This is a genomic window from Bacillus sp. ISL-77, assembly GCF_018613105.1.
The window spans coordinates 85,041-138,789 of record NZ_JAGGQY010000010.1 but is presented as its reverse complement, the minus strand read 5'-3'; the positions used below and the strand labels follow the sequence as shown (position 1 = coordinate 138,789).

Below are 53,749 nucleotides of genomic sequence, written 5' to 3'. Positions count from 1 at the left end.
ATTTATAAGGCATACTTGTTTTTACAAACTTCTTCTGCATTATCTAGTTTTGAGGGAATGATTCCTCAATTAAATAGTCTGGCAGCAATGGCGAGAAGGTCACACCCGTTCCCATACCGAACACGGAAGTTAAGCTTCTCAGCGCCGATGGTAGTTGGGACACGCGTCCCTGTGAGAGTAGGACGTTGCCAGGCAAATTGAAGACAACCTGAAAAGGTTGTTTTTTGTATGAATAAGAAAGTACAAATTTTTACTACCACAGATCTTACTGCTGTGGTATTTTTTGTATTTAAAGGCAAAAGGCTTACAGCATTTTTTTAGGTAGTTTTTTTTTGACATTTCCAAAATATGATCACTAGAGGAAATTAGCAACAAGTCACAGTAATGGGGTTTGGCACGAATCCTGGTTCAGAAATTAATCATGGTTCCTTTTTAAAGAGTCATTGTTGAGGACAGCTCTCGACATTCTTCACAGGCATTTAGAGTTATAAATCTAGTAATGAGTGGTCTGAGGCTACTTTTAATCAAACGTTTGGATAGTATCAAAAAGTCGGGATTTTAATAGAATCATGGAGGTTTGGGAGAAGCTCATCTGTTTTTGTAGAAAGGTGGATTATTTCCTGCGGAATGTTCAAACGCATTTCGACAATCTTCATACTTGCTTTGCAGGGGGAATTGCTTATCAATCAGTATTTACAGCTGTTTCAATCAATCGTTTGATTAGTATAGCCTATTTGGTATTTAGTCGAAAGAGTGTCGGTTTGTGACGCTTGTGGTTTAAACAAAATTTGAAGTAACTCAAACTGTTCTATGATATTAGAGAAAGTAAATTTTCCTAGTTCTCTCTATATGGATGGCTAACGGGGGAGTTTAGAATGGTCGAGAAACTAATCAAACGAAGCAGCTGAATCAAGAATTAAAAGAAGAGAAAAAACGAGCAAAAACGTTAGAAAGAGATTTACTTAAAAAAGAGAAAGCATTGGCGGAAGCTGCCGCAATATTACTATTAAAAAAAAAGGCCCAAGCGATCTGGGGGGACCAAGAGGACGAATGAAATAATATAAACATAAAAATTTAATTTTCTTCAACTAATTTTAAGTTAAAGTATAACTAATAAAATACAGAGTGTACTTGGAGGAGCCTGTCACCAAGGGATAATTATGTCCTTTGGTAACAGGCTCTTTTTGTATTTTTATTAAACAATGACAAATCATAATAACGAAAGGTGGTAATTTAAGTGTTAATCCTACAATTAGCGATTATTGTAATTGCATCAAAAATAGCAGGAAGTCTTAGTGTTAGATTAGGGCAGCCTTCTGTTCTGGGAAAACTTCTCATTGGAATTGTACTTGGACCATCGGTTCTTGGATTAATAAATGAAACAGAAACATTAGCTGAATTTAGTCAAATCGGAGTTATTTTATTAATGTTTATAGCTGGATTGGAAACAGATATAGATGAATTCAAACGAACTGGAAAAGCCTCAACATTAGTTGGTTTTGGTGGCATTATTGTTCCCCTTGTTTTAGGTCACTTTACTGGGTTGGCATTAAACTTAAGTACAATGGAATCTTGGTTTTTGGGGCTATTACTTTCTGCAACAAGTGTAAGTATATCGGTTCAAGCACTGAAGGAGATGAATCGTTTAAAAACATCTGAAGGGACCACAATCTTAGGAGCAGCTGTAATCGATGATGTTGTAGTAATTATCGCATTAGCATTCTTGATGAGTTTTGCAGGCGGAGATGTGAATTTAATCACTGTTGTTTTAAAGAAAGTCATTTTCTTTGCGGGAGCTATTCTTGTTGGATGGAAGGTAATACCTTGGTTTTTAAAGAAGTTCTCATCATTAAAAGTAACAGAAACGGTCATTTCGTCCGCTCTAGTTATTTGTTTTGTTTATGCTTACTTAGCAGAATATACAGGCGTCGCCGCCATCATCGGAGCCTATATTGCAGGCGTGGCAATTAGCGTAACGGATTTCAAACACGAAGTTTTTGAGAAGGTAGAAACGATTAGTTATTCTATATTTGTTCCTGTTTTCTTTACCTCAATTGGTGTAACGGCAGAGTTCACTGGTATTACTGAAAATATTTTTCTAATAGCCATTCTTAGTGTATTAGCAATTTTAACTAAGTTAGTCGGCTCTGCAATTGGTGCAAAAGCTGCTGGATTTAGTTGGAATAGTTCTTTGGGAATAGGTTCAGCAATGGTTTCCCGTGGTGAAGTAGCATTAATTATTGCTGCTATTGGTTTAGAATCCAATCTACTTAGCCAAGATATGTTTGCTGTGTTAGTTGTTGTGGTACTTGTAACAACTATTGTTACGCCACCAATGATGAAATTGTTTTTTAAATCAAATACTCTAAAGGCAACAAATTAAATTTAACTATAGGTATTGATATTGCTAAATACAAGCATGTGGCAAGAGCCCAAGACTTTAGAGGTTTAGAATTTTCGGCACCCTTTTACTATTAAACATAGATTTAAGATAAGGCATCCGGCATGGGAGTAAATTATCTGCCGAAACCATCAGGGTGATTTAGGATGTGTTGACAATGTAGGTCAAGGAAATAATCTAAACCTATTTTGTCATTTCTGTGCATTTTGATTTGCCATTAACGTTTGAGATTCATTGACATTAATTTTTTCCTGTTAACTTAAGCTTTACGACCCGCTAAAGGTCACTATAGATAATTCAAAATTTTGGCGTTATCCCTTTAACAAATCTATATTCGCTTACATAGCATAAGATTATATTCGCCTAATTTTATTGGTGTTCTGAATATAGTTAAATTGGTATTATTTTAAATTACCTTATCTTTGTATCTAAGTAAGTTGGTGGTTTGATAGAGTTCAAGACTACTTAAAGAATTTTCAACTTCCACCTCTTCAACTCTATCGAACTTTAGATTTATTACCAAGATATTTTTAACCCGCGGAGTTTCCCAGAATATCGACTTCAAGAACCCCTTGTCCCATCTTCCTAGGCGATACAGAGTCTATTATTAAGAATGGAGGAACAAGCATTGATAGAAAAAACGTACAGAAATGTACCTGTTTACTGGCCTTACCTATATCAGCCTTGTCCGTGCTATCTTCCGTTACCTAAACCATCAATGGACTTGTCAGGACCAATATTTCCAATAGTAATAGCACCATTCTTATCACTACAACCCGTGCCTATACCATCTATTTGGAGTAACTTATCCAAACCTATTTATTGCATTCAAGCAGGAAAATACGTGACCAACACAAAGCCTATTGATCTGCTGGTTTTCGCCCCTCATCCCGATGACGAGACGCTAGGGACTGCAGGTGTGATTATGCGATCAGTGGCGGCAGGAAAGCGGGTTCATGTTGTTATCTTTACGAATGGAGATGGTTACCCGAGGGCTGCCTCCCAGCTGCTCAAGAAGAATATTAACGAGCTTCGTCCCGAGGATTACTTCGAATTGGCACGGGTGCGCCAGTTCGAAGTGTATGCTGCTATGGCGGAGTTGGGACTAACGCCGTCGGATATTACCTTTCTCGGCTATCCTGATGCTGGACTGGATCGTGTCTATAAGTCCCAGGGTCTAGAGCCTTTCCAGCAACGCTTTACCCTGATGAGACAGACGTATAGCATGGTATACCCGGACTATCACTCGCTTGTTTATGGTATGCCAGCGCCCTATCTGAAGGAATTTGCTCTCTCCGATACAATGGACCTGATCAGGTGTATGCAGCCAAAGGAAATCTACGTCACCGATGGTGCGGATGGGCACTTAGATCATCAGGCGGCTTTCTTGTTTGTTCGTGACGCCGTGCAGGCGACAGGTTACAGAGGGAAAGTGTATACCTATTTAATCCACAGCGGTCCAGACACCGAATGGCCATGGCCACGTGGAATTACCCCTAGATTGCCGTTTGAGGCACATGAGTATAAAGGAGAGCGAATTCCCAGCTTTGTCCCGTGGCCGCCTCGAGTGCGGGTCCCAATGACCGAAGCTGAGGCCACTCGAAAGTTGAAAGCGATTCGGGCGTATCGCTCGCAGCTTGCTACGGACAGGGAGTATCTCGAATCGTTTATAAAGAATGAAGAAATTTTTTGGTGTACGGTCTGAGGGAATACTGCGAAATATAAATCATATTTCATGCCTGGCGACTGGTATGTTTCTGGTGACTGTTATATGGATTTAAGATGGTTATTTTGGGTTTCAAGGCCGTATAGATGATGTATATGACAAATCAATTTGGTCCTGTTGTACTCTAAAAGAGCGTATCGTGTTTAAAGTAAAATCATTAAACGAATTTGGCGTTGAGTTATGGGTGCGATGCTTCGATAACGAAGGATCGTTTTTTTGCTGATACTGTATATAAGCACCCTTTAGTTCAATAAAATAAAGGGTATTGACAAAAAAAATTATAAGTATTATTATTATCTCAGATTAAAGATAATATAATTCAAGATAATATAATTCAAGATTTTTTAAGGGGGTGAAATTAATGGAGAGGAAATGCAATAATTTGCCCTTTCTGATATTAATGCAAACATCTAAAGCAATTCATGATCGAATTAAGGAAGAAATGGCAAAAAACAAGCTTGGTATTACGGAATTTTCTGTTTTAGAGGTACTTTATCAAAAAGGGAAACAAACAATTCAACAAATTGGAAATTGCATATTGGTCTCAAGTGGTTCGATGACCTATTGTTTAGATAAGCTAGAACAAAGAGGTTTATTAAGCCGAAATGCCTGTCCAGATGACCGCCGTATGATACATGTTAGATTAACTGATGATGGAAATAAATTGATGAAGGAAATCATGCCGAAATATCAAGAGTTAATTGAAGATATGTTTGATTCATTAAATTCTGATGAGGCAGAGACATTGGTGAATCTTTTGAAAAAAGTAAGGAATAAAGTTTAAACGTGCATTTTTTTAAAATAATATCTCGAATTCGAGATAAAAAATCAGGAGGATTTTAAGATGTTAAACATTGGTTTATTAATCATTCGTTTGGTAATTGGTTTACTATTTGTAGGTCACGGTGCTCAAAAGTTGTTTGGTTGGTTCGGTGGCAATGGATTGAAAGGAACCGGTGGCTGGTTTGAATCTATTGGCATGAAACCAGGAGTGACCATGGCTCTTTTCGCAGGGTTAGCAGAACTTATTGGGGGACTTTTGTTTGCTTTAGGACTATTAACACCACTTGCAGGAATTATGATTGCAGGAACTATGTTAATGGCTATCGCAAAAGTGCATGGTCCAAATGGATTATGGGCAACAGCTAATGGATATGAATACAACTTAACTTTGCTTTCAGTTGCTATTGGTATAGCTTTGATCGGTCCCGGTCAATATGCGTTAGATTCATTTTTATTCTAAAATATCTGGTCTTTTATGACACTTTTTACTATTACAGGCGATCTTTAATTTCGAACAAAAGAATTAAATTAATATTGTGACAGGAGTGAAATGAGATGGAACTCTTAGGACTACATCATGTATCAATATTAACAGGTAAAGCGGAAAAAAATTATGAATTTTATACAAAAATTTTAGGAATGAGATTGGTTAAGAAAACAGTTAACCAAGATAATACAGAATCCTATCATCTTTTCTATGCTGACGCGGAAGGAACCCCAGGAACTGAAGTTACGTTCTTTGACATTCCTCATCTTGGGCAAACATACAGGGGAACTTCAGATATTTCTACTGTATCACTAAGGGTTAGAAATTCAGATTCATTGTTATTTTGGAAAGAACGTTTTAAACAATTTGGGGTTGAACATGATGTTATTCAAAAAAGAGCAAATCGAGATACATTGGCTTTCAGAGATTTCGAGGGGACTCGTTTAATCCTCGTAGCCGATAACGGTGAAAAAGGTGTGAGAGCTGGGATTCCTTGGCAAAGGAATGACATTCCACTGGAACATGCCATTATTGGTTTAGGACCTGTAACACTCACAGTCGCAATTGCAGAACCAACAATTGGAGTTTTAACAGAAGTTATGGGTTTCCGATTTGCCGGTTCTTATCCTTCACTTGAAGGGGATTATCCAGATATATTGATTTATGTAACTGGAGAAGGCGGCAGCGGTGCGGAAGTTCATATTGAAACAAGACCCGATTTGCCAAGAGTCCGCTTAGGTCGTGGAGGTGTTCACCATGTTGCCTTCCGTGTTCCGAATGAGGAAGAATATGACCAATGGGCAGAGCGTTTGAAAGAATACAGGTTACCGAATTCAGGGAAAGTGGAACGGTATTACTTCAAGGCATTATATTTCAGGGAACCCAATGGTATTTTATTTGAATTATCAACGGATACACCGGGATTTGCGACAGATGAACCAATGGAAACAATGGGGGAAAAACTAGCACTTCCACCATTTTTGGAACCAAACCGAAAAGAGATCCAAGAAAAATTACGACCATTAATCTTAAATTAAATATTGGAGGTATATATAATGAACCATCTAAAAGGAATACACCATGTAACAGCTATTACAAGTAGTGCAGAAAAGAACTATGAATTTTTTACTTATGTTTTAGGAATGCGTTTAGTTAAAAAAACGGTAAATCAAGATGATATTCAAACCTATCATTTATTCTTTGCAGATGATAAAGGCAGCGCAGGCACAGACATGACTTTCTTCGATTTCCCCGGCATTCCTAAAGGAGTACATGGTACAAACGAGATTTCAAAGACATCTTTCCGTGTACCGAGTGATGAAGCATTAGACTATTGGGTAAATCGTTTTGATCGTTTAGAAGTGAAACATACTGGAATCAAAGAGCAATTTGGCAAGAAAACCCTCTCTTTCATTGATTTTGACGATCAGCAATATCAATTGATTTCAGATGAATTCAATAAAGGGGTGGAATCTGGCACACCATGGCAAAAAGGTCCAATTCCACTGGAATATGCAATTACTGGTTTGGGACCAATTTTTGTCCGTATTGCGAACTTTGATTACTTCAAAGAAATGATGGAAAAAGTCCTATTATTTAAAGAGACAGATAAAGAAGGGTCATTCCATTTATTTGAAGTGGGGGAAGGCGGGAATGGTGCCTCGGTCATTGTAGAATATAATGCCATTCTTCCTGAAGCCCAGCAAGGTTTTGGGACGGTTCACCATGCGGCATTACGTGTAGAGGATCGCTCTGTTTTAGAAGAATGGATTGAACGGATGAGTAGTTTTGGATTCCATACATCCGGTTATGTAAATCGTCACTTTTTTGAGTCATTATACGCAAGAGTTGCACCGCAAATTTTATTTGAATTCGCTACAGATGGTCCTGGTTTTATGGGAGATGAACCTTATGAAACGCTTGGGGAAAAATTATCTTTACCTCCATTCTTAGAGCCTCAACGTGCAGAAATAGAAAAATTAGTTCGCCCAATTGATACAATGAGAAGTACAAAGGAATTCATCAAAGAATAAAAAGAAAAATATTCAACGAAACAGATATTTACGAAGGAAAGTGGAAAACAAAGTCCATTAAAGGAAGAGGAGCTCCATTTTAATGCCTAGTTCTTTTTCTCTCAGAAAACAGCTTAATAAAAAGAGGCCGGATTCATAATGAATCCAGCCTCTTTCCCTTATTAGGCAATCACGTAATCCGTCACATTGCGGTCGATGACTCTTGCTCCTTTTGCAGCTACAAACTTGCCACTGGCCGTTGTGAAAACTTCAGATGCAATAATCTGCGCCATTGATAATTTTACAACTTCTTCATCAATCGGCTCTTTAGGGTTATCGACGGAAAGACTTGCCGTCTTTCCAAACTCTGTGGTAAATTGCAATTCCAATGTTTTTGCCATTCCTTTCACCTCCACTCACTTTATTATTTCGTTAGACTATTAACCTAGAATCGCGGAGCTGTCATTTCGCTCCACTTTGTTTAGCGGGTCATTGCATAGAGAAGCTACTGCTAGTGCCGCTTGGGATAGTTGATCTGCGGTAGCAGCCTTTGTGACATTGCTAAACGTTTTTGCTTTGAGGATGGGATTTCCTTCGTCATCCATGCCCGCTTCAAACACGATGCGAAGCTTCGTTACCTCTAATAATGCTTGTGCCATTGTTTCTCACCACCTTTCACCTTCTATATATAGAAAAGTCGGTAAAAAGGACAGGGTAGGAAGGAGAAATTTTATTTGAATGTAAGACTTTTAGTGAATGGATGGAGTAGTCCTAGATTGTGGAACATATTGTGTGGTTTCATAGCACGAGGTTGTTTCCTATGAGATTATTGAGAAAATATGGTTGGAGCTGCGTTCTCGATGGTCCAGATGCACTTGCAGAAGCTCGTAAGCTGCAATATGTGGGCGCATGTAGTGGGATAATTAGCTCCAATGAGCAGCTTCCCAGCCAATTGTTGAAGGATATAGCGAACTGGACCATTTTATCAGCGGAAAACGCACATTTATCAGATGAATCTTTCGGTGAAAGCCTTTATATTCATGAAAAGGCGTGATTAAGTGTGGGGATGGTTATTTTTCGAAAAAATGCGTGATTAATTATGAGGACTTTTATTTTTGGAAAAAAAAGCGCGAAGGTGCCTTCGGATTGGAAGGCATTTACGCTTGTTTGGGTTCCAGGTTCATCGTTTTCATTGTTTCATTTGATTAGAGAACAAAATAAAGATACACTTACCTATATTGTTTTTTAGAGCGGGTGCAGGATGAATAATAGACAGAAAGAATTACTACGAATATTGCTCGTTCATGAAGAAGGGGTATTGCATATCAAGGATTTGTCGGAAGAGCTTGATTGTGCGGAAAAAACGGTCCGGAACGATTTAGATCGATTGGAGGAGTTTCTCCGCGATTATCCAAGCGCAAGGCTCATCCGGAAGCCGGGCCTTGGGATTGCGATTGAAAGTGATGAAAGTGATCGATCGGAAATTTTGCGCAGTCTTCTTTCGAGCGAACCGAAAACCAATGAAGAACGGCTTTTTGAAATGGCCTATCAGCTCTTAACAAGTGATAAGGCAATCACCTTACAGCATTTTGCCGATCGATACTATGTACCTAAAGCGGCGATTAAAAAAGATATCGAGGCGATTACGGATTGGCTGGAGCGGTTTGAGCTTGAACTCGTTTCGAAGCCGCGGGTGGGAAATGTGATTCAAGGATCAGAATTGAAGAAACGTAATGCTTTGGCGCACTTGTCTGAGCTTTTTTTGCACGAAAAAAATGTGGTGTTGGATTTATTTTTACCCTATGAAATTTCGACCGTTAGGAATGCACTTAAGGATATGCAGGGGCGATTTTCGATTGCTTTTTCAGACGATGCGTTAGAGAGCTTGCTCGTTCATGCACTGATTATGGTGAAACGGACCCGGCAGCGGTCGCCTGTATTTGTCCAAGAGTCCGAAAAAGTGATGGCGTTTGAACGGAAAGAATATCAATTTGCCAGCTGGTTTTTTGAAAAATTGGAATTGGCCTTTCGGTTAACCTTCCCGGATGTGGAGCAGGTTTATTTTACATGGCACCTGATTAGCAGCAAGCGTGTCGGAGAGGAACTCCATCAAGATTTGACAGTGGATGAAGAGGCAGCTGAGCTTGTTCTTGCTTTCGTTCGCAAGATGGAAAAGTTGACTTTCATTCATTATGAAGCGGATCCGATCTTAATCGATGGCCTTGCCGTTCATTTGCATTCGGTCATCAATCGCATCAAATATGGTTTTCCGATTACAAATCCGCTTCTATCGAATATTAAAAAAATGTATCCCTATATGTTCAATATGGTGATGTTAACGCTTGAAGAAATCAAACAAACTTTTCATATCGAAATCCCTGAGGATGAGGCGGCCTATATTGTCCTTCATTTTCAAGCCTCTGTTGAAAGACTGGAAAAAAAGCGAGATATAAAGAAGAAAGCGTTGATTGTGTGCCATATGGGGATTGGCATGTCGCATTTGTTAGAGGCGAAAATCGAACAGCAGTACCAGAACATTGAGATTGTCGCCTGTATTGGAAAGGCGGAAGTGCCGGAATATTTGAGTTCTCATCCAGCGGATTTTATTATCTCTACGGTTCCGCTTGAGAAAGTAACCATCGAGCACATCGTGATTTCCCCGTTGTTTGGACAAGAGGATAAGAAAAAATTACATCAGTTTGTTGAAGTGTTGAAGCAAAAAAGTACCGAACACCATGGGCCCCATGTATTTTCTCCCTTCTTGAAGGAAGAACTTGTGTTTTTTCATGTGGAAAAAGAACACCGCTATGAAGTCGTCGAATTGCTGGCGGACGCTCTTTATAAAAAAGGCTTTGTGAGTAAAGAGTATATTCATAGTGCTGTTAATCGAGAGAGGAAATCCGCTACAGCTATCGGCGGGGGAATTGCCATCCCGCATGGAAACCCATCGATGATTCACCAATCTGCTTTAGCCACGGCAATCATGAAGGAGCGGATGGAGTGGGGGAATGAACGGGTGTCCCTTGTCATCATGCTGGCCATTGCCAAAGAGAATCAAGGGGAGCTTCGCGGGGTAATTGGGAAGATTTCTGCCTTGAGTGAGGCGCCTTTGGTTGTTCATGCTGTAACAGCTGCAAGGGATTATCAAGAATTTTTACAAGTACTGGACCAATTCGCCTAGCGGATTGGTTTTTTTGTCTCCCCTAATTGTTTTGTAGGAGGAGGGTTCTACGTGACCGAAGTGGTAATAGAACTAAGTTTAGGGTCACGTAGGAGGGTTTTACGTGACTGAAGTGGTAATAGAACTAAGTTTAGGATCACGTAGGAGGGTTTTACGTGACTGAAGTGGTAATAGAACTAAGTTTGAGGTCACGTAGGAGGGTTCTACGTGACCGAAGTGGTAATAGAACTAAGTTTAGGGTCACGTAGGAGGGTTCTATGTGACCGAAGTGGTAATAGAACTAAGTTTAGAGTCACGTAGGAGGGTTCTACGTGACCGAAGTGGTAAAAGAACTAAGTTTGAGGTAACGTAGGAGGGTTCTACGTGACCGAAGTGATAAAAGAACTAAGTTTGGGGTCACGTAGGAGGGTTCTACGTGACCGAAGTGGTAAAAGAACTAAGTTTGAGGTAACGTAGGAGGGTTCTACGTGACCGAGTTGGTAATAGAACTAAGTTTAGGGTCACGTAGGAGGGTTCTACGTGACCGATATGGAGCTAGAACTAAGATTAAGGTCACATAGGAACGCATTAAACTTTTTTTACCGCAGTCTCCGGTAAAAAGATGAAAAATTACCTGGACAAGATTGGTATATTATAGATTTAAGAAAGCGATTACTTAGTTATTTTTACAATAGGAGGTAACACGATGGGGAAAATATTAGCTGTTACAGCTTGTCCAGTTGGAATTGCTCATACATATATGGCTGCTGAGAACTTACAAAAAGCGGGCCAAGCGTTGGGCATCGATATAAAAGTGGAAACACAAGGTTCGATTGGCGTCGAAAATGCGTTAACGGAGCAAGATATTGCCGAAGCAGATGGCATTATTATTGCAGCGGATAAAGAGGTTAAGAAGGACCGTTTTGCCGGCAAAAAATTAATTGTCACCGGTGTCCAAGAGGGTATTCGCAAACCAGAAGAATTGATTAAACAGATTCAAAGCGGAAACGTTCCTGTTTATAAACCTGAATCAGCCCCGTCTGGTCAAGAAAAGAAAAGCAAACAAAAGGAAAACGGCTTTTATAAGCACTTAATGAGTGGGGTTTCCTACATGATTCCCTTTATTGTGGTTGGGGGATTATTGATTGCGATCGCGTTAGCTCTAGGTGGTGAGCAAACACCAGGTGGAATTAAAATACCAGATGGTTCCTTTTGGAAACAAATTGAAGGTCTTGGCGGTACAGCTTTCATGTTCATGGTACCGATCTTGTCTGGTTTCATTGCGGTAAGTATTGCTGACCGTCCAGGACTCGTACCAGGTATGATTGGCGGTTATATTGCAGCCAATGGTAGTTTTTACGGAAGTGAAGCGGGTGCCGGATTTATCGGCGGGATTATTGCTGGTTTCTTAGCGGGTTATGTTGCCCTAGCTATTAAAAAAATTAAAGTGCCAAAAGCGGTTCAGCCCGTTATGCCAATTATTTTTATCCCAATTCTATCAAGTGTTATTGTAGGTCTATTATTTATCTTCGTCATTGGTCATCCGGTTGCAAGTGTGTTCGAAGCATTAACAACTTGGCTTGCTAGCATGCAAGGTGGAAGCTCGATTGTCTTAGCGATGATTCTCGGTGCGATGATTGCGGTCGATATGGGTGGCCCATTCAACAAAGTTGCTTTTCTTTTCGGCTCAGCCATGATTGCAGAAGGTAACTATGAAATTATGGGACCCATTGCAGTAGCGATCTGTATCCCGCCAATTGGACTTGGACTTGCTACTTTTATCAACAAACGCAAATTTAGTCAGGCAGAAAGAGATGCCGGAAAAGCATCCTTCACGATGGGGCTATTTGGTATTACAGAGGGTGCGATTCCGTTCGCCGCACAAGATCCATTTCGTGTGATTCCAAGTATCGTTGTCGGTTCGATGGTAGGTTCTGTCATCGCCATGCTTTCTAGTGTGGGTGACAGAGTTGCTCATGGTGGTCCGATTGTTGCTATATTAGGTGCTGTTGACAATGTGGTTATGTTCTTCATCGCTGTTATTGTTGGTGTGATTGTAACGGCCCTCATGGTTACGGCGTTGAAGAAAAATGTAGATGGTGCTGTGCCGGTTGCAGCGGGTGTTGGTCCTGATACTAGTGCTGCGGCACCAGCACGTGAAGAAAAAGTCGAAGCTGTTTCTAAAACTGATATTAGCAAGTTAACTGATATTACTACAATAGAATTAATTGATACCGATTTAGCTGGCAACACACGTGATGATGTAATCGATGAATTGATTGCCAAGTTTGATACAGCTGGTGTCTTACGTTCAAAACAAGAATATAAACAAGCGATCTTAAATCGTGAGAGTGAAAGTTCGACTGGGCTTGGCATGAATATCGCCATCCCCCATGGTAAATCAAATGCGGTTAAACGCCCAGCTGTTGCCTTTGGTATCAAACGTGACGGTATCAATTGGAACAGTTTAGATGGCGCCCCGGCAAAATTAATCTTCATGATTGCCGTACCGGAAAAAGCAGCAGGAGATGCCCACCTCAAGATTCTACAAATGCTATCACGAAAATTAATGGATGATGGGTTTAGAGAGCAATTATTAAAGGTTACGACGAAAGAGGAAGCATATAAACTTCTTGAGACTATTTAGGGGTCAGTGGGAGGTAAACTGAATCAAACAGTAAAGCAGAGAGCAATGTCTCTCTGCTTTTTTTGTGTCTTTGAGACCATGGGGATGGTTCTCTTGGTCAAGCCGCATTTGAGTTTGCGATATCAATGATGATGAGAGTAGAAAGCATCGACAATAGACAGAAAATTTTGTAACATTTTGTAATAATATATTGATTTTTTAAAATATTTACTCTAGTATAATGTTTATTAAATTTATTAAAATAGTTGGAATTAATGTATTGGGGGAATTGTTTTGGAAGTCATCGAGAAAATCAGCAGCTTTGCTGGGAAAACATTTACGTTATGGGTATTGATCTTTGCGGTTATTGCTTTTCTTAATCCTGGTAACTTTGTGTGGCTGGGAGGCTATATTGTTCCTCTACTAGGAATTGTTATGTTTGGAATGGGCCTGACACTCGAGCTATCGGATTTTAAAGAAGTATTTAGAAGACCGAAAGAAGTGGCGCTTGGGGTCATAGGTCACTTTATCATTATGCCGTTACTTGCCTTTTTATTGGCGGTCGGACTCCATTTACCTGAAGAAGTTGCTGTAGGTGTCATTTTAGTAGGATGCTGTCCAAGCGGAACTGCTTCCAATGTTATGGTGTTTCTAGCAAGAGGAAATGTGGCACTGGCCGTTGCAATTGCCTCAGTTTCTACGATTCTTGCACCAATTGTTACACCATTGCTTATTCTTCTGTTTGCGAGCAAATGGGTTGATGTCAGTGTTGCTTCCTTATTCCTTTCGATTGTACAAGTTGTCATTGTTCCATTAGCAGCTGGCTTTATCATTAAAAAGTTCTTTGGCAAACAGGCAAAAGCCGGTGCAAAGGCATTGCCGCTTGTTTCCGTTATTGCGATTGTGTTAATTGTATCTGCTGTTGTAGCAGGCAGCGCGACCAAAATTGCTGAATCGGGTCTACTTATTTTTGGTGTAGTAATCCTTCATAATCTGCTTGGATTCTTCCTGGGCTTTTTCTTTGCCCGTTTATGCGGTATGGACCTTGCAAAACAAAAGGCTGTAGCAATGGAAGTTGGTATGCAGAATTCGGGCTTGGGAGTCGCTATCGCTACCGCTCATTTCTCACCTTTAGCGGCAGTACCAAGTGCCATTTTCAGCGTCTGGCATAATCTATCTGGTTCCGTTCTCGCTAATATTTTCAGCCGTATGAAAGAAAAAGATCAAAATGATCAAAGTATCAAGCAAGCAGTCTGATCCTGAAGACCATTCGCCTAAATTTAATAAAATAGAAGAGATCAACCACCTTTTAAGATTTAAAAGGTGGTTTTTCTATGTTTAAAAGAGGTGCGGCCCAAAACATTATCCCAATCAGCGGAATGGTCATCGGAAATTCGATGGTGCGCGCTATTCTCTTCCTCAACAGATTTACATCAGAAGTAGAAGCGCATCAAGATGAGACGGAACTTATCCTGTCACTCGGCGGAACACCTAAACAAGCCATACACACACAGCTCATCACTTCTATAAAAGCAAGCATGATTCCGACCATTGAGAGCCAGAAAATAATCCGCCTCGTCCAGTTGCCGAGAATGATGAGCACCAAAACATCGCAGGAGCCAACCCTATGCAGGCAGTCCAATTATTTATCGTACCCAAGCCTTTTCAACCAGCGCATGCAGTTACTAAGGGGGAAATAGTGCAAATGGTGTCAGGCACCACGAAAAGACATTTGTCCATTTGTGGTGCCTGACACCAATAACTATATATTCCTCTTATTTTTGGTACTTATCTAACTTAGAGGTTACGGTGCTGGGCTTTCTCTCCTGAGGTTTGGCTTTTAGGGTTGATGCCCAAGCTATTTTTGATTCATATTTCTGGGTATGTTCCTTTTTGACTAGGTTCTGTAACCGATCTTTGTTTTTTTCTAGGGATTCCTCAAGGGCATGCAGGCGCCGTGAAGGAAAGGCGAGTCCCGCCAAAATAGTCGTTACCGTAGGATCTGATTCCGAGAAGTAGGTCCCTTCGAATAATTCGAGTGGTTCTCCAATTCGTTCAAAAATGGATGGAACATTAATTAGTTTAGCCATTTTTTCTGGGCCTTCGTAGATTATCCCCGAGCGGATTACACCGGTTGACTCCACCGGACAGAATACGGAGGTAGCCCAAGATTGTTGTATTTTACTAGTAACATCTGAGGTTGTTTTTGCATCGGTAATTTGAGCAGAAGATATAATCGTTACTCCTCTTGTTCCCAAAATATTCATCAGATCAGTTTCATCAAAGTTTCCGTAAAACGAGCTCTTTTTCGTTACTTGCAACACACTCTTAATGGCTTCCATGACTTGCTGATTAGAAGAAAGGTAGATTTGATGTTTACTGGATTGTGGGTTTAACTTTCTCATTTGATCATTATCAACTAGGAACACCGATGAAAGCGAGTTTATCTTGGAAAGCTCTTCAATACACTCTGTAGCATTGATGCGATTACCTGTTAATACATTTCGATCAGGAACAATTGCAATGGCACCTATGTTAACGCCGGACAGATGTTCCAATAACAGATCGATCAATAACGGGCTCATCCCTGATCCAGTACCACCATCGGTTGAGAAGGCCACTAATAAAAGTTTAATTTTCTTAAAGGAATTCTTTACAAAGTCGATAATCTCTCGGTAGTTATCGTTAACCGCTTTTAAACCAATGGATCGATCCTGCCCAGCACCATTGTAACCAGGAACAAAATACTTCCTTTCCACTTTTGTGTTCACTATGCCATCGCGTTTGTTCGTATTGATAAGTGCGGTTTGAAACCCCATCGATGAAGCAATTTCCGCTAAATTACCGCCTGCTTGCCCGACTCCTAAAATCCCAATTGATTCCATCAGATCGCCTCCTTCATTACTAAAATGATACTCATGTTTTTCGAAATTAGACTTTTTCATTTAAAAAATGCCTAAAAATAGTAGTTGAAAAATGAATAAATCAACTGTGACTTAACAATCGCTACATATTAAAAATGGTGTCAGGCACCATGAAAGGACATTTGTCCATCTGTGGTGCCTGACACCAAGAACCATTTTTGTATTCAAATCTGGTTCAGCAGATAAACATGGTTCCTTTTTAATGAGTCATTTTTGAAGATTTCCCTCGACATTCTTCGCAGGTACTTAGAGTGAGAATAGTATTTAAGCATGTTGAGGCAACTATTAATCAAACGTTTGTGTAGTAGGGGAATTTGTGAGAACGATAGTTATTAATCCTTATAGACGACCGGACTAACGGTAATTTCGCTAGTCCGGTAGTTAATCGCCCGTATGAAGGCCGGACCCACGAATTTTTTGTTCTCGTATTCTACTCCCGTATTAAATTCTTTACTTTTTCTCTGGCACCACTACGCCAACCTTTCACGGCTGATAAGGATACCTTTTCTAGTTCGGCAATTTCCTTGACCGATAGGCGATCACGGATGGTATACAGTAGCCATTTCTTTTGATTCGGTGTGAGCGTTTCGCAGTAGGATAATAGAATTTCCTCCTGTAATGGGTCAACCGAATAGGGAACTGCTGCCAGGTCCCAGAATTGCTCATCAGGGTGAACATTTCGTTCTTGGTCTTGGTGTAATTTTTTCAATTCCATCAGAAGATAGCCTTTGATATAGGTGTAGGCATAGTTGGTGAAGCTCCCTTTTTGGGGGTCAAAGCGCTGGCTAGCTTCCCAAAGGGCGATGAGACTGTGCTGATAGAATTCCTCATGATGTTTGTAAAGGTGGAGCGATTGCATGATTTTATGGAGCATGGGCTGGTACTGGTCGACTAACTGTTCAAAGCTTTCCAAGGGAAAGTCCTTTCAGAAAGCGCGCTTTTCATGTATTCCCGGGTACCTATACCATAGCGGGAATACTCGATCGTATCGAACGGACAATATTCACTTTTGGAAGGGATATTGGGCTAAGTGAGGTGATATTTGCAAGCAAATTTGATTTTTGGGGGCGTTTTTTGGAGTTTCAGTCGATTTTGGGGTGAATTGCCGATGCTTACTACATAAATATAGGGACTTACTACGTATATGCGTACACTTACTACATAACTATAGGGACTTACTACGTATATGCGTACACTTACTACATAACTATAGGGACTTACTACGTATATGCGTACACTTACTACCTAACTATTGAGACTTACTACGTATATGCGTACACTTATTACATAATTATTAGGACTTACTACATAATTCCGTACACTTATTACATAATTTACGAAACTTACGACATTTGCTGGATAATTATTGGAAATTAGTTAAAAACGGAAAGCTCAGTCCGAACGAACCCTGACTTCAGGCAACCAAATTACAAAAAGACAAAAAATATTTCACGCAGATACAAATTGTGACAAAGTTCACACTTTATATCTAGTAGAATAGTAGTAAAATTTAAGAATTGATACTATAATTTATATTTATGATGCAAAACCAAAAGCTTAAAGTCGAAAGACGTCGATAGCTTGATTGTTAGGTATGCGGGGGGAATTTTAATGGAAAATGCTGTGAAAGAATCAGTGGAAGAAATTGGAGAACGGCGGGCAAAATCTTTTAAGTGGTATACGAACTGGAAGTTTATTACAACGGGTATAATCATTATTATAGCGCTCATAATTGGGGCAATCAGCTATTATCAGGCAAACCATTTTAATGCAAATATCAAGATTAATGGCGTAAATGTCAAAGGACTGACTGCTGATGAGGCACTTAACAAATTAAATACAGTTGTTTTAAAAAACGTAGTCTATGTCGGGCAACAACAAATTTTTGATGGACAAGATACGAAGATGGGTTTTACAGATAAGGATCTAGCAGGTGTTGAAAAATTATTAAACAGCCAGCGAACGTATTTTCCTTCTTCAAAGGCAAAAGAATTTTCATTAATGCCTAGCCAACCCGATCAGTATCGCAGTCAAGAGATGAAGAAACAAGTCGAAGAAAAGATACTATCAATGAATAAGAGTTTAACAGCGCCTAAAGATGCGAAGGCCAGTTTGGAACAAGGTAAAGTTGTCGTCTCAAAAAGTAATGATGGACAGCAGCTTGATTTTGCCAGTCTATTAAAGGACTACGAAAAGCAGGGATATACGAGTGAAATCCGTTTGAACCCTGTATACATCCAGCCAATCAAAGAAGACAGTCCGATTGTAAAAAATGAGCAAAAAAAGCTAGAAGAACTCCTTCTGCAAACCGTTGATTATAAGGTACAGGATAAAGTTTTTTCGTTAAAAGGCAGCGAATTAATAAAAAATGCATCGGTGACAAAAGACTTGAAGGTCACGATTGACCCAAGTGATATTAACGAGAAAATTGCTGAAATTAATAGTTCTCAATCCACATTAGATAAAGATTTCACATTTAAGACCCATTCAGGAGCAGTCAAAACCGTAAAAGGAAAAGGCTATGGCTGGGCATTAGATGTGGATAAAGAAACAACACAGATTAAGAAAGCTTTTGAAAAAGGCGAGAAGTCGATCGCTGCTACTAATATTATCGGACATGGCTGGAGTGGTGAAGGCTATGGTTATGAAACGACATCAAACAATGGCATCGGTGATACATATGCTGAAGTTTCGATTGCACAACAGCGGATTTGGATTTACAAAAATGGTAAATTAGTCGTCACAACGAATGTCGTGACCGGCAAACACAGCACCGGTAATGATACATCAAAAGGAGTGTGGTATATCCTCTATAAACGATCACCTTCCACACTAACGGGCAGAGAACTCGGAGGAAAACCAGGTTATTCAGTAAAAGTTGATTATTGGGCTCCTTTTACGAATGATGGACAAGGATTCCACGATGCCGGCTTTCGGTCCAACTGGTCAAGTAATGCCTATCTTAATGCAGGATCACATGGCTGCGTCAATACACCGCCTAGTGTTATGAAAACTGTGTATAATACACTAAGCACTTACGACCCGGTTGTCATCTATTAAACAATCGATTAGAGTCAGGAAATCGTCAATGATTTCCTGATTTTTTATTTGGAGTCTACTTTTTTGCACTTCATCAAGAAAAAGACAAAAAGCGATCATCCATCCTGACTGCCTATTAAGAAATCCAAATCTAAATATATTTTTCAAAACTGAGGTACTATAGAGATAGGTTCAAAATTCATAAATAAGTGAGGCAGAAAAAAGATGGAGTTAAATAAAGATTGTATGTATTGCATGAAGGATGAAAGACGAGACAATCTTATGATTGAAATATGTGAGTTGGAGGTTTCAACAGTCTTTCTTTTTAAAGAACAGACGTATACTGGCAGATGTAATGTAGTTTATAAGGATCATGTTAAAGAACTATTTCAGCTCAGTCATGATGAATTAGCGGCTTTTATGAACGATGTAAAAAAGGTAGCTGCAGCGGTCGATCAGGCTTTCCAGCCAAACAAGATTAATTATGGAGCGTATGGTGATACATTACATCATCTACATATGCACATTGTGCCTAAGTATGAAGGAAAAGAAAATTGGGGGTCCACTTTCGAGATGAACCCAGGAAAAACATACTTAACAGAAGAAGAATATCATAACATGATCGAGACAATAAAAGGAGCTCTGTGACATCTATTGAAAGTTATTTTTAAAGGTGATTCAGGGTCGGTACCGAGTTAAATTTCCGTGCCGCAGGGTGGAGAGGTGTTAGCGTAACGCACTTCTCTTTTGTTTGCCTTAAAAAAGCGTAAGGTATAACAAAAAAAGATGGGATCATCCCGCTTTGTTTCTTACTAATTAATACTTTTTCCCCGTGATAGATATCCGAAACTACGAAATTATCGTTACCAATCAGCTTACTACATAATTATTAAGACTTACGACGAAATAACGGGCACTTACTACATAATTATAGAGACTTACTACAAGATAACGGTCACTTACTACATATTTTACGAAACTTACGACATTTGCTGGATAATAATTGCAAATCAACTCAAACTGGGGATTCTTACTTAACGGTTACTTACTACATAATTATAGAGACTTCCAAGGATGTCGGATTGAGGTCCTAATTGACTCCCTATAATAGTGGGAGATTATAACGTTTTTTAGTCCCACCAAAAATACCAAACCGAAGAATTGATAAGAGTTCCTGCTAGGGAATTTACTGTTCCAACCCCTTGCCAGACTATATCCCCACAATATCCAAATTGTTCCCAAGCGAGTAATTCTGATTCTTCTTGTGTCTTAGGAGGGTTTTCAACAAATAATTCCCATACATCTGTGGACACTAAAGCGGGAGTAGCTCCATATTTTTCGTACCAGTATTTGAATACTGCAACTTGCTCCTCTGGCATAGGACAATCATTAAACCCGCCCATTGGAACCCAAGCAGCTACTTCCCAAGGTTTATCCGTTGGAATCTTTGCGATAATTATTTTCTTATTTATTACATCTTTAATGGACAGAAAATGGTCCATCTGTCCCTCTAAAGAAAACTCACCAGTGATATCATCGTCTTCCTCCATGGGCATGATCTCATCTAGCAGTCTCTTTAATAATTCTTTTACATCCATATCCTTCGCTTTGGCTATGATTGATTCTCGATCATCGTTCAAGTATTCTTTATCCGCATGGGTATCAACGATTTCTAACATCATCTCTGAAGGGATAATGATAAGTGGTGTATATCCTTCTCTTTTTCCCTCTATGAGAGCTTGATGATACCTCGTCATAACCCCTTTAACATCGTCCTCTTCAATAATCGAGCAGTCACAATCCAATTTAGTAATTATTTCATCAATATAATCAATCTTTTCTTTTTTTTTCTTGAATTTATCAAATATTCCCACGTTCTTCATCTCCTACAGGCTTTGTTATTGGATAAAGATGATTATATTAATAAATTAAATAAAATTTATTTATTTCCTCTTAGAAATTAATCAACCTAAAAAGGTGATACAGAAATTTGTATCACCTCTAATTATGGCTTCTTTAAAACCGCTCTATTTATAATAAGGTTCCCCCGTAACAGGTCCAAAATTTTTATCCAAGTTAATTTAGCTCCTTAAAATTAGGAACGGTATATGAATAAATCAAATACTAGTATCATATGTTTTTTCCGTGTTTGCTTAATAGATTTCCGAAGAATCATCCCGTGGTTAGCAAAATGGGAAGCCTCAAGCAATATCGTTCCTGTCATAGGAATCAATTTTGAACCATGCAAACTTGTTCTTTCCTCTCCATATCATTCTTTTCTTCTCAAGTAAATGTTTCTCAGGTTACTAGATCTTAGGGGGATTCACATTGAAAAAATCCTATTTACTTCTCATTTCGATTATCATTTTTCTGGGTTTTTTCTTTTTATCCTCCAATACCGATAAAGCGTTCGCACATTCAGGGAGCTACGGCTTTGCTAAAATCGCGGCGGGCGGAGATATGGTAAGAATCACCCTCCTTATCGATTCTTTAACCATTGCCGAATTCCCGGGTGTGGATGCCAATCATGATGAGATAATCGATCAAGATGAATTGAAAAACGCGTACGACGAGGTGGTTCGTCCCTATATTGAAAAAGGCTTGGCAGTAAAAAATAACGGCCGCGTTTTGTCTATGACCCATGAACTTCAATCGGTCCCCCAACTGTCGATGATTCAGATCGATTTATTTTTTAAGGATTCTTCCAAAATCGGGACAGTGTCAATCCTTTATAATTTGTTTTTTGACAGGTCCGAAAACAAACATACGAATGTCGCCACATTTAAAACGGTAGACGGAAAATCATTCGAATATATATTTTCTAAAGATAAAAAGGAGTGGACAGGAACGTTCGGTGAAGCCCCGGGATTTTTTGACACGGCTTTTCAATTTATACGGCTTGGAATCGAACATATATTAACTGGGTACGACCATATGTTGTTTTTGCTGGCCCTTCTTTTGGTAAAAATGAAGTTTCGAAGTATAGCAGCCGTCGTCACCTCCTTTACTTTTGCACACAGCATCACACTAATTCTAGCAGCTTTGGACGTCGTGTCCCTGCCTTCCCGGATTGTAGAAGCGACGATCGCCCTCACCATCGTTTACGTGGCGCTGGAAAATCTTTGGTCACGGGATTATCAGCACCGCTGGGCGTTAACGTTTGCTTTTGGATTGATACACGGATTTGGTTTTGCCGGAGTGCTGCAGGAAATCGGTTTGCCTAAAAACCACGAACTCACTGCGCTGCTTACCTTCAACCTTGGAGTCGAATTGGGTCAATTGCTTATCTTGGTCTGCATCTACCCTCTGATTCGAAAAGTGGAAAATTTCCTCTGGTGGCCAAGAGCTGTACAAATCGGTTCCGTCCTAGTAGGACTTGCCGGATTGTATTGGTTTGTGACGCGTGTTTTTACCTGAAATTTTTCCACTTATAAATTAACTTAAAGTTTATGGGAATGTTATCTAAATTTAACAATTTCTCCTTATCCTAAAGTAGTAATCCACTAAAGGATTGGGAGGGGAGAACTGAGTGAGGGCAACTTTGAATTGGGACGCAGTGAAAAAAGCAATTCCTGCTATTGTTCTTACGACCACAATATCTGCGGGCTTTGTTTTGGCCAACGGAAATTCTGAATCGCCAGGCATACCCAAAAACACCGAGAATGATAAGAACCGTTTCATTCAAGTACAATTACTCGGCCTTAACGATTTGCATGGACAATTGGACAGGACCCGTAAATTTAACGGAAGGTATATGGGCAAAGTCGAATATCTAGCAGCCTATTTGAAGCAAAGGAAAGGGGAGACCAAAAACACTCTTTTGGTCCATGCAGGTGACATGGTTGGTGGCAGCGCACCCGTATCCTCTCTTTTGCAAGAGGAACCCACGATTAAAGTGTTGAACAAAATAGGCTTTAATTTGGGAACGTTAGGGAATCACGAATTCGATCGGGGTGTGAAAGAAATGATGCGCCTGATCCACGGTGGAACCAACCCGAAGGCCGGATACTTTGAAGGTGCTCAATTCCCTTATGTATGTGCCAACGTTATGGACGAAAAGACGGGTAAACTGATTCTCCCTCCCTATGAAATTAAAACGTTTAATGGCATACCGATTGGATTTATTGGAGTTGTATTGAGCGATACCCCCAAGATTGCGAATGCGAGTGTATTAGTGGGAGTAAAGTTCACAGATGAAGTGAAAGCCATTAATAAAGCAGTGGCAGAACTCAAAAAACAAGGCGTTAAAGCTATCGTCGTTCTTGCACACAATGGTGGCAGTCAGTCCGCCCTGACTGGTGCCGCTACCGGAGATATCATTGATATCGCCAAAAAGGTAGACGATGAAGTAGACGTGATGTTTGGCGGTCATACTCACACGTATCTAAACGCCGAAGTGGACGGAAAGCTGCTTGTGGAAGCTTATTCTTACGGAACAGCTTTCTCCGACGTCGACTTGAAGCTTGATCCGGCAACTAAAGAGATCGTGACCAAAAAAGCTGAAATTGTATACGTCTATCAGGACGCCATCAAACCGGACGAGGAAATTAAGAAAATGGTGAAAAGGTACGAGGCCAAGGTCGCTCCCATCGTAAGTAAAGTCGTTGGAACGGCTGCAAATGACATTACCGGCACTCGGAACAAAAGCGGTGAATCCGCTTTAGGAAATCTGATTGCCGATTCCCAACGAACAGCCATGAACTCTGACTTTGCTTTTATGAACCCTGCTGGAATCCGGGCCGATATCCAAGCTGGGGAGGTCAATTGGGGAGAGCTGTTCACCATTCTACCGTTTACAAACAATCTAGTTAAAGTGACTTTGACCGGCGACCAAATTCGCCGAGTCTTGAATCAGCAATGGCAGCCGAAGGGAATCGTGCGTATGCTGCAAATTTCCGGACTGAAATACACCTGGAGCGGAACTAAGGGTACGAAAAGAAAAGTCCTTGATATCTTCCGTGCTGACGGGACCCCTATTAACCCTGATTCCAAATATACAGTTACGGTTACCAGCTACCTGGCTAATGGCGGTGACGATTTCACCGTTTTCCTTGAAGGGACAGACAAAGTGGACGGTCCGGTTGACATCGATGTCTTTGAAAATTATGTGAAGCAGCGGAAGCAGCCATTTGCTTCATTGATCGAAGGACGGGTCACGAAAATTAAATAACCAAATGTTAGGAGACTTGTTCTGCTTTTTCAACCGCTGGAAGCAGAAAATGAAATTCCCTGGAAGGGATATATATTAAACGACAAAAATATCATTCTATTACAATTGCACCGTTCAGATTTATGGGGAACGGTGTTTTTTATTTGTGATCGCGACGGTTAAACTGGACTTCTTCTCAGACAAAAGCTGGGCTTCTTTCGGTAGGTTTTTCTGACTATAAAGGACCTTCAGTATTTCCAATCCCGGTAATCCACTTTCCTCTTCCGAAATTTTACCATATAAAAATTTTTTATTTGTAACTATAACTTTATTGCATTTTATTTATTTCCATTATTGCATTATCATTGGTATGAGGAAATGAATAATTACTTCTTTAAATCCTAGAGTGCGGATTTCATCATGCTAAAATCATCCTTGAGGTTAATCATAGCTTATGTATATTTAGCCAAATTTTAGACGTCTGACGGTAGGACAGAAATGATTTATAAAACATAGGAGGAATTTTTATGTGGATTATCACTCGTTATTTAGATTCAAATATTTCCATGTTTGAATTTGAAACAGAAGAAGCAGCAAGAGAGGCTCTCAAATACATGAAGGGCTGTAAAATTATTTCTGAAGTTGTATACTTCAATGATCCTTGTTTCCAGCAGGAAGCAGCTTAAGATATTTGCGTACTAATGAAGAATAGAAGGTTGAAAATGAGACTAACTCTCCAGTGCCTAACTGAACAGTCAGCCCTCATTCACAATCTAGAATATTAACGAATCACACTTAATAAAGGGCAAGTCGTTAGTTGTCTATTGATCTTCTAACGATCTACCCTTTTTTAATTAACAATTACTTTCATTTGTATCAAAAAGTAACTCGTAATTGACTCAAAACTGGTGACAGACAGATACTACTGATTGTTCCTTTGGATTACTCAATATTAAAAAATACCTTTTCTGAAGACCTCATTTATTTATGGTAAAGTCATCCTCAGTTTTCAACCTTTCTAATTTTACTTCACTTATAATATGACTCTCTTTTTATAAAAATGTTCAGAAATACCTCATTTACTATAGGAGCCATTATACGGATTAAAGATGATTTGGAAATCCTTCTTAAAATATGAGGTTTTTATTTTCCTAGTGTAGATGAGGAGTTGTGTTTTTCCCTCCTTGTAATAATCTTCATCTACAGAAAACACAAAAATGACTAAAGACATAAATTATTATTCTAATGAATTTTTATTCTAAAATTAAATAGAAGAAATATATCATAAGAAGGCACTATTTAAAGGGGGGACACGTTTGAAAAAAATTTTAAGCGCGATACCATTATCATTACAGCATTTGTTTGCAATGTTTGGTGCAACAGTTTTGGTGCCAGCACTAACCGGTCTTGATCCAGGGAGTGCACTTATTACCAGTGGTTTAGGAACCTTGATTTTCCATCTTATTACACGCGGAAAGGTTCCTACCTATCTAGGTTCATCCTTTGCCTTTATTGCTCCGCTAGCATTGTATGTGGGGAAGTTACATTCACCAGGTCAAGCGGTTGCAGGTCTTATCAGCGTTTCCATTGTTTATGCCATTGTATCTATTATCATTTCATTTGTCGGCTTTGAAAAAGTCCGAAAAGTAATTCCTGCAGTTGTCGTAGGACCGGTTGTAAGTATAATCGGTCTTTCGCTGGCAACCACGGCGGTGACCAACATGGCTTCGACCCATTGGGATGTCGCTATCGTCAGCCTTCTTGCAGCCGTCCTCGCTACGCTTGCAGGTACAAAGGTGATCCGCCTCTTGCCGCTCATAATTGGTCTTGCAGTAGGGTATGCTTATGCCGCGGTGCGTGGATTAGTTGATTTTGATACCATCGCCAATGCACCGACTTTTGCTCTTCCGCATGTCGTCATGCCTGAATTCACGTGGGTCGTGATCCTCGGAATGGCGCCGATTGCCCTGGTTACCATCATCGAAGACCTTGGACATATGTTTGTACTAAATGAGATTACAGGAAAAGATGTGACAAAAAATCCTGGATTTTCAAGCATCCTATGGGGGAATGGCATTGCAACATTAATCTCCGGCTTCATCGGCGGACCTGCACAAACAACTTACGCTGAAAACCTCGGAGTTCTAGCCATCACACGCCAATTTTCCAGTAGGATCATTCAAGGCGCTGCTGTTCTTGCGATTCTTCTTGGCTTGTTCGGTAAAGTTGGAGCTGTTATCCAATCCATTCCAGTTGCAGTGATGGGCGGCATATGTATCCTGTTGTTTGGTATGATCGCCGCAATGGGGATTCGTCACCTCATTGAGGAAAAAGTGAGTCTGGCTAATATGAAAAATTTGGTCATCGTCGCAATCATCTTCATCATCGGAGTTGGATATGCTCATAATGGTATCGCCTACGCCACCATTGCTGGATTGCTAATCCATTGGCTCGTACCTAATTTTACGACAAAGAACGAACGTTAAAATGAAAAGGTCATTCCAAACACTTGCAGCGGAATGGCTTTTTATTTGTAAGTCAACTACTCGGTAAAAGGAAAAAACCTTATTTACTTATGATACGGTTCACCGCACCTGTTTAAGGGGCTTTAAACGGCGGTTTTGTTTATCGACTAACCTTAACCCGTCTCAACGTGAATTTTTCAATCAGTATAATAAATAGTAAACTTGCTGCGCGGATGCAGATCAAGTAACTCAATTTCCAATCGTCATGAAAAACTAATATTTTTATGTTCATAAGGATAACATCGCCTAATAGCAGGATAAAAAAAGGAACCACTTTCCAATATCCTTTTTTTGGTATGTAAATACAAAATATAACAATTACAGCCATACATACATGATACAAAAAACCACTAAATAAAGTGCTGTCCCGATAAATGTTTTCAACCCAATTTACGTGAAAAAACTGTTTTCCAAAAAGCATAAGTACGCTTGTTGGAGTTTGCAAAATGATCCATGCGATCGTCCAGAAAGTTATGATTCGCGGGGACTTATGTCCTTTTCCATTTACTATGGAATACCACTTTTTCATGGCAGCCATAAAAATAAATGCTGCAATACCGGTCATATATGTGTGCCACCAATGGTGAGTGTAGACACCGGCTTTAAGAAACACAACCTCTATCAGCATGAAAACGATTGATATGAATCCAATCCAGCGATATGAGAGCTGAAAATACATGACCCAAATTGCTGTTGAAGACCATAATGCTGAATTGGCAATTATATGCCCTATGATATTTTCGGCAAAAGGATCTGTATAAAGTCCGGGTTTGTATGCGTAAGCATTTAGTACAAAGAGTACAACAGCTTCACCTATCCATGACCAGCCAGTTGCGAAAACAAAATATGAAAACATATCAGCTACACTTCTCTTTTTATACACTGTATAGACGGTAATGACCGCCCCGATGGCAATCAACCCGTAGTACCAGAATATATTTGGCATAGGTTGTCCCCTCCTGTAATTCGCTGTACCTACTGTGAAAGGAAATACAACATTCATGAACTTCCCCAGTTTTATAGCCATATTAATTAATATTTCCAATGAGCACAGCGGTTAATACATAGCATATTTGGCGATTTGTATATACCTATTCCGCGCTGTCTGTAATGGCAAGTTAAAAGGCCATTCCGCGAATAGGAAAGGAATGGTCTTTTCTTTTGTTATGTTAGCGCACGAACGATTAAGAATTACGTTTTTCTTTTTAATTAGCAAAATTCAATAATTGCCTCTCTCTCCAATACGCCATCGTATATCACTTGAACTAGGTGGACCAATGATAACAGTTTGATCGATAGGCTTGAGCACTTCAGCTAACTGGGCAGCATTCACGCCATAAATTGCCTGGAACACCTCAGGAGGTGTCTTTCTCAAGATGTCGGACCCATATACAGTCTGCGTGGAATTATTGTCGAAAATAGCCAGCAAGTGGGTATGATCCGTTTCCGCAATTGCCCAATGCCACCACCCCATCGGGATATACACCGTTTGAGGTGGTTTAACACGGTAACTGAGTATTTGCTGGGTAAATTGATTGAAAGTAGAAACGACAGCTTCACCTTGTATCATATAGACGAGTTCATTCGCGTTGGGGTGCCAATGAGCCTCTACGCTATGTCCTCTACTCAAATTAACGTCAAAGACGCTTAAGTTTTGCATGACAGGCAACTGTTTAGCGGTTTGCTGAAGAATAAAGTTTTGACTGTTTTTCTGGGAGTAAGGAGCACTTCTTAAGTCAAAGGATAAATTTAGTGAAGAGGAGCTTAATATATCACTGGCGGTATACATCGGGATACTCACGCTCCTTAATTAGATAATTATGAGCTCAATCGTTAAGCCCACAAATATATATATGCATGTATCCAGAAATGCGTGTTTCCATTGATACCGGATTGACGTTCAACGATAATGACAGCACAAGCTTTTTTCTCTTTCTAGTTTGTCCATACCAATGTTCCTATAGAACATAACATAATAATAAGAGTGTCTTTCTATCTTCCAGGAAAAAAATCTATGATAAGCCCCTAGGATATGACCATCATAATGTTACATTTTTTATTACTCTTTCGTTCTGTCTTGGATTATAGACACTTCCAGGATATTTACTAGCTAGGGTAGTAATGAAATATCATTATTTAATAAATTGTTTTGTTTTGAAAGAAAGAACTCTTATTGATATCTCAATAAATTTTATAAAAGGAGTGGAATAACCATGTCCAATGGATGTAATCAAAATCCTATAGGAACTTGTTCGGAAGCAGAAGGAATTGGCACAATCGCCAATGGGTCAGCCTCCCATGCAGAAGGAATCAATACAAGAGCTGTAGGAAATGCTTCCCACACAGAAGGTTATATTACCGAAACGACAGCTGATACAGCACACGCCGAAGGGACCTCTACCACAGCCAGTGGAGTGGCTTCCCATGCAGAAGGATACGCCACGACGGCCGGTGGAGCACATGCTCACGCCGAAGGAAACCATACAATCGCTAGTGCTCAGGACTCTCACAGCGAGGGTCGGTTCACATCAGCTAGAAATTTAGCTGCCCATGCAGAAGGAAACTCGACGACAGCCTCGGGCATTGCGTCTCATGCCGAGGGCGAAAATACTATCGCCAGCGGGCTCGTTTCTCATGCGGAAGGACAAAGTACGATAGCTCAAGGAGAATCTTCGCATGCAGAAGGCGACCAGACAGCAGCAAACGGAAGGGCGTCTCACGCGGAAGGAAACTTGACAGTGGCTAGCGGCATTTTTGCCCATGCAGAGGGGCAACGCTCCGTAGCTTCCGGGGATCTTTCCCATGCACAAGGAAATCAGACGCAGGCACTCGGCCAAAACTCTCATGCAGAAGGCGCTCTTAACATTGCGAGCGGCTTCACTTCGCACGCGGAGGGAGTGAACACGGTGGCTTCCGGATTTTTCTCCCATACGGAGGGGCAATCAACGGATGCGAACTTTTTGGAAGGCGTCCATGGGAAAATTCGGTGCGGCAAACGAACTGCCGTATTCGTGGTACCTGGCTAATGGTACGGATGCTTCGACTCCGGGTTTGGCCGCTAAAATATTAAGCGACGGTAACGTCAAAATTGACGGAGCCGTCTCTACCCCGGCAGCAGATTATGCGGAAATGTTCGAAACGACAGATGGGAATCCGATCGATTTCGGCTACTTCGTCACGTTAGAAGAGAATAAAGTGCGCATATCAAATGGTCAAGATGATTATATACTAGGTATCACAAGTGCAAGGCCTGCTTTCTTGGCCAATAGCGGAGAGATGCGATGGAAGCACAAGTACTTGACTACTGAATGGGGAGAAATTTTGTACGAAGACATCCCAATTTCTGCGGTTTTTGACGCTGGCGGTAATGTCATCGTGCCGCAACGGAGAGAGCGCAGGCCGGTCTTGAATCCTAATTGGGACTCTACTAAGGAATATATTCCACGCTCCGAAAGACCGGAATGGGTTGCGGTTGGTCTAATGGGGCAACTTCTAGTTCGAGATGATGGTACATGCAAAGCAAATAGTTATTGTAAACCAAACAATGAAGGGATTGCAACCTCCTCAGACCAAGGCTATAGAGTCACGAAACGTATAAGTCAAAATCAAGTTTTGGTTGTTCTTCCTCAGTTTTATCGAAATCCTAATAACAACACAGTTGATCAACTAGTTAATCTAGCAAAATTAAAAGAACAGGGCTAACTTACTGAAGAGGAATTTCAGATTGAAAAGAACAAACTATTAAACTCAAAACAAAAAGGTGATGAAATTGAATCTAAATGATATTAAAAAATCTTATGAAAGCTGCCACTCTAAGTGTGCAGTAGAGGCAGGCGAGGGTGAAAATAAGGGTGACAATCACCCTAATTGTCACCCTCATTTTATCTCTTTTATCACCATATTATCTTATTGATTAATTAAGCATTGAAAGGCTTTATCATATGGCTCCAGACATGTTCTAAAAGGAAAAACCGAGCCTCCTGATGTTAACTTACATGGGTTGTAATCGACTCATTTTTGGTATCGTTTTCATTAGAAAACGCATGTCTAACAGGTATGATAGCTAGGGCCGCTGCTGCTATTAAACCAGGGATGGCAAAGGCAATGAAATTTAAGTGAATCGGTAACGAAACAGATAACAGGAATCCGCCTAAAAGTGGTCCGAGCATACCACCAAGTCTTCCGATGCCAGATGCCATTCCTAATGCTGTCGATCTAATATTTGGAGGATAGTATTGTGACACATAGGCCTGGACTATATTTTGGGCACCGATGGTCGCAGCACCTGCAATGGCTACTAAGAGATAGATCAAAAATGAACTTCCGCCAAATCCGAGCAATGTCAACGCCACTGCCCCTGATGCATACATCGGAATGAGCATTTTTTTGGAGCCGTATTTATCACAAAGTCGACCAATGATCAGCGTTCCGATAATGGCACCACCTTGAAGGGTAATGAGGAAGGTTAGGCTGGAATTAAGTCCATATCCTGCTTCAATCATCAACTTAGGAAGCCAAGTATTTAAACCGTAAACCATCAATAAACAACTAAAAAAGGCGATCCAAAACATAACTGTACTTAATGCTCTTTTTTCTTTAAATAATCCAATAATAGGAACTTTTGTTTCTTGTAATTTTATTTCTACGATTTCATCATGTTTATTAAATTTTGATCCGGGACTTACTTTAGTAAGTGCAGAGATCAATTTTTCCCTTTTGCCTGTCCGTATCAGGTAGCTTGCTGTTTCAGGTAGTTGCTTATACATAAAAGGCACCAGTAATAGAGGCAGACCTGCAAACCAAAAGATCGATTCCCAGCCGAACTTAGGCATTAAAAAGATTCCTAATAACGGAGCAAGGATTCCCCCAATCGAATAGCCGCATAATACGATGGAAACTATCATACTTCTCATGGTTTTAGGGGCATAATCTGTCAATAATGCGATGACATTTGGCATGATTCCTCCCAGTCCTAATCCTGCTAAAAAGCGAAAGGTTGAGAAAACAGTGGGTGTTTCTGCAAAGCCGCATAAGAAGGTAAAGAAACTAAACAACACTAAGGTAATTGCAATCACGTTTTTTCTTCCAATCCGGTCTGCGAGTGTTCCGAAAAGGATGGCACCGAACATCATCCCAAATAATCCATAGGTTCCGATGGCTCCTGCTTCAACAGGGGAAAGGTTCCATTTCTCTATTAAAGTTGGGACGACGGTTCCATAGACGACTAGATCATACCCGTCGAACGATATGATGAAGAAGCTCCATAGTAGTAATCCTAGATGAAAACGGTTAAATTTACTGTTAGCAATAATCTCTGTCGAATTAATTGTTGCCAAATTTTCTCCCCCTTTTTTCATTTCAAACTTAGTGAGAACGCTTACGGTAATACGATTAAGTTTGTAAGCACCATATTAATTATAGATATAGTGAATATAGTTATCTAATTAGAGATTATAAAGGGCAATTTCTATATTTTCAATATAAAAATTATAATATTTAAAGTTTTTTGTAAATTCGACATTTTTTAATGGTAAATACACACAAAAAAAGCGGGGATTATCCCGCTTTTAGTTTTTTGACTTCTTACTATTTATTCTTATTCCTCATTTGATAAAAATCCGAAACTACGGGATATTTCTTTGCTGGTTTGGATGAAAAATTGACTTAGTTCCTCTTCTTCATTACTGGGGATTAACTCGGAAAAACCTACGATTGTTACAGCTCCAAGGAGTTTCTTTTTAAAGTTAAAGACTGGGAACGAAACAGAGGACACGGATGATACCAGCGGCTCCCTTGCAAAAGCAATTTCTTTCTCCTGAATCAATCTGCGTTCTACTTCCAGTTGGCTAACCTTTTCTGGAGGACTTTGTAGCAATTCCCTCGTTTTCCACTCACGAATCGTTTGCTCATCCATGAAGGCCATAAATACTTTCCCTGCTGAGGAATAAATGGGAAGTAAGGTTCCGATCTGAGCTCCAATATTATATCCTCGATTGGTGTTAATATCTTTAACGATCATTGGACCATTATGGGTCCAACTGGAATAAAGGACAGTGCTTGAACTTTTTTCGTTCAGCTCTTGTAAGTAAGGGGTGATTCGATCGATAACATTTTCGTGATCGACTGCTGCCATTCCGTATTCAATTAACTTACTTCCCAGGACATAGGATCCAGAAGATTTATCACGGTAAAGGATTCCTAATTGTGTAAAGGTATTTAAGTATTTATAAAGATTACTTTTTGTAATCTGTGTTAGATCTTGAATATCGGTAAATTTTAATGGCCTTCCTTGTTTGGCCATTAAATCTAGGATACCCATTCCGATTTGTAATGATTGAATGGTCGTTCCTTTTTTTGTGACTTCCATTGTGAACCTCCTTAAAACCCTCTTTATTATTTCCTATATTAGCATAGCGGTGAATCATATCCCACAGTTATTCATGACCAATGATATGTTGTAAGGAAATACATAATTAGGACTTTAGACTAAAAAAAGAAGTGGAGGTTTTCACATATTTATAAAGTCAATTCATTTAGCCTCTTCGGAGTATGTTTACATTTCTTTAATCTTATTTACCTAATCCCTACAAAATTTCCATTAATCCTTAATGAATGCTAGTTAAACTATAAATAGATAGAAAAAGCATTTATGAGGAGGAATATTTACATTATGGAAAATCAAGTATCTAAAGATGGCATGAATCGACGAGATTTCTTAAAAGCGGGAGGAATGAGCACACTTGCAATTACGCTTGGATCAACCGGAGTGTTAACACTCGGTTCAAAAGCATTTGCGGATACTGCGAATAATCCTACCAGCGGTTTTGGCGGGTATGGTCCTTTGGTTCAGGATCCGAATGGAGTTCTAGATCTTCCAAAAGGATTTCATTATAAGATTATTTCCGAAGAGGGCGGTCAGCTGACAAACGGCGGAAAAATCCCTGGAGCCTTTGATGGAATGGCAGCTTTTGAAGGACCTAACAATACAACCATTCTTGTTCGTAATCATGAATTGAGTCCAGGTGCAGCAAATCCGGTGATGGGAACCAAGCCTTATGATGCCGCAGCTGCAGGGGGTACAACTGCACTAGTTATTAGCCCAAATCGGAACGTCATCAAAGAATATGTAACCTCTTCCGGTACTATTCGAAATTGTGCAGGAGGAGCGACACCTTGGGGTACGTGGCTGACTTGTGAAGAAACACGTACGGCGACACACGGATATGTATTCGAAGTGGACCCGGAGCAGCCTGAGAATGAAATGTCCAGAACTCCAATTAAGGAAATGGGACGCTTTTCTCACGAAGCCTGTGCGATTGATCCGGCGACAGGATATGTTTACTTGACTGAGGATGCAACTCCAAGTTATTTCTATCGTTTTATCCCAAATGATACCACCCAACAGCCGGGTGCCCTGCAAAAAGGCGGCAAGCTTTATGCGGCGGCGATTGAAGAGGTAGCCGGCCCATCAGCAAGCACATTTAAAACAGGACAAACCTTTAAGATTGTCTGGAAGGAACTAGATCCTCATTTATGCCGCGAGGATGCCAAGGCACAAGGCTGTATTGAATTCAAAAAATTAGAGGGTGCGTTCTTCCAAGCGGGTGTCTTTTGGTTCGATGACAGCTCTGCCGGCGAAAAAAATCTTGGACGCATTTACCGCTACATTCCTGGCACTAATACCTTGGAGCTTTTCTATGAGGCAACAGATGCAAAAGACATGGAATCTCCGGATAACATTGCTATGACTCCATGGGGCGACCTTTGGTTCGTGGAAGATGGAGCAGGTGACGATCGACTTATGGGAATTACACCTGAAGGCAAAATCTATCCTTTTGCTCACAATCGTCTCAATGGATCTGAAATGACAGGGCCTACCTTCTCGCCTGACGGAAACACGCTTTTTGTTAACATTCAAAGCCCAGGCAGAACCTTTGCCATCTGGGGTCCATTTGCACGCAGTAACTCTGCCCGTGCAAGGGAAATGTCTTACGCTGCTCCTTCGAAAAATTTTGCACCACAGGTCTCTAACAAGGTTGCCCAGTTTGCCGAGAGTCAAGGAATGTCGATTCTGGAAGCAGCAGCATTTGAGCGCCACGGACTGAAGATTTAACCTTTATATGAATCTATAAAAAGATGTAAACCGGCCCTGTGTCTGGTTTACATCTTTTCTTTTTGACTTATGTTGGATGGCTCGTTGATGGACCATTTCATAAAAAAAGAAGTCTTAGCACTTAGACTAAGACTTCTTTATCATTTACGCAGCTAGATTCATTTGTAGTTTTCGCCGATACACGACCTTTGATAATAGAACGCTGCATTCATATAGGAAAATCAGGGGGATGATTACCAATATGTCTGATAGAAAATCCGGCGGGGTGATGAAGATTGCGATTAAAATTAGTACAAAATAGGCGTATTTTCGAATCTTTTGCAATCTATATGGGTTCAGCACTCCGACACTTGTTAGGAACATGATAATCACTGGAAGTTCAAATAAAAATCCAAATGGAAGCGTCATATGAATTAAAAACATAAAGTACTTTTCTGTTGTAAAAAAGGTCATAAACATTTCCTCTGACATCGAGAGGAGGAATTGAAATACCGTTGGAAAAATGACAAAATAACCAAAGCAAATTCCGATAATAAATAGAAGGAATAGTGCTGGAATATAAGCCAGCGTTACTTTACGTTCCGTTTCTTTCGATGCGGGACGGACAAACAGCCAAGTTTGATAGGCGGCCATTGGGATGGTTCCTGCAATGGCCACGACACTTGATAGGATCATATAGACCCATAAAATGTCGCTCGGTCCTAATATGGCCAGCTTCACTTCTAAGTCCTTCACTAGCCAGTGATAAATGTCCTGTACATAGATAAAGGATACAATGAAGAACAGGATAAAAGTTCCTAGTACGAAAATGAGACGTTTACGTAATTCTTCAAAATGACCAATCAGGGCCATATCGTTGTTTTTCATCAGGTCCTCCTTATGAAAAAGAAGATGCAAGCCTCCTTACATCTTCCAAAAAATGATTTGGATTAAATGGCTTTTTCCTCCTTTTTGAGCTGTGCTTTTGCCGGCTCTTCATCGGTAACTAAATCTCTTGTTGATTTTTTGAATTCCTTTAATGTGGAGCCAACCGCGCGACCTAACTCCGGTAATTTTGAAGGGCCGAAAATGATTAAGGCGATTACAAGAATAAGAATCAAACCAGGAATCCCAATATTTTGTAGCATTTAAAATTTCCTCCTCTTATATGGCTGTATACCTAAGAATAAAGTACGTAGTGGATTTTCATCTCCATCTATGATTATAGGTTACTACCATCACTATGTTAATTAAGTGAGTGTAAAGAATTGTAAATAAACGATTAATACTATTAATCGTCTGTAAATATGTTCGAGATGGGGAAGAAGCGAATCGTGCCCATGACCAAGGAAAAACGGGGTTAGCGGTAACGATGTTAATGAATCAACCCATGAATCTGTTAGTTTTTTTCAAAAAACAGTAAACATGGCGAAATTTCCCTCCCTTGTCAGTACCTTTCGTTTGCCAAAAACTCGTATTTAATATATTATGAATTCAAGATAAAAATAAATACGATTTTTAAGGAGAGTTTAAATAGATGAATGTATTAGTAGTGAAAGCAAACAACCGTCCAGCTTCTGAAGCTGTTTCTAGTAAAATGTATGAAACTTTCATGGAGAACTTAGAAGGCGTCAATGTAACGACTTATGATGTTTTTGCTGAAGATATGCCTTACTTTGGTCAAGATTTATTCAACGCGTTCGGTAAATTACAATCAGGCGAAGAGATGACAGATGTCGAACAACGTATTTTAGCTGCTAAACAAAAAGCAATGGATGCCTTAACTGCCGCGGACGTAGTGGTATTTGCCTTCCCGCTTTGGAATTTAACGATCCCTGCTAAATTACAAACGTTTATCGACTATGTATACGCAGCTGGTTTCGCATTTAAATACAGTGAAACTGGTCAATTAATCAGCTTAATGACTGACAAAAAAGCCGTTATCCTAAGTGCTCGCGGAGGCATTTACTCAACGCCTGAAACTGCACCAATGGAAATGGCAGCAACGTATATAAAAAATGTATTTGGCGGCGTATTCGGTATGGAAATCGTTGATGAAGTAATTATCGAAGGTCATAACGCGATGCCAGCACAAGCTGAAACTATTATTTCTGAAGGTCTAGCAAAAGTGGCAGAGGTAGCAAAGAATTTTTCAGCTGTGACGGCCTAAAGAGAAATAGATTATTAATTATAGTGTTTTTAGGTGCAAAAAGCCCTGGTTAGAATAGCCTCTCCCAGGGCTTTTTACATTACTCAGATCCAGAAGTTACAGAACCAAGGTAATTCTCTACGTAAAAAAGAGGTAAAACAACTTTATCCTGATTTAATGCGGATTGCTTTGTATTACTACCCAAGTTGGCAACATGCCATAGAAGAAAGTAAAGTAGGTTAGAATATCTAATTTCCATCAAGACAATAGATTACCATGAACTCTGGTAACAAAAAGGTTTCGCTCCCTGTGAAGCCTTTTTTTTCATGCTTAAAGTTCTTTTAAAGATTACCTAATTTGCAGTATTTTTACATAAATTCATCATTCGATTGGAATTTTTTACTATAGTTCCATTTCTTCGATTTGTCCCTCATATAGTTGTGGTCTTGGTAATTTTTCATCGTCTTTTTAGACTTCTTTCAATGTTTTACTACATTAAATTATATTCGTTATACGTACGTCATGTTTATTAAGCTTTTTGAGGCTTACTGTAAAGGTTGTAACATTATTATCTACCATGTAAGAATCTTAATAGATTTTTAACATAAAAGTTTCCCATTCTTTCAATGAAAATCCCAACCTCTATGTTAAGATAATTCAAAGCCAATTTTTCAGGAAGTATTCTTTATTGATATTAAATATAATTGGCGAAACATTAACCATTCTTATATGAATGGTTAATGTATAAAAGGAGGTCTTTTTTTGAAACGAAAATTACAGGCAATGTTTCTTGCCATACCGATGCTTTTCTCTGTTCCTTCTATCAGCTTTGCAGAAGTAGCAGAAGGAGATGTCATTGTTACATTAGGAGAAAACCTAACCGAACAGCAAAAAAATGAAATGTTAGCAGAGTTAGCGGTACCGGAAAACGCACAAATTATTACCGTATCCAATAAAGAAGAGCATGATTATTTAGGGGAGTCTATTCCTAAGGCACAAATTGGTTCTATTGCTATTTCATCAGCGAGCATCACAATCGGTGCCAAAGATTCCGGGTTAGACGTTCAAACGAACAATATTACATGGGTTACGGATGAAATGTATACAAATGCCTTGTTTACGGCGGGTGTAAAGGATGCAACAATTCAGATTACCGCTCCGTTTTCTGTTACAGGTACAGCTGCTTTGACAGGAATTATGAAAGCTTACGAAACGACAACTAATGAAGAAATTCCTGAAGAAATCAAAAAAGTGGCGAATGAAGAAATGGTGAAAACCGCACAGCTCGGTGACTCCATTGGAGCGGAAAATGCTGCTGCTCTCATGGGAAAAGTCAAGGATGAAATCGCCAAGAATGAACCGAAAACAGAAGCTGACTTGCGTGCATTAATTGAACAAGTTGCCACGGAGCTTGGGATTACTTTAAAAGATGCAGAGTTAGATATGTTAGTAGACTTCTTCAATAAACTAAATGCTATGGATATTGACTGGAACCAAGTAAAAGAACAATTTAGTGTTACGACAGAAAAAATCTCGACATATTTGCAATCTGAAGAGGGTCAGTCATTTTTACAAAAGCTGCAAGATTTCTTAAATCGCTTACTTGATGAGGCTCGTGTCCTCTTTGCTTAATGAACAAAGGTTAATATTGCAAACTATCAAAATAAAACTTTTTGATTTTAAGGAAAAATGAAGGAAAAAAGAAAATGTTGTTAAAAATAATAAATACCATCACTTCTATGACCGTGAACTCCAATTAAGCATGAATAGGGGTAGTGCCGATAGCTTAGACTCGCTGATCAAGGAAACGACTGAATCATTCGATAAATGCCACCAATTATTTAGTGAAGATGCTTCCTACTTAGCTGATATGTTTAAGCTTCATGGGGAAAACTTTGAGCAGGCATTCTTAGCTTACCAAGAGGAACGGATTCCACTGGCAACGAAAGTACAAAAAAGCGCTCGTTTATGGGGAGAAATTATTCATGCAAAAGATCCAGTCTCCATTTTGCTCCGTAACACGCTTTTAGAGAAGAAAGAAGCCAAGGAGTTCGAAATGATTGATTGGTTGTATGGCTATAAAAAACTTCCAGCTAAAATTTGATTGGTTGTATAGGAGGGGCACCATCCTGGTTGGGGATGGTGTCCCTTTTTGGGGATATTGTTGTGCCCGTCATAGAGGAAAGAATTCGGATAGGGTAATTATTGGGACTTACTACATAATTAGGGGAACTTACTACATAATTTTGGTCACTTACTACATAATTTTTGGGACATACGACAAGATTGCGGTCACTTACTACATATTCTACAAAACTTATGACATTCGTTGGATATCAACTGGAAATTATTTTGGGAATCTAGTGGTCTAGGGGGGGGATTTTTCGGATTAATTGAGGTGAACCTTACCATAAATAACGGCGGAACTTTTAAGGGTTATTTAAGATAAATAAAGTCAAAAAGGCACTTTTCGAAAAAGTACCTTTTTTATATTGTTGGAAATGATATACCTTGTGTATGATATCAAAGCTTTAACTAAAATAGATATTTGCGAGCTTTTCAGCTGTTCGAGTGGCTAAAGCTTGAGTGGTTAACGTAGGATTGGGGCCTCCAATCCCGTTAAAATGTGCACTATTATCAGCAATAAAAAGACGTTTCACTTGATATGCTTCACAATTGGAATCCACAACAAAACCCATGCGCATAGTTGATTCAATATGAGCAAATAAGTGTTGTGGCCAATTGGAACGGATGATCTTTTTCGCCCCGGCTTTGCGCAAAATTTCGGCTGCCATTTTCGCTAATTGATCCCTTTTTAGTTTATCTTCCTTACTTCCTGTATACTGAACGATCGGGATTGGACCGTGTTCATCTTTTAAAAAAGGATCAATGGTAACACCGTTCTTTTTTTGGGGTTGATCATCGGTAAGAATCATCATGCTTAACGTATTTTTATAATTATACATCCATTCTTTTAAATCATTTCCAACAACCCGGCCTTCTACATCCCAAGGGTCTGTAGGCAATCGGTTCTGTGCAAAATCATATCCACTATCGGTGAACCCAAAGGTTAATGAAGAAAATAATCCCGGGCTGACTCCGGCTGGCTGGATGCACCCTAATCCTGGATAATCTAATCGTCCCCCTGATGTAGGGCCGACAAATGGATTTACATTCGGTTGTCCCAATATTCCCATGAGATCCTTTTCCTCAAATAAACCCGTTACCCAATCCCAATAATGGTGCGTTAAACCTCGTCCAACCCAGGAATTTTGCGGTAAATTGGAATTTAGCCAAAGTCTTGGGCTTTCGATACAGCCAGCTGCCATGACAATTACCTTTGCGAACAGCTCGCCGGTCTCTCCTGTCCATGTATCTCTGTACTGAACTCCAGAGGCTCGAAGTCCTTCTTTTGAATGATCTTCCGTCAAAATCTTGGTTGTAAAGGTATTAGGCCGAACTTCTACATGTTTGGTTTTTAAGGCAAGCGGAATATAACTAATGTTGGTTGGACGCTTCGCCACTTTATCCACCGATGGACCATGCGGGCAGCCATTAATACAATGGCCGCAAAGCGTACATCCCTCCATTTTTGATAACTCTTCCAGACTGGTATCGGAATCCATCAAACGTTCATTGGGATGAAGGATGGCATTGGGATTAGGACGATAACCAGGGGAAGTAGGATTTAAGGTATTCAACAAGGACCAGCCGGCTTTTTTTGCACCGTAATAAAACAACTCCTCCTTTGGAGTAGTAGGGGCAGGCCGAACTGGCAATGTATCTTCTACCTTTTCATAATAGGGAATCAATTCCCGATAGGAGATAGGCCAGACCTCATCAATAGCCATTGAAAAAGCCCGCGGTGAGTTTGCCCAATAATGCTGCGTGGTCCCGCCTACACCAGTGGCTTGCCAAAGAAGGCCATTTTTAGGGAGGTTCCGATGCCATGGAGGGCGGCGGCGATCGGCAGGCCCCCATCGAAAGCGGCCAAATTCATAGGAATTCATTGTATGTTCATTCTTTGTAAACTGTTGACGCAAGAGGTTGATATCCAAGTCATCCACACTGGAACTGCTAACAGCCCCACGCTCTCGATTAGGATCGGCCCATTTTTTATTCCCATACCAAGGACCGGCTTCTAGGATGAGGACGTTGATCCCTAATTCTCCTAACTCCTTGGCTGCAACAGCCCCGCCTCCACCGCCGCCAATAATGATTACATCCGCATCTAATGTCATTGTTCAGTTCCCCTATTCTGAAAATTTGTCAACCAAATATCCCCGGACCTCCCGATAACCAAATGATGGACCAGGATAATCCAGCATGTCCCACAAAAATTGGGGTCTTTCTAGACGGTGATCCTCCGGATAAGCCAGTCGCGTAGACCCAAGTGAAAACCATTCTGAATAATAGCCAAACATAACCATTTGGTGGAGAGAAGTTACGATATTTTTTACTAAACCAGCATTGTTTCGATATGGAGGAGGAAGGACTTCCAGATCGACTTGAAGGTCTTCTAATAAACGGATCGCTTCAAACCGGTCCTCGAGTGAAAGAGCTGCAAAGGGACCGCCATCAGGATTAGCCGAGTAATCTGGATATACTTTTATATTTCCAGAAACCATTAGTTGCAAAGCAGCAATATCAAGCATTCTTGCCGTTTGAAAAGACAACGGGACGCTTTTTATTCCCCATTCCCCCTGGATAGAAACAAAGTGATCTAATGTCCAAACAATGTAATCGTCAAGCCGCAAATCCAAAGCCCCCAAGGTTGATGGAATTACCGCATCTGCAAAAGCCATAAAGGCAGCTTTCATATTTGCCATGCTGACAGTACCGATCGTTTGTAAGGGTAAGTTGCTTGCGGAAGATACAGATGGGGAGGGTTGTTCTGCAGAATCGAGGTTACTCATCAAACTTTTTATTTGTTCAAAAAAATGGTTAAAATACGGTTGATTGGATTGTGTTTCACCTGCTAATTTATCCATTACGATAGGTTCCTCCATTGCGGGGTATTTAAAAAAATTTAGCTGACATCCATTTTATTTTTTCTTATTTTGTAATTTTAGACATGGAACACCAATATAAATGGGGAATTAAACAAGAGGAAGTATTTGAGAGGATATTCATAAAAAAGTTTGGGAAATTTTTAAACATTAATAATTTTTTTATAAGAAACACACAATAATCCTGGAGGTTATATATATGAATGATAAAAAGATATTAAAAATAATAACCGTTTTAGGGATTAGTGGCTGGGCTTTTTTATTACTACAACTTGATAAAGCATGGCATCTGAATTTTTTGTCTGCAAGAGCTCTTGAGATTGGTGGCAGAAATGCCAAACCTCAAAGTACTCCTTCGAGCAGCGATGAAAATAAAGATACTCTAAACAGGTGCTTTCCTCTAATAGGGATAGCACCTGTTTTTATTAGGATAGATTTTTAACGGCTAATATTTGATTAGATAATCTTTTATCTATGAATCCAACAAGCAGGATAATAAATAAGGCTAAACATACATAGTACATCTGGTCCCACGGTACGAGACTGTGAAGGATTCCTGTCTTTATTAAAACTTGATTCACTGTATAAATAAATAATCCTGTTAAAATATATTTTATCCACTTCGGTTTCCAATTGATTTTAACCATTACACAATAAAAAAGGCTTGCGCATAAATAGTAAATTGCTGAGAAGGCAATGGAATCGCGACCTACATTTTCAAACCATCCAGGGCGATAATATCGATTCAATAAAAAAAGCATTGGAAGAATATGGGCACTGGCAGAAATGGAGCCAGTGATTAAATAGAGAATCAAATTGTGTTTGAATCCTCTTGAAGGCAGTAAAATACATTTATAGAAGATCTTAGCCAAAGCATAATACATCGGGAGACCCAATCCGGTATATTCTAACCTCCACCAGTGATGTGTATAGATATGAAGCTTTAAAAATAACCATTCAATCCCTACAAAGTATCCGGAAAAAAAGACAATCCAAAGCCAATTTAAGTGAAAAGTTGCTATCAAGGTTGCTGTGACCGGCAAAGATAATGCGTTTGAGAAAAACGCTCCCAATTCACTGTCATAAAAAGAATTATGTTTGATAATATTTGGGTTATAATCATAGCTTCCTATGAAATTAAATATGGTGGTCTCGATAATATAACCATACCCAACCATTGTTAAAAAAAGAAACAGGGTTTGCGTGTTTCTTTTTTTTAATAGTATAAAACAAAACAATATCGTGCTTGAAATAAGTAGAGCAAAAAACCAATAAGAATTATGCACACCGTTCACTCCGATAATAGCCGAATACATAAAGTTTGTTTTAATAAATATTTTTTTATTATTGGAGATTCTCCAATTTTTATACCTCATTATGATTCGTCTCGGTGAACCGTATCATAAGTAAATGAGGTTTAGTTAGCCTCTTTTATTTGATAATAAATCCACTTTAGGGCGTTACTTGAAGGAAAAATTTAAATTACACTCATCATTAATTTTACATCGATATTCCCTTTTGTTGCTTTAGAGTAAGGACAAACACCATGAGCTTTCTTTACTAATTCCTCAGCCTCTACGAATGATACCCCTTTTATTGACACGTTTATGACCGCAGCTAATTTGAATCCGCCATCATGATCTTTTCCAAGTGAAACTTCCGCAGTAACTTTAGAGTCAATTCGTTTTCTCTCTTGTCTTGCGACCAAATTTAACGCACTATCGAAGCAAGCTGCATAGCCAGCAGCGAATAATTGTTCAGGATTTGTTGCATTTTCTTTTCCTTGACCGCCTAGTGATTTCGGCATTGATAGTGCTAAATTTAAGGTTCCATCACTACTTGTTACTTTCCCAGCTCTACCACCCTCTGCTGTAGCACTTGCAGTGTACAATGTTTCCATAAAAAATCACTCCAAAATATAGTTTTATAAAATTAAATTGTGTACAATTCATTTTATAAAACTATATTAGCAATAAAATAATCTGCAGTCAACAATTAAATTGTGTAAAATTAATTTGTTGTTTAAATAAATGTTTATTGTATTATAATGGTACTGATGAAAGAAGAAAGGACAAGAAAATGGACAACAATAAATTAAAACTAGAGAACCAAATTTGTTTTAAGATTTATTCAGCAGAACGTGAAATCACTAAATTATACAGAAATTTATTAGAAGAGTTGGATGTCACATATCCTCAATACTTAGTAATGTTAGTACTATGGGAGGAAAAATCGGTGACTGTTAAAGAGCTTGGGCAAAAGTTATTTTTAGATTCGGGAACATTATCTCCTATGTTAAAGCGTATGGAAGGGAATGGTCTCATTGAACGCCGGAGATCCTTAGAGGATGAAAGAACGGTAATCATTTCATTGACTAAAAAAGGCGAAGACTTGAAAGGCAAAGCTCAATGTATTCCTACTAAATTACTAGAAAATTTGTCTTTGGACTTGGTGGAATTAAATAATTTAAACCAAACGCTATCAACCATTTTAAACAGAATACAACAGATTAACAGTTGAATGTATTAGTTATGCCTGATTGTGTAGTATATGAAATTGACAGTGGCCATATAAAAAAAGGGGTGTTAGGAAATAGTAAATTAAAAAAATTTCAATTTACGAGACGTTTTCACTACTTTTACAACCCCTGTATAGAAAAGTCAAAAAGACCTTTTGAAGGAAGCTCAAAAGGTCTTCTTCTATTTACCTACTGCTGCAAGACCTGTCAGCTAAACAAGGTTCCTTTTTAAAAGAGTCTTTATTGAAGACAGTTCTCGACATTCTTTTCATGCATTTGAAGGGATAAAGTCAGGAATGAAGCATGCTGAAGGTACTTTTAATCAAACGTTTGAAACGGTATGCATTATGCCTTCTTTGTTAGTTTCGTAAAATTGCTTAGGGGGCCAAACCGAAGCGCAAATAGAGCTAGATTTGTGGCGGAAAAGGGAGTTGGAAGCGGGGATTTTATTAAGGATCGTTCTGGAAAGTGGGCAAAAGAAAAGGCGCAGAAAATGATAGCTGCCGCCCACCGAAACCCTATTCCAATCGTTTTTTTAAGGTTGATGCTCCAGCTGATGTCCAACCCTTATATACTCCATTGGGGAAAATGATGTTAATTTCTTAAACATACGAGAAAAATAAGATGTATCGTAATATCCTAGGTACTCGGAAATCGCCACAACTGTCATATCCGTATTGACTAAGAGATTACAAGCTTCCAATATTCGTAATTGATGTATGTATTTAATTGGAGAATGCCCAACTACTTCTTTGAAAACGGAAATGGTGTATCCAGGCGACCGGTGAATTAATTTTGCAAGCTGCTCAATTTCGATCGATTTTCGATAGTTTTCCAACAAGAACCGCTCGATAATTTGTGCGTATTTTACTTTTATTGGTGCGATGGAAGGGACTTCCAATTCCTGTGCGAACAGTCCGATTAATTCCTGTAATATGCCAAGGCATATAAAATCACGGTGTTTTTTCTTTCCTCTTATATCAAAATATAATCGTTCAAATCGATTCTTTACATATTCAAAACTTCTCGTCTTTAGGTGGAAAAAGTTTTGATCAATCGGAAAAGGGTTAGTGGGAATCTCATTTTCATTTAAAGTAAAGATAGCCGTATATTTTTGATGTGGACCAGATTCATGATTTTTACCGGCACGAACAGTCGTTGAAGGGATGTATAAAATATCACCTTTTTCAGCAGTTATTTGTTTTCCGGATATCGTATATTGTACACGGCCTTGTACAACTAAAATTAACACATTATAAGGAATGTTTTCTGTTTGTGTATGCCAATCGGGAATGAAGTTGTCAAAAAAAGCGCTAAGAATGGAAAGTATAATGGTTCCCTCCTATCAGAACTAAGATAGGAATAATATACACTATTTACTTGTTATAAATAATGATTAAATTAATAATTTTGAAAAATCGTACATGAAATCGGAGAAATGTACATGGAGTTACTAATTAAGGGTCCTTATAATAATGACCAAAGGGAGGAAAGTAAGCGGTAACAATTAAGCGTTTGCATTTTAGAGAGGTTGATAAAAAGAGTAACGAAGGGGTGGGAAAATACAAGCTTAAAAGATCTTGGCTGAATATGCCGATATGGTCATTGATTAATTTTATACAACCAAGATTTACTTACATTTAAATTTTACTAGATTTGAGATTTCCACGAAAACCCCCACTAAAGGAAAATAATAGAATTAATCGATCAATTATATGGGATGTACTCGGGAGGCAAAATCAAATACCAGGGGAGGATATTATGAACAATAAACAAGTTCCATTGAAAGAAAGAATCAGTTATGGTTTCGGTGATACGGCTTCTAACCTTGTTTTCACAATGGTTACAACATATCTCATGTTTTTCTATACAGATGTATTTGGTTTAAACGTAGCAGCGGTCGGCACCTTATTTCTAATCGCAAGGATAGTCGACGCTTTCGATGGTCCAATTATCGGCGTTTTAGTTGATCAAACAAGTACTAAATGGGGGAAATCAAGACCTTATTTCCTTTGGTTAGCCATCCCGTTTGGGGTTATTGCAGTGTTGACGTTCATGACTCCAGATTTAAGTCCCTCAGGTAAGGTGATTTATGCCTATGTAACGTATATCTTATTGGGAATTACCTACGCGGCTATTAATGTACCTTTATCGTCATTATTGCCAAGTCTAACAAGTAATTCACAAGAAAGAACTGTTGTAAATGCATTTAGAATGGTCGGGGGCCAAGCTGGTGCATTAATTGTAAATGCTGCTGTATTACCTTTGGTTGCGTTTTTAGGACATGGAAACAAGCAACATGGTTTTCTCTTTACAATGATTCTGTTTTCTTCTGTTGCAGTTGTTTTGTTCTTTATTACGTTCGCTAATACAAGAGAACGTGTCCAGGTAAATGGAAATAAACCGATTCCTTTTAAACAAGGAGTTAAGGCATTAAAAGGAAATCATCCTTGGTGGATCCTATTGTTTGTAAACGTTATCCTTTTTATTTCTATTATTACTGCAGCCCAATCTACCATTTACTTTTTTACCTATAATCTTAAACGAGTAGATTTGATTCCATTGTTAAATGGATTATCAGTTTTAACCATTGCTGGGATCATCGCAGTCCCATTTTTTGCAAAACAATTAGGGAAACGAAATACGTTGCTTTTAGGATTTAGTATTGCCATCATTGGTCAAATAGTGGTTTATTTTGGCTCAGAAGCATTAACAATCCCCTTGATTGTTATAGGAAGAGTGTTAAGTATCTTAGGACTAGGATTAGTGGCTGGATTAAAATTTGCTATGATTGCCGATACGGTAGATTATGGGGAATGGAAATCTGGTGTAAGAGCACAAGGACTATTGATGGCTGCCTCCACCTTTGGTGTAAAATTTGGAATGGGACTCGGAGGAGCAATTGCAGCATGGATCATGTCACTAGGTGGGTATGTAGCAAACCAACAACAAAGCTCGTCTGCATTATTTGCCATTGAATTCAACTTTGTGTGGATTCCACTAATTTGTTACATTATCGGAATTGTTGCAGTCCTGTTCTACCGATTAGAGAAAGAAGAAGCAAAAATGATTCAAGATTTAGAAGAAAAACATAGTAAAGTGGCTGTTTAATTAATTCAATTCACAAAAACATGATATGGTTTTTAAAAATCCTTTGCATAAAGAGCAGAAAAAGGTGAAACAAATGTCAAATGAAAAGAAAACCTCATGTTGTTGTGCAAGCAGGCCAAAATCGCTCGACAAAATGGTGGTTACACAACAACATGATACGTTGGAAAAGCGTGACAGGTCTGTAACGGAAGAGATGATTTACCTTTCTGGTGAGGAATTCTTAATGGGAACAAATAGTAATGAAGGATTTCCCAAAGATGGAGAAGGTCCTGTTCGAAACGTAAAGGTGAATCCATTTTATATCGATCCATGTACGGTTAAGAATTCTGAATTTTTGGAATTCATTACAGATACAGGATACAAGACGGAAGCTGAACTATACGGATGGTCGTTCGTATTTTCCGGTTTTGTTTCAAAACAAGTGGCGGAGACGGTGACAGATGTTGTACAAAATGCCCCATGGTGGTGGGCTGTTAAAGGCGCTTATTGGAAGGAACCGGAGGGACCTAATTCAACGATTCTCAGTCGAATGGATCATCCAGTTGTCCATGTGTCCTGGAATGATGCGCTTGCCTACTGCCAGTGGTCGGGGAAACGATTACCCACGGAAGCAGAATGGGAGTATGCAGCTCGCGGGGGGCTCATACAAAAGAGATATCCTTGGGGAGATCGCTTGAATCCTGGGGGTAAACACATGTGCAATATTTGGCAAGGGACTTTTCCAGAAAAGAACACAGGGAAGGATGGATACCAGGGTACTGCTCCCGCAAAATCTTTTCCTGCCAATGGATATGGGTTATACAATGTATCTGGGAATGTATGGGAATGGTGCTCAGATTGGTTTAGTCCGACGTCTTATCTGGATGGAACAAGTGAGAATCCTAAGGGACCATCCAGCGGTAAAGCAAGAGTTACACGTGGTGGCTCTTATCTTTGCCATCAATCGTACTGCAATCGTTACCGAGTTGCTGCCCGTAGCTCCAATACTCCAGATAGTTCAACAGGAAATATTGGATTTCGCTGTGCGGCTGACGCATAAATATAACGTGATATATAAAGAGAGGATGTTTTAAGTATGAGAATGCTCATTTTAGATTTAGATTCATTACGACCAGATCATTTAGGGTGTTACGGATATAACCGGAATACCTCTCCTAACATTGACAAAATCGCGGATGAGGGTGTTCGATTTACAAATTATTACACTTCAGATGCTCCATGCTTTCCATCCCGTACGGCATTAATGACCGGGCGCTTCGGTATTCATACGGGAGCTGTCGGACATGGGGGAACCGCAGCTTATGTGCGGCAAGAAGGAGCTAGTCGATCGTTCTCTGATCTTCATACGTTCGAAAGTTTACCCTCTTTCTTCCGTTCAGCAGGATTAAAAACAACACTCGTAAGCCCTTTCCCAGAAAGACACTCCGCTTGGACTTTTTATGCCGGATTCAATGAAGTACATAATACAGGAAAATTCGGTATGGAATCGGCAGAAGAAGTGACACCGAAAGTCTTAAAGTGGGTGAAGGATAACGCCGAAGAAGATAACTGGATGTTATATGTGAATTATTGGGATCCACATACACCTTACCGAGCACCTGAGAGCTTTGGTAACCCGTTTGAAAACGATCCATTGCCAGATTGGATTACACAGGAAGTCTTTGAAAATCACAGGCAAAAAGTCGGTCCTCATAGCGCTCATGATTTGAATATGTATGATAATTTAGCATCTTCAAAATATCCTCGTTATCCAGGAGAGATTTCGGACATGAACGGTTTACGTGAGGTGATTGATGGATATGATTGCGGTGTTCGCCACATGGATAATAATATTGGTCAAATTTTCAAGGCTCTTGAGGAACAAGGAGTCATGGATGATCTGATCATTCTTATTACAGCGGACCATGGAGAAAACTTAGGAGAACTTGGTATATATGGTGAACATGGAACTGCTGATAATGCAACATGCCGAATTCCCATGATAGTCCGCTGGCCTGGTATGAAACAGGGACATGTAGATCACGGATTACATTACCACCTTGATTTATTGCCAACACTGGCTGAATTAATTGGAAAAGATACAAAACCAAGCTGGGATGGTACAAGCTATGCCTCAGTATTAACAAGAGGTCAAGAGAGTGGAAGAGACTATTTAGTCATTTCTCAATGTGCCCATGTGTGCCAACGAAGCGTTCGTTTTGATAATTGGCTATACATTCGAACGTACCATGATGGATTTCATTTATTTGATGAGGAAATGTTATTTGATCTTCAAAATGATCCAAATGAACAATATAACTTGGCAAAAGTAGAGCCAGGCGTTTGCAAGGATGCCGTCTATTATCTCAATCAATGGCATGATAAGATGATGAAATCGATGCCGTTTGATGTTGATCCTTTATGGACCGTCATCAAAGAGGGTGGACCATACCATGCTCAATCCAAGGATTTAAAAAAGTATGTAAAACATTTAGAAGAAACAGGACGTGGTTGGGCTATTCCTGAACTAAAGGAGAGGCACCCGGAAGCATTTGAAGAACCGAAAGAAGAGAATATTTATAAAAGAGCTGCAGAGTTTTTCAAAATTTAATCCTCTTTAGCTGATCCAAATATTGCTCCGCTTGTCCAGCAATTTCTTACTAAGATCAATTAAGATAACCCTCTATTGAATGTATCTGAGGGGGAAGAGAGCTATGAAATGATGGTAGCAATGATGAAGTTTATGCCGTTACGTGCATTAATTGCATTTAATCCTGCTAAATGTAATGAGGATATGCTAAATGAAATCTTGGAAACGTTTAATACCAAAAACAACTCATTAGTTGGTAATTGCTAGGTAACTAGATACGGCTACTAGTATGGATTTACTGTTTATGTAGAACTATACTAGTCGCTGTATTATATTAAACTATTCCTTTCGGCAGTAAAATTTATTTATTTTGACTTATAAAAAGGGGATCAGCTATTTATGGAAGTTTTACGAAAAATAAAAGAGCAATCCGAAGACAGTGTGAAATATGCACAGCAACATTTAGCAAATGAAAGAACTTACCTAGCATGGATTAGAACAGCCGTCTCTATTACTGGGGTTGGCTTTTTGACTACTTCGTTGCATTTTACCATCAAAATAAGCGCGAATCATTTAATTAATATTGTGGCTATTTTTCTGGGTATATTTGCATGTATTGTTGGGATTATAACTGGTGTGATGTCAACCATTCAATATTCAAGGAAAAGAAAAGAAATTCAAGAAGGTATTTTTATTCCTTCTAGTCACTCTATTACATTTGTATCCATCCTCTTTTCTTTCTTAATTTTTATAATTTTTATGTATCTTTCTTTCTTACTATTTATGTAGTCTTTTATTTATCAGTTTATTTCTTGAACCATTATGTTTTTAACAAAAAAACACAGCATCAGCAGTGTTAGCATTCCTGTAGATGGTTAAATTTATAAAAAAACAAAACAAGGAGCGACAGACAATGAAATGGGAAGAGGTTCGTAAATTATACCCAGATCAATATGTAAACTTAATATCCTTGATTTTTACTTAGAAGATAATAGCAAGATTGTAACGGATGTCGCATTAATTAGTGTCATTGAAGATTCTAAAATAGCTACAAAATAGTTACTTAAATCAAAAGGTAATACCATTGTTTATCATACAGGTTCCGAAAAAATTGTTATTGAAGTGAGAAACCCAACAGGCTTAAGAGGTATGAGATTATGAAGTTAGAATTAGTGGATCGTTTGCTCGAAGTGGAAATGACGATTTCTTTTAAAATAGTCTCATAGGGCTTGATATCTTAATGAATGGTAAGTTTATCATTGATTTAGAAAAATTAGAATTAGTTCAAAATCATTAATCCGAATATGAAGTGATTCAAATTAAAATATGTAAAAACGAAATTGGTTGCTATTCAGCAATACCAGGTAATAGTTTTAATGACCTTCAGTAAAACCTGCCATTTGAAGATCCATAGTAATTCAGGTAGAGGTTGCATTTCTCAAACAGGGAATGCGCCTATATTTGTTTAGGGGGCTTTCCTGTAGTATATATTGAGCTTTTTTTCTTTTAAGGGTCGGATAATGGAATAGGAGGTTGCATAAAACTCTACTTTTTTATGCAGCCACCGTTTTTCGTATTAACCTTAAATGCCAAGGTAACCAGAACCCAAACACAACTAGATAAACTGGGATAGACCACCAAGTATGCCAACCCTTTAATTTCATAAATCCTACTTGAACAAGTATCCATTCAGATACCACTGAGATTAACGTAAAAAGGAGTACATAAAGCCATTTCTTATCAGGTTTATAATAATTAAGAAATATCACAGCGTAACAAGGAGCAATAAAGGCATAACTTATTAAATCGCCAAGCCCTTCCTTTATAGGATTGCCTAAATCAAATAAATCCAGAATATACCCCACTATAGCAATATCCATTATTACCGAAATAAAAGCTCCCACCCCAAACGTAAGGTAAATCTCTCTCCACGTCAAACGTTTTGGCATAAATAGCACAAAAATTAAAACGATTATACCCCATATAATGGGAAACCATATACCTTTCGCTGACAAATCCAAGTTTTGGATAAACTTTTCCAGAATGTCTCCTTCTCTCTATTAATTTTTATCGACACCTACTGTATCGGAATACAATTATTATTATTATTCGTAAATCTTATTATTTTTATGCTGTTACTAAGCTTCTTCATATCGTTTGTTATTGCCCTTACTGAATTGATTATAATAACTTTTATAAATTACCAAAATAAGTAAAAGATGTAGATTAACTTTTTATAACACTTTAACAAGAAAGCTTGTTTAAAAAGCAACTGCTTTAAATAAATTTTCAAACAAGTTGAAATCTGGAAGAATTTTCGAACCTGTTCATTTTTAATCCCTTCGCGTAAATCTGTCCCCAGTTGGGCAAAATATGTTACGGGACAGCGCTGGCAATACAATAGTGGTTCCCTATCAAAAAAGAGGGAGTGAGATGGATGACTGAAAACAACAAACGTAATCGTGCTGGTGGAGACACTGGTGAAGCTGTAGGAACCGGAGTTGGTGCTGTTGCTGGTGCTGCCACGGGTTCCGTTTTAGGTCCAATTGGCACCGCTACAGGTGCTGTTGCTGGTGGTGCGATGGGCAACAAGATTGGTGAGCGTGCCAACGACGACGACACGAACCGAACCAGATAGAACTAAGTATAGTTCCCTGTAACCTAAAGATTTAGGATCTAAAGATATTTTGTCTCTGATTAGAAACGGTAATTTATAATTACCAATAGCACCTAAAAAAGCTTGAGGGAAATTTATCCTCAAGCTTTTTGATGTCAATATAGGTTCACTTGTGATTAAAATAATTTATGTCGAGACGAGTTGAAATTAATTTCCTTGAATAATATTTCTGCTCCTCTTGTTAAAATTAACTTCACATCAGCAAAAGTTATTAACGAAAAATATGTATTATGAATTAGGTTTACTGATTTCAGTGGCTAGTCAAAGGGGTATTACATTAGGACAACCATGCGACTTTGAACAGATAGTCGATCAAAAGGATCATATAATTGGAATATATCTGACAAAACCCCCTAAAACATTTTTTGAAGCTCCCGAATATGAAAGTTTTAATATCGGATTATTGTATCATCATTTAGAGAATGAATGGCTCGAATTCGCGTTAGAATTAATGACTCAGTTCTTTCAAGAGGATACGTATTTAATTCAAAAACCAACCTTTTCCATTCTTCGAGAAACGCCGGATCATTATTTTAATCAAAAGCAGTTTGCTGATTTTTTATCGGTACATGGCTTGCATTATGATAAGCGGAAATTAAATGTGTATTACAGTCGAGGAATTTTGTAAACAGGAGAAGAAACGATGGAAAATGAATTAAGGAGGAGTTGTTAATAGCAATGTAGCTTGGGAGGTTGATCCAAGCTATTTTTTACTTATGGGGTTAAAAAATTTTTTTGTCCTTAAAATTATTGAATAAAAATACATATTGTTGTATATTTATAAATAATTAT

General features: G+C 39.1%; 48 protein-coding genes, 1 rRNA gene and 2 pseudogenes. 34 read left to right on the top strand and 17 right to left on the bottom strand.

Features of this window, described 5'->3' with window-relative positions; translation table 11 throughout:
- Positions 1 to 77 precede the first annotated feature (77 nt).
- From rrf to J7E77_RS03580, 8 genes and pseudogenes are all read left to right on the top strand, one after another.
- Positions 78 to 194, top strand: a 5S ribosomal RNA gene (rrf, locus tag J7E77_RS03615).
- Between the two features lie 1,043 nt (positions 195 to 1,237).
- On the top strand, positions 1,238 to 2,383 hold the full coding sequence (locus tag J7E77_RS03610; protein WP_214712409.1) for a cation:proton antiporter: 1,146 nt from the start codon (positions 1,238 to 1,240) through the stop codon (positions 2,381 to 2,383).
- Between the two features lie 631 nt (positions 2,384 to 3,014).
- On the top strand, positions 3,015 to 4,106 hold the full coding sequence (locus J7E77_RS03600; RefSeq protein WP_308160379.1) for a PIG-L deacetylase family protein: 1,092 nt from the start codon (positions 3,015 to 3,017) through the stop codon (positions 4,104 to 4,106).
- Positions 4,107 to 4,109: 3 nt separating this feature from the next.
- Positions 4,110 to 4,221 (top strand): annotated as a pseudogene (locus J7E77_RS31610) (hypothetical protein); the annotation flags it as partial.
- 267 nt (positions 4,222 to 4,488) lie between these two features.
- The gene (locus J7E77_RS03595; RefSeq protein ID WP_214712407.1) at positions 4,489 to 4,911 is read left to right on the top strand and encodes a MarR family winged helix-turn-helix transcriptional regulator; all 423 of its coding nucleotides are present in this window, start codon (positions 4,489 to 4,491) and stop codon (positions 4,909 to 4,911) included.
- A 60-nt stretch (positions 4,912 to 4,971) separates the two neighbouring features.
- Positions 4,972 to 5,370, top strand: coding sequence for a DoxX family protein (locus J7E77_RS03590; RefSeq protein ID WP_214712405.1), 399 nt, complete (start codon positions 4,972 to 4,974; stop codon positions 5,368 to 5,370).
- Between the two features lie 95 nt (positions 5,371 to 5,465).
- Complete coding sequence (locus J7E77_RS03585) at positions 5,466 to 6,434, top strand: ring-cleaving dioxygenase (RefSeq protein WP_214712404.1); 969 nt, start codon at positions 5,466 to 5,468, stop codon at positions 6,432 to 6,434.
- An 18-nt stretch (positions 6,435 to 6,452) separates the two neighbouring features.
- Positions 6,453 to 7,430, top strand: a complete 978-nt coding sequence (locus tag J7E77_RS03580; RefSeq protein ID WP_214712403.1) for a ring-cleaving dioxygenase — start codon at positions 6,453 to 6,455, stop codon at positions 7,428 to 7,430.
- Between the two features lie 161 nt (positions 7,431 to 7,591).
- Here the strand turns inward: J7E77_RS03580 and J7E77_RS03575 are convergent, their stop codons facing one another.
- Both J7E77_RS03575 and J7E77_RS03570 read right to left on the bottom strand, forming a co-directional pair.
- Positions 7,592 to 7,810 (bottom strand): DUF2922 domain-containing protein, encoded by a 219-nt coding sequence (locus J7E77_RS03575; protein WP_214712402.1) that lies wholly within the window; start codon positions 7,808 to 7,810, stop codon positions 7,592 to 7,594.
- 39 nt (positions 7,811 to 7,849) lie between these two features.
- On the bottom strand, positions 7,850 to 8,068 hold the full coding sequence (locus tag J7E77_RS03570; protein ID WP_214712400.1) for a DUF1659 domain-containing protein: 219 nt from the start codon (positions 8,066 to 8,068) through the stop codon (positions 7,850 to 7,852).
- 161 nt (positions 8,069 to 8,229) lie between these two features.
- Here J7E77_RS03570 and J7E77_RS03565 point away from each other — a divergent pair, with 161 nt between their 5' ends.
- The 5 genes and pseudogenes from J7E77_RS03565 to J7E77_RS03545 all read left to right on the top strand — a co-directional run.
- Positions 8,230 to 8,463 carry a hypothetical protein gene (locus J7E77_RS03565; protein WP_214712398.1) on the top strand — a complete coding sequence of 78 codons (234 nt, stop codon included), beginning with the start codon at positions 8,230 to 8,232 and terminating at the stop codon, positions 8,461 to 8,463.
- Between the two features lie 207 nt (positions 8,464 to 8,670).
- A complete protein-coding gene (locus J7E77_RS03560) occupies positions 8,671 to 10,590 on the top strand; it encodes a BglG family transcription antiterminator (protein WP_214712396.1) in 1,920 nt (639 codons plus the stop codon).
- Positions 10,591 to 11,275: 685 nt separating this feature from the next.
- On the top strand, positions 11,276 to 13,216 hold the full coding sequence (locus J7E77_RS03555) for a PTS fructose transporter subunit IIABC (RefSeq protein ID WP_214712395.1): 1,941 nt from the start codon (positions 11,276 to 11,278) through the stop codon (positions 13,214 to 13,216).
- 273 nt (positions 13,217 to 13,489) lie between these two features.
- The gene (locus J7E77_RS03550; protein ID WP_214712393.1) at positions 13,490 to 14,452 is read left to right on the top strand and encodes a bile acid:sodium symporter family protein; all 963 of its coding nucleotides are present in this window, start codon (positions 13,490 to 13,492) and stop codon (positions 14,450 to 14,452) included.
- A 95-nt stretch (positions 14,453 to 14,547) separates the two neighbouring features.
- Positions 14,548 to 14,895 (top strand): annotated as a pseudogene (locus J7E77_RS03545) (ABC transporter permease); the annotation flags it as partial.
- 75 nt (positions 14,896 to 14,970) lie between these two features.
- On the opposite strand, the gene J7E77_RS03540 reads toward J7E77_RS03545, so the two are convergent.
- Together J7E77_RS03540 and J7E77_RS03535 are read right to left on the bottom strand one after the other, a co-directional pair.
- Positions 14,971 to 16,080 carry an FtsZ/tubulin family protein gene (locus J7E77_RS03540; RefSeq protein WP_214712389.1) on the bottom strand — a complete coding sequence of 370 codons (1,110 nt, stop codon included), beginning with the start codon at positions 16,078 to 16,080 and terminating at the stop codon, positions 14,971 to 14,973.
- 469 nt (positions 16,081 to 16,549) lie between these two features.
- The gene (locus J7E77_RS03535; protein WP_214712388.1) at positions 16,550 to 17,032 is read right to left on the bottom strand and encodes a sigma-70 family RNA polymerase sigma factor; all 483 of its coding nucleotides are present in this window, start codon (positions 17,030 to 17,032) and stop codon (positions 16,550 to 16,552) included.
- A 698-nt stretch (positions 17,033 to 17,730) separates the two neighbouring features.
- Here J7E77_RS03535 and J7E77_RS03530 point away from each other — a divergent pair.
- Positions 17,731 to 19,179, top strand: a complete 1,449-nt coding sequence (locus tag J7E77_RS03530; protein ID WP_214712386.1) for a L,D-transpeptidase family protein — start codon at positions 17,731 to 17,733, stop codon at positions 19,177 to 19,179.
- Positions 19,180 to 19,383: 204 nt separating this feature from the next.
- The gene (locus J7E77_RS03525; protein WP_214712384.1) at positions 19,384 to 19,806 is read left to right on the top strand and encodes an HIT family protein; all 423 of its coding nucleotides are present in this window, start codon (positions 19,384 to 19,386) and stop codon (positions 19,804 to 19,806) included.
- Positions 19,807 to 20,288: 482 nt separating this feature from the next.
- On the opposite strand, the gene J7E77_RS31380 is transcribed toward J7E77_RS03525, so the two are convergent.
- On the bottom strand, positions 20,289 to 21,032 hold the full coding sequence (locus J7E77_RS31380; RefSeq protein WP_214712382.1) for a DUF4253 domain-containing protein: 744 nt from the start codon (positions 21,030 to 21,032) through the stop codon (positions 20,289 to 20,291).
- Between the two features lie 454 nt (positions 21,033 to 21,486).
- Between J7E77_RS31380 and J7E77_RS03515 the strand changes: the two genes are divergently transcribed.
- From J7E77_RS03515 to J7E77_RS03500, 4 genes are all read left to right on the top strand, one after another.
- A complete protein-coding gene (locus J7E77_RS03515; protein WP_214712380.1) occupies positions 21,487 to 22,575 on the top strand; it encodes a HupE/UreJ family protein in 1,089 nt (362 codons plus the stop codon).
- Positions 22,576 to 22,687: 112 nt separating this feature from the next.
- Positions 22,688 to 24,328 carry a bifunctional metallophosphatase/5'-nucleotidase gene (locus J7E77_RS03510; protein ID WP_214712378.1) on the top strand — a complete coding sequence of 547 codons (1,641 nt, stop codon included), beginning with the start codon at positions 22,688 to 22,690 and terminating at the stop codon, positions 24,326 to 24,328.
- Between the two features lie 506 nt (positions 24,329 to 24,834).
- Positions 24,835 to 24,993 carry a hypothetical protein gene (locus J7E77_RS03505; protein WP_214712377.1) on the top strand — a complete coding sequence of 53 codons (159 nt, stop codon included), beginning with the start codon at positions 24,835 to 24,837 and terminating at the stop codon, positions 24,991 to 24,993.
- Between the two features lie 630 nt (positions 24,994 to 25,623).
- Complete coding sequence (locus J7E77_RS03500) at positions 25,624 to 26,793, top strand: uracil-xanthine permease family protein (protein ID WP_214712376.1); 1,170 nt, start codon at positions 25,624 to 25,626, stop codon at positions 26,791 to 26,793.
- Between the two features lie 139 nt (positions 26,794 to 26,932).
- Here J7E77_RS03500 and J7E77_RS03495 read toward each other — a convergent pair whose 3' ends face one another.
- Both J7E77_RS03495 and J7E77_RS03490 read right to left on the bottom strand, forming a co-directional pair.
- Positions 26,933 to 27,778, bottom strand: coding sequence for a hypothetical protein (locus tag J7E77_RS03495; protein ID WP_214712375.1), 846 nt, complete (start codon positions 27,776 to 27,778; stop codon positions 26,933 to 26,935).
- A gap of 273 nt (positions 27,779 to 28,051) precedes the next feature.
- A complete protein-coding gene (locus J7E77_RS03490; RefSeq protein ID WP_168241018.1) occupies positions 28,052 to 28,621 on the bottom strand; it encodes a cupin domain-containing protein in 570 nt (189 codons plus the stop codon).
- Positions 28,622 to 29,045: 424 nt separating this feature from the next.
- Here J7E77_RS03490 and J7E77_RS03485 point away from each other — a divergent pair, with 424 nt between their 5' ends.
- Positions 29,046 to 29,858: a hypothetical protein gene (locus J7E77_RS03485; protein ID WP_214712374.1), complete on the top strand. Its 813-nt coding sequence runs from the start codon at positions 29,046 to 29,048 to the stop codon at positions 29,856 to 29,858.
- Positions 29,806 to 30,534, top strand: a complete 729-nt coding sequence (locus tag J7E77_RS03480) for a peptidase G2 autoproteolytic cleavage domain-containing protein (protein ID WP_214712372.1) — start codon at positions 29,806 to 29,808, stop codon at positions 30,532 to 30,534. The genes J7E77_RS03485 and J7E77_RS03480 overlap by 53 nt, the downstream gene beginning before the upstream one ends.
- A gap of 284 nt (positions 30,535 to 30,818) precedes the next feature.
- Here the strand turns inward: J7E77_RS03480 and J7E77_RS03475 are convergent, their stop codons facing one another.
- On the bottom strand, positions 30,819 to 32,168 hold the full coding sequence (locus J7E77_RS03475; protein ID WP_214712370.1) for an MFS transporter: 1,350 nt from the start codon (positions 32,166 to 32,168) through the stop codon (positions 30,819 to 30,821).
- A gap of 260 nt (positions 32,169 to 32,428) precedes the next feature.
- Complete coding sequence (locus J7E77_RS03470) at positions 32,429 to 33,199, bottom strand: IclR family transcriptional regulator (protein WP_214712369.1); 771 nt, start codon at positions 33,197 to 33,199, stop codon at positions 32,429 to 32,431.
- 303 nt (positions 33,200 to 33,502) lie between these two features.
- On the opposite strand from J7E77_RS03470, the gene J7E77_RS03465 reads away from it, so the two are divergent.
- Positions 33,503 to 34,945 carry an alkaline phosphatase PhoX gene (locus J7E77_RS03465; RefSeq protein ID WP_214712368.1) on the top strand — a complete coding sequence of 481 codons (1,443 nt, stop codon included), beginning with the start codon at positions 33,503 to 33,505 and terminating at the stop codon, positions 34,943 to 34,945.
- A gap of 144 nt (positions 34,946 to 35,089) precedes the next feature.
- Here the strand turns inward: J7E77_RS03465 and tatC are convergent, their stop codons facing one another.
- A complete protein-coding gene (gene tatC / locus J7E77_RS03460; protein WP_214712367.1) occupies positions 35,090 to 35,812 on the bottom strand; it encodes a twin-arginine translocase subunit TatC in 723 nt (240 codons plus the stop codon).
- Positions 35,813 to 35,874: 62 nt separating this feature from the next.
- Positions 35,875 to 36,072, bottom strand: coding sequence for a twin-arginine translocase TatA/TatE family subunit (gene tatA / locus J7E77_RS03455; protein WP_214712365.1), 198 nt, complete (start codon positions 36,070 to 36,072; stop codon positions 35,875 to 35,877).
- A gap of 389 nt (positions 36,073 to 36,461) precedes the next feature.
- Here tatA and J7E77_RS03450 point away from each other — a divergent pair, with 389 nt between their 5' ends.
- The 3 genes from J7E77_RS03450 (at position 36,462) to J7E77_RS03440 (ending at position 39,177) form a co-directional block, all read left to right on the top strand.
- Entirely contained in the window at positions 36,462 to 37,094 is a 633-nt protein-coding gene (locus J7E77_RS03450) for an FMN-dependent NADH-azoreductase (RefSeq protein ID WP_214712363.1), read from the top strand.
- A gap of 741 nt (positions 37,095 to 37,835) precedes the next feature.
- Entirely contained in the window at positions 37,836 to 38,705 is an 870-nt protein-coding gene (locus J7E77_RS03445; protein WP_214712361.1) for a DUF1002 domain-containing protein, read from the top strand.
- Positions 38,706 to 38,835: 130 nt separating this feature from the next.
- Positions 38,836 to 39,177 carry a hypothetical protein gene (locus J7E77_RS03440; protein WP_214712360.1) on the top strand — a complete coding sequence of 114 codons (342 nt, stop codon included), beginning with the start codon at positions 38,836 to 38,838 and terminating at the stop codon, positions 39,175 to 39,177.
- Positions 39,178 to 39,604: 427 nt separating this feature from the next.
- Here the strand turns inward: J7E77_RS03440 and J7E77_RS03435 are convergent, their stop codons facing one another.
- Both J7E77_RS03435 and J7E77_RS03430 read right to left on the bottom strand, forming a co-directional pair.
- Positions 39,605 to 41,314: a GMC family oxidoreductase N-terminal domain-containing protein gene (locus J7E77_RS03435; RefSeq protein ID WP_214712358.1), complete on the bottom strand. Its 1,710-nt coding sequence runs from the start codon at positions 41,312 to 41,314 to the stop codon at positions 39,605 to 39,607.
- 12 nt (positions 41,315 to 41,326) lie between these two features.
- Entirely contained in the window at positions 41,327 to 42,064 is a 738-nt protein-coding gene (locus J7E77_RS03430; RefSeq protein ID WP_214712357.1) for a hypothetical protein, read from the bottom strand.
- Between the two features lie 217 nt (positions 42,065 to 42,281).
- Here J7E77_RS03430 and J7E77_RS03425 point away from each other — a divergent pair, with 217 nt between their 5' ends.
- Positions 42,282 to 42,524: a hypothetical protein gene (locus tag J7E77_RS03425; protein ID WP_214712355.1), complete on the top strand. Its 243-nt coding sequence runs from the start codon at positions 42,282 to 42,284 to the stop codon at positions 42,522 to 42,524.
- Here J7E77_RS03425 and J7E77_RS03420 read toward each other — a convergent pair.
- Positions 42,508 to 43,368 carry a hypothetical protein gene (locus J7E77_RS03420; RefSeq protein ID WP_214712352.1) on the bottom strand — a complete coding sequence of 287 codons (861 nt, stop codon included), beginning with the start codon at positions 43,366 to 43,368 and terminating at the stop codon, positions 42,508 to 42,510. The two genes, J7E77_RS03425 and J7E77_RS03420, sit on opposite strands and share 17 nt — an antisense overlap.
- Positions 43,369 to 43,559: 191 nt before the next feature.
- Positions 43,560 to 43,982: an organic hydroperoxide resistance protein gene (locus J7E77_RS03415; RefSeq protein ID WP_214712350.1), complete on the bottom strand. Its 423-nt coding sequence runs from the start codon at positions 43,980 to 43,982 to the stop codon at positions 43,560 to 43,562.
- Between the two features lie 179 nt (positions 43,983 to 44,161).
- Between J7E77_RS03415 and J7E77_RS03410 the strand changes: the two genes are divergently transcribed.
- Positions 44,162 to 44,602, top strand: a complete 441-nt coding sequence (locus tag J7E77_RS03410) for a MarR family winged helix-turn-helix transcriptional regulator (protein WP_168241008.1) — start codon at positions 44,162 to 44,164, stop codon at positions 44,600 to 44,602.
- 533 nt (positions 44,603 to 45,135) lie between these two features.
- On the opposite strand, the gene J7E77_RS31375 is transcribed toward J7E77_RS03410, so the two are convergent.
- Positions 45,136 to 45,852 (bottom strand): helix-turn-helix domain-containing protein, encoded by a 717-nt coding sequence (locus J7E77_RS31375; RefSeq protein ID WP_308160373.1) that lies wholly within the window; start codon positions 45,850 to 45,852, stop codon positions 45,136 to 45,138.
- A 509-nt stretch (positions 45,853 to 46,361) separates the two neighbouring features.
- Here J7E77_RS31375 and J7E77_RS03400 point away from each other — a divergent pair.
- The 5 genes from J7E77_RS03400 to J7E77_RS03380 all read left to right on the top strand — a co-directional run bounded on the left by J7E77_RS03400 (position 46,362) and on the right by J7E77_RS03380 (position 51,069).
- Entirely contained in the window at positions 46,362 to 47,711 is a 1,350-nt protein-coding gene (locus J7E77_RS03400; protein WP_214712348.1) for a glycoside-pentoside-hexuronide (GPH):cation symporter, read from the top strand.
- A 73-nt stretch (positions 47,712 to 47,784) separates the two neighbouring features.
- The gene (locus tag J7E77_RS03395; protein ID WP_214712347.1) at positions 47,785 to 48,750 is read left to right on the top strand and encodes a formylglycine-generating enzyme family protein; all 966 of its coding nucleotides are present in this window, start codon (positions 47,785 to 47,787) and stop codon (positions 48,748 to 48,750) included.
- 36 nt (positions 48,751 to 48,786) lie between these two features.
- On the top strand, positions 48,787 to 50,301 hold the full coding sequence (locus tag J7E77_RS03390) for a sulfatase family protein (RefSeq protein ID WP_214712346.1): 1,515 nt from the start codon (positions 48,787 to 48,789) through the stop codon (positions 50,299 to 50,301).
- Between the two features lie 75 nt (positions 50,302 to 50,376).
- Positions 50,377 to 50,547: a hypothetical protein gene (locus tag J7E77_RS03385; protein ID WP_214712342.1), complete on the top strand. Its 171-nt coding sequence runs from the start codon at positions 50,377 to 50,379 to the stop codon at positions 50,545 to 50,547.
- A gap of 132 nt (positions 50,548 to 50,679) precedes the next feature.
- Positions 50,680 to 51,069: a YidH family protein gene (locus tag J7E77_RS03380; protein ID WP_214712339.1), complete on the top strand. Its 390-nt coding sequence runs from the start codon at positions 50,680 to 50,682 to the stop codon at positions 51,067 to 51,069.
- A gap of 764 nt (positions 51,070 to 51,833) precedes the next feature.
- Here J7E77_RS03380 and J7E77_RS03375 read toward each other — a convergent pair.
- On the bottom strand, positions 51,834 to 52,229 hold the full coding sequence (locus J7E77_RS03375) for a hypothetical protein (RefSeq protein WP_251027979.1): 396 nt from the start codon (positions 52,227 to 52,229) through the stop codon (positions 51,834 to 51,836).
- A 488-nt stretch (positions 52,230 to 52,717) separates the two neighbouring features.
- On the opposite strand from J7E77_RS03375, the gene J7E77_RS03370 reads away from it, so the two are divergent.
- Together J7E77_RS03370 and J7E77_RS03365 are read left to right on the top strand one after the other, a co-directional pair.
- Complete coding sequence (locus tag J7E77_RS03370; protein WP_214712338.1) at positions 52,718 to 52,918, top strand: glycine zipper domain-containing protein; 201 nt, start codon at positions 52,718 to 52,720, stop codon at positions 52,916 to 52,918.
- Between the two features lie 292 nt (positions 52,919 to 53,210).
- Positions 53,211 to 53,585: a hypothetical protein gene (locus J7E77_RS03365; protein WP_214712337.1), complete on the top strand. Its 375-nt coding sequence runs from the start codon at positions 53,211 to 53,213 to the stop codon at positions 53,583 to 53,585.
- Positions 53,586 to 53,749: the final 164 nt, after the last annotated feature.

Coding starts and splice junctions, on each gene's coding strand:
- J7E77_RS03600 (WP_308160379.1), top strand. CDS start 3,015: ATGGAGGAACAAGCATTGATAGAAAAAACGTACAGAAATGTACCTGTT.
- J7E77_RS03595 (WP_214712407.1), top strand. CDS start 4,489: ATGGAGAGGAAATGCAATAATTTGCCCTTTCTGATATTAATGCAAACA.
- J7E77_RS03590 (WP_214712405.1), top strand. CDS start 4,972: ATGTTAAACATTGGTTTATTAATCATTCGTTTGGTAATTGGTTTACTA.
- J7E77_RS03585 (WP_214712404.1), top strand. CDS start 5,466: ATGGAACTCTTAGGACTACATCATGTATCAATATTAACAGGTAAAGCG.
- J7E77_RS03580 (WP_214712403.1), top strand. CDS start 6,453: ATGAACCATCTAAAAGGAATACACCATGTAACAGCTATTACAAGTAGT.
- J7E77_RS03575 (WP_214712402.1), bottom strand. CDS start 7,810: ATGGCAAAAACATTGGAATTGCAATTTACCACAGAGTTTGGAAAGACG.
- J7E77_RS03570 (WP_214712400.1), bottom strand. CDS start 8,068: ATGGCACAAGCATTATTAGAGGTAACGAAGCTTCGCATCGTGTTTGAA.
- J7E77_RS03565 (WP_214712398.1), top strand. CDS start 8,230: ATGAGATTATTGAGAAAATATGGTTGGAGCTGCGTTCTCGATGGTCCA.
- J7E77_RS03560 (WP_214712396.1), top strand. CDS start 8,671: ATGAATAATAGACAGAAAGAATTACTACGAATATTGCTCGTTCATGAA.
- J7E77_RS03555 (WP_214712395.1), top strand. CDS start 11,276: ATGGGGAAAATATTAGCTGTTACAGCTTGTCCAGTTGGAATTGCTCAT.
- J7E77_RS03540 (WP_214712389.1), bottom strand. CDS start 16,080: ATGGAATCAATTGGGATTTTAGGAGTCGGGCAAGCAGGCGGTAATTTA.
- J7E77_RS03530 (WP_214712386.1), top strand. CDS start 17,731: ATGGAAAATGCTGTGAAAGAATCAGTGGAAGAAATTGGAGAACGGCGG.
- J7E77_RS03525 (WP_214712384.1), top strand. CDS start 19,384: ATGGAGTTAAATAAAGATTGTATGTATTGCATGAAGGATGAAAGACGA.
- J7E77_RS03505 (WP_214712377.1), top strand. CDS start 24,835: ATGTGGATTATCACTCGTTATTTAGATTCAAATATTTCCATGTTTGAA.
- J7E77_RS03495 (WP_214712375.1), bottom strand. CDS start 27,778: ATGCCAAATATATTCTGGTACTACGGGTTGATTGCCATCGGGGCGGTC.
- J7E77_RS03490 (WP_168241018.1), bottom strand. CDS start 28,621: ATGTATACCGCCAGTGATATATTAAGCTCCTCTTCACTAAATTTATCC.
- J7E77_RS03485 (WP_214712374.1), top strand. CDS start 29,046: ATGTCCAATGGATGTAATCAAAATCCTATAGGAACTTGTTCGGAAGCA.
- J7E77_RS03480 (WP_214712372.1), top strand. CDS start 29,806: ATGGGAAAATTCGGTGCGGCAAACGAACTGCCGTATTCGTGGTACCTG.
- J7E77_RS03470 (WP_214712369.1), bottom strand. CDS start 33,199: ATGGAAGTCACAAAAAAAGGAACGACCATTCAATCATTACAAATCGGA.
- J7E77_RS03465 (WP_214712368.1), top strand. CDS start 33,503: ATGGAAAATCAAGTATCTAAAGATGGCATGAATCGACGAGATTTCTTA.
- tatC (WP_214712367.1), bottom strand. CDS start 35,812: ATGAAAAACAACGATATGGCCCTGATTGGTCATTTTGAAGAATTACGT.
- tatA (WP_214712365.1), bottom strand. CDS start 36,072: ATGCTACAAAATATTGGGATTCCTGGTTTGATTCTTATTCTTGTAATC.
- J7E77_RS03450 (WP_214712363.1), top strand. CDS start 36,462: ATGAATGTATTAGTAGTGAAAGCAAACAACCGTCCAGCTTCTGAAGCT.
- J7E77_RS03440 (WP_214712360.1), top strand. CDS start 38,836: ATGAATAGGGGTAGTGCCGATAGCTTAGACTCGCTGATCAAGGAAACG.
- J7E77_RS03435 (WP_214712358.1), bottom strand. CDS start 41,314: ATGACATTAGATGCGGATGTAATCATTATTGGCGGCGGTGGAGGCGGG.
- J7E77_RS03430 (WP_214712357.1), bottom strand. CDS start 42,064: ATGGATAAATTAGCAGGTGAAACACAATCCAATCAACCGTATTTTAAC.
- J7E77_RS03425 (WP_214712355.1), top strand. CDS start 42,282: ATGAATGATAAAAAGATATTAAAAATAATAACCGTTTTAGGGATTAGT.
- J7E77_RS03415 (WP_214712350.1), bottom strand. CDS start 43,982: ATGGAAACATTGTACACTGCAAGTGCTACAGCAGAGGGTGGTAGAGCT.
- J7E77_RS03410 (WP_168241008.1), top strand. CDS start 44,162: ATGGACAACAATAAATTAAAACTAGAGAACCAAATTTGTTTTAAGATT.
- J7E77_RS03400 (WP_214712348.1), top strand. CDS start 46,362: ATGAACAATAAACAAGTTCCATTGAAAGAAAGAATCAGTTATGGTTTC.
- J7E77_RS03395 (WP_214712347.1), top strand. CDS start 47,785: ATGTCAAATGAAAAGAAAACCTCATGTTGTTGTGCAAGCAGGCCAAAA.
- J7E77_RS03390 (WP_214712346.1), top strand. CDS start 48,787: ATGAGAATGCTCATTTTAGATTTAGATTCATTACGACCAGATCATTTA.
- J7E77_RS03380 (WP_214712339.1), top strand. CDS start 50,680: ATGGAAGTTTTACGAAAAATAAAAGAGCAATCCGAAGACAGTGTGAAA.
- J7E77_RS03375 (WP_251027979.1), bottom strand. CDS start 52,229: ATGCCAAAACGTTTGACGTGGAGAGAGATTTACCTTACGTTTGGGGTG.
- J7E77_RS03370 (WP_214712338.1), top strand. CDS start 52,718: ATGACTGAAAACAACAAACGTAATCGTGCTGGTGGAGACACTGGTGAA.